General features: G+C 45.3%; 30 protein-coding genes and 1 tRNA gene. 15 read left to right on the forward strand and 16 right to left on the reverse strand.

Annotation, left to right across the window (positions count from 1 at the left end):
* The 3 genes from JAO78_RS15500 to JAO78_RS15510 form a co-directional block, all read right to left on the reverse strand.
* The coding region (locus tag JAO78_RS15500) for a YaiI/YqxD family protein (protein ID WP_226752279.1) at window positions 1–290 on the reverse strand (290 nt) is incomplete at its 3' end.
* An 18-nt stretch (window positions 291–308) separates the two neighbouring features.
* Window positions 309–2,039, reverse strand: a complete 1,731-nt coding sequence (gene aceK, locus JAO78_RS15505) for a bifunctional isocitrate dehydrogenase kinase/phosphatase (protein WP_226752280.1) — start codon at window positions 2,037–2,039, stop codon at window positions 309–311.
* A 108-nt stretch (window positions 2,040–2,147) separates the two neighbouring features.
* Window positions 2,148–3,584, reverse strand: a complete 1,437-nt coding sequence (locus JAO78_RS15510; protein WP_226752281.1) for a YfcC family protein — start codon at window positions 3,582–3,584, stop codon at window positions 2,148–2,150.
* A gap of 246 nt (window positions 3,585–3,830) precedes the next feature.
* Between JAO78_RS15510 and JAO78_RS15515 the strand changes: the two genes are divergently transcribed.
* A complete protein-coding gene (locus JAO78_RS15515; RefSeq protein ID WP_226752282.1) occupies window positions 3,831–5,858 on the forward strand; it encodes a fused MFS/spermidine synthase in 2,028 nt (675 codons plus the stop codon).
* A gap of 116 nt (window positions 5,859–5,974) precedes the next feature.
* Here the strand turns inward: JAO78_RS15515 and JAO78_RS15520 are convergent, their stop codons facing one another.
* The 6 genes from JAO78_RS15520 to gltB all read right to left on the reverse strand — a co-directional run bounded on the left by JAO78_RS15520 (window position 5,975) and on the right by gltB (window position 19,961).
* A complete protein-coding gene (locus tag JAO78_RS15520; RefSeq protein ID WP_226752283.1) occupies window positions 5,975–7,807 on the reverse strand; it encodes a cyanophycinase in 1,833 nt (610 codons plus the stop codon).
* Entirely contained in the window at window positions 7,808–9,013 is a 1,206-nt protein-coding gene (gene iadA / locus JAO78_RS15525) for a beta-aspartyl-peptidase (protein WP_226752284.1), read from the reverse strand. It abuts the gene before it with no gap.
* A gap of 10 nt (window positions 9,014–9,023) precedes the next feature.
* On the reverse strand, window positions 9,024–10,508 hold the full coding sequence (gene yfcC / locus JAO78_RS15530; RefSeq protein WP_226752285.1) for a putative basic amino acid antiporter YfcC: 1,485 nt from the start codon (window positions 10,506–10,508) through the stop codon (window positions 9,024–9,026).
* A 50-nt stretch (window positions 10,509–10,558) separates the two neighbouring features.
* On the reverse strand, window positions 10,559–13,531 hold the full coding sequence (locus JAO78_RS15535; RefSeq protein WP_226752286.1) for a TonB-dependent receptor domain-containing protein: 2,973 nt from the start codon (window positions 13,529–13,531) through the stop codon (window positions 10,559–10,561).
* Window positions 13,532–14,074: 543 nt separating this feature from the next.
* Window positions 14,075–15,487 (reverse strand): FAD-dependent oxidoreductase, encoded by a 1,413-nt coding sequence (locus JAO78_RS15540; protein WP_226752287.1) that lies wholly within the window; start codon window positions 15,485–15,487, stop codon window positions 14,075–14,077.
* Window positions 15,488–15,497: 10 nt separating this feature from the next.
* The gene (gltB, locus tag JAO78_RS15545) at window positions 15,498–19,961 is read right to left on the reverse strand and encodes a glutamate synthase large subunit (RefSeq protein ID WP_226752288.1); all 4,464 of its coding nucleotides are present in this window, start codon (window positions 19,959–19,961) and stop codon (window positions 15,498–15,500) included.
* 590 nt (window positions 19,962–20,551) lie between these two features.
* Between gltB and JAO78_RS15550 the strand changes: the two genes are divergently transcribed.
* Window positions 20,552–22,852, forward strand: coding sequence for an ATP-binding protein (locus JAO78_RS15550; protein ID WP_226752289.1), 2,301 nt, complete (start codon window positions 20,552–20,554; stop codon window positions 22,850–22,852).
* Here the strand turns inward: JAO78_RS15550 and arcA are convergent, their stop codons facing one another.
* Entirely contained in the window at window positions 22,853–23,560 is a 708-nt protein-coding gene (gene arcA / locus JAO78_RS15555; protein ID WP_226752290.1) for a two-component system response regulator ArcA, read from the reverse strand.
* A 186-nt stretch (window positions 23,561–23,746) separates the two neighbouring features.
* Complete coding sequence (locus tag JAO78_RS15560; protein ID WP_226752291.1) at window positions 23,747–25,375, reverse strand: sensor histidine kinase; 1,629 nt, start codon at window positions 25,373–25,375, stop codon at window positions 23,747–23,749.
* Between the two features lie 135 nt (window positions 25,376–25,510).
* Here JAO78_RS15560 and JAO78_RS15565 point away from each other — a divergent pair, with 135 nt between their 5' ends.
* Window positions 25,511–25,912 (forward strand): DUF3293 domain-containing protein, encoded by a 402-nt coding sequence (locus tag JAO78_RS15565; protein ID WP_226752292.1) that lies wholly within the window; start codon window positions 25,511–25,513, stop codon window positions 25,910–25,912.
* Here the strand turns inward: JAO78_RS15565 and JAO78_RS15570 are convergent.
* The 3 genes from JAO78_RS15570 to trmB are packed head-to-tail and all read right to left on the reverse strand — an operon-like array spanning window position 25,909 to window position 27,985.
* Complete coding sequence (locus tag JAO78_RS15570) at window positions 25,909–26,226, reverse strand: hypothetical protein (RefSeq protein ID WP_226752293.1); 318 nt, start codon at window positions 26,224–26,226, stop codon at window positions 25,909–25,911. The genes JAO78_RS15565 and JAO78_RS15570 overlap by 4 nt on opposite strands.
* Window positions 26,227–26,240: 14 nt before the next feature.
* The gene (locus tag JAO78_RS15575) at window positions 26,241–27,248 is read right to left on the reverse strand and encodes a methyltransferase (RefSeq protein WP_226752294.1); all 1,008 of its coding nucleotides are present in this window, start codon (window positions 27,246–27,248) and stop codon (window positions 26,241–26,243) included.
* Window positions 27,248–27,985 (reverse strand): tRNA (guanosine(46)-N7)-methyltransferase TrmB, encoded by a 738-nt coding sequence (gene trmB / locus JAO78_RS15580; protein WP_226752295.1) that lies wholly within the window; start codon window positions 27,983–27,985, stop codon window positions 27,248–27,250. Before trmB ends, JAO78_RS15575 begins: the two co-directional genes overlap by 1 nt.
* A 142-nt stretch (window positions 27,986–28,127) precedes the next feature.
* Between trmB and mutY the strand changes: the two genes are divergently transcribed.
* The 6 genes from mutY (at window position 28,128) to rlmM (ending at window position 32,511) form a co-directional block, all read left to right on the forward strand.
* Window positions 28,128–29,186, forward strand: coding sequence for an A/G-specific adenine glycosylase (gene mutY / locus JAO78_RS15585; RefSeq protein WP_226752296.1), 1,059 nt, complete (start codon window positions 28,128–28,130; stop codon window positions 29,184–29,186).
* Window positions 29,187–29,198: 12 nt separating this feature from the next.
* Complete coding sequence (locus tag JAO78_RS15590) at window positions 29,199–29,465, forward strand: oxidative damage protection protein (protein ID WP_226752297.1); 267 nt, start codon at window positions 29,199–29,201, stop codon at window positions 29,463–29,465.
* Window positions 29,466–29,533: 68 nt separating this feature from the next.
* Window positions 29,534–30,472 (forward strand): transcriptional regulator GcvA, encoded by a 939-nt coding sequence (locus tag JAO78_RS15595; protein ID WP_226752298.1) that lies wholly within the window; start codon window positions 29,534–29,536, stop codon window positions 30,470–30,472.
* The gene (locus JAO78_RS15600; protein ID WP_226752299.1) at window positions 30,465–31,085 is read left to right on the forward strand and encodes an alpha/beta family hydrolase; all 621 of its coding nucleotides are present in this window, start codon (window positions 30,465–30,467) and stop codon (window positions 31,083–31,085) included. Before JAO78_RS15595 ends, JAO78_RS15600 begins: the two co-directional genes overlap by 8 nt.
* Window positions 31,057–31,428, forward strand: a complete 372-nt coding sequence (locus JAO78_RS15605) for a DUF423 domain-containing protein (RefSeq protein ID WP_226752300.1) — start codon at window positions 31,057–31,059, stop codon at window positions 31,426–31,428. Before JAO78_RS15600 ends, JAO78_RS15605 begins: the two co-directional genes overlap by 29 nt.
* Window positions 31,429–31,431: 3 nt before the next feature.
* The gene (rlmM, locus tag JAO78_RS15610) at window positions 31,432–32,511 is read left to right on the forward strand and encodes a 23S rRNA (cytidine(2498)-2'-O)-methyltransferase RlmM (protein ID WP_226752301.1); all 1,080 of its coding nucleotides are present in this window, start codon (window positions 31,432–31,434) and stop codon (window positions 32,509–32,511) included.
* Here the strand turns inward: rlmM and JAO78_RS15615 are convergent.
* Window positions 32,508–33,695 carry an endonuclease/exonuclease/phosphatase family protein gene (locus JAO78_RS15615; protein ID WP_226752302.1) on the reverse strand — a complete coding sequence of 396 codons (1,188 nt, stop codon included), beginning with the start codon at window positions 33,693–33,695 and terminating at the stop codon, window positions 32,508–32,510. The genes rlmM and JAO78_RS15615 overlap by 4 nt on opposite strands.
* 387 nt (window positions 33,696–34,082) lie before the next feature.
* On the opposite strand from JAO78_RS15615, the gene JAO78_RS15620 reads away from it, so the two are divergent.
* The 5 genes from JAO78_RS15620 to JAO78_RS15640 all read left to right on the forward strand — a co-directional run bounded on the left by JAO78_RS15620 (window position 34,083) and on the right by JAO78_RS15640 (window position 40,343).
* A complete protein-coding gene (locus JAO78_RS15620; RefSeq protein WP_226752303.1) occupies window positions 34,083–37,193 on the forward strand; it encodes a TonB-dependent receptor in 3,111 nt (1,036 codons plus the stop codon).
* Between the two features lie 126 nt (window positions 37,194–37,319).
* Window positions 37,320–37,952 carry a uridine kinase gene (gene udk, locus JAO78_RS15625; protein ID WP_226752304.1) on the forward strand — a complete coding sequence of 211 codons (633 nt, stop codon included), beginning with the start codon at window positions 37,320–37,322 and terminating at the stop codon, window positions 37,950–37,952.
* Between the two features lie 18 nt (window positions 37,953–37,970).
* The gene (locus JAO78_RS15630) at window positions 37,971–39,167 is read left to right on the forward strand and encodes a NupC/NupG family nucleoside CNT transporter (protein WP_226752305.1); all 1,197 of its coding nucleotides are present in this window, start codon (window positions 37,971–37,973) and stop codon (window positions 39,165–39,167) included.
* 16 nt (window positions 39,168–39,183) lie between these two features.
* Complete coding sequence (locus JAO78_RS15635) at window positions 39,184–40,131, forward strand: isopenicillin N synthase family dioxygenase (RefSeq protein ID WP_226752306.1); 948 nt, start codon at window positions 39,184–39,186, stop codon at window positions 40,129–40,131.
* 126 nt (window positions 40,132–40,257) lie between these two features.
* A tRNA-Leu gene (locus tag JAO78_RS15640) sits at window positions 40,258–40,343 on the forward strand.
* A 70-nt stretch (window positions 40,344–40,413) separates the two neighbouring features.
* Here JAO78_RS15640 and JAO78_RS15645 read toward each other — a convergent pair.
* Window positions 40,414–41,880, reverse strand: a complete 1,467-nt coding sequence (locus JAO78_RS15645) for a RimK family ATP-grasp domain-containing protein (RefSeq protein WP_226752307.1) — start codon at window positions 41,878–41,880, stop codon at window positions 40,414–40,416.
* A 117-nt stretch (window positions 41,881–41,997) separates the two neighbouring features.
* Here JAO78_RS15645 and JAO78_RS15650 point away from each other — a divergent pair, with 117 nt between their 5' ends.
* A complete protein-coding gene (locus JAO78_RS15650) occupies window positions 41,998–43,125 on the forward strand; it encodes a GNAT family N-acetyltransferase/peptidase C39 family protein (RefSeq protein WP_226752308.1) in 1,128 nt (375 codons plus the stop codon).
* Window positions 43,126–43,258 lie beyond the last annotated feature (133 nt).

Raw genomic sequence — 43,258 nt, forward strand, 5'->3', positions numbered from 1 at the left:
TCACCCCGAGGGTTGAGTGCCAAGCCGCCTTTGGCGATAACCTCGGCAGCAAGCGGAATATCCGCCGTGATCACCAGATCGTCCACTTGGCAACGCCGCACTATTTCATTATCGGCTTCATCAAAACCTTTACTGACGGTCAGGCTACTAATATAGGCCGAGGGTGGCGTCCGTAGCGGTTGATTGGCCACCAGAATGAGCGGGCATTGTTTACGTTCGGCAGCGCGATATAAAATTTCTTTAATCACAGTAGGGCAAGCGTCAGCATCAACCCAAATGGTAAAAGACATAAGTGTTCTCAGCTTAATTTAACGGGAATAACGTTGGCTAAAGCGCATCGCCTGCGGGTAAGGAAAAATATCCTCCACAATGCCTTGGCGAATATGATACTGCTTTTTTCGCCAATAGGCGGCATCCAATAATTCAGGATGCTGACTAAACAGTAACTCACGGATCTGAGCTTGCGGTGTCACAAAGGTGGCAATTTGTTCTGGAAAAACATCGCCGGGCTCGGCCCAGCAATTCGCTTCTGCGTTTATTGCATCTTCAAAACTATCGGTTTTGGGCAAAGAGCGAAAATTCACATCTAACAAATACTGCACTTCGTCATAATCATAAAATACCACGCGGTTATGTCGCGTAACGCCAAAGTTTTTCAAGAGCATATCGCCAGGAAAGATATTGGCGGCGATCATTTCTTTAAGCGCGAGGCCGTAGTCATCCATAATTAAGGCTTTTTGCTGATCAGTGGCCTGCTCTAAATACAAGTTCAATGGCACCATGCGTCGTTCGATATACAGGTGCTTAATCACGACTAAGTCATCTTCGATCTGCAAGGAACCGGCAATACTGTGTTGTAACTCGGCTAATAAATCGGCATCAAAGCGGTTTCTGGGTAAGGCAACATCGGAATACTCTAAGGTATCCGCCATCCGGCCGACGCGGTCGTGTCCTTTTACTAACTGATAGCGGGCTTTGACGGTCGCACGGTCAAACGGCTTACTTTCAGCAAATTTATCGCGGATCACTTTAAAAACATAAGGAAAAGACGGCAGCGTAAATACCATCATCACCATACCCCGGGTACCTGGCGCGGCGACAAACTGATCTTTACTGCGACTGAGGTGTGACAAGAGCTCTCGGTAAAACTCGGTTTTGCCTTGTTTATGTAAGCCAATCGCGGCATAGAGTTCAGCTAGGGTTTTATGCGGCAGCAGTTCACGTAGAAAATGCACCAGCGCTGAGGGCACGGGGCACTCCACCATAAAATACGCGCGTGAGAAGCCAAAGATGATACTCATTTGTTGAGGATCGGTCAGAAGAGTATCAAGGTACAGGCCGCGCTTAGTGTCATGTAATAGCGGAATAATAAAAGGTTGTTGTCCTTCTGGGCTGACCACTCGGCCAACAATATAGGCCGCTTTATTACGAAAAAACGGTGTGCGTAAAATATCTAAACGAATTAAATGCACCGGATAAGCACCATGACTCGACTGAGCAATAAAGCTGCGCAGGATACAGCGTATATCATGCTCTAAATCGATAAAGGGCGTTTTAAAACCAAAGGCTCCAATAATATTACGAACAGACTGCTTCAAGCCGGCTTGTGCCGGAAAATAGCTTTCATATACGGATGAAATAGGGGCAGGTAGATGCTGTTTGTCTAAGGTTGATTCGACAAAGATATTTTGATTATGAAAGTATTTGCGGGCAAATAAGCGACAAAACACCGAATTATAGAAGGTTTCAGCCAATTCGGCTTGCGGGTGAAATAACAGGTATTCTAAATAATGCTGCTTCACTTGCTGCCATAGCGGTTCGTTTAAGCATTCGGCAGGTAACTGGGCTTGCAGGTTAGCGATGGTTTCATTTACCCGTATATCGTAAAACTGGATGCGCTCAGAACTATCTTGCTGATATGCTTGCCAATCGGCTTGTTCAAAACGTTGCCAGGCTCTGCCGGTGACTTGCTGAAATAAACGAAAGTGTTTGCGAAAGCCTTTTAAGATAATCTCGGCAATTTGCCGGGCTTGCTTCATAGCGGAAACCTAAAAATATAGAATAACGTTACTGTATGACAAAGCCTGCATGGCGGCAAGTTAACGTCACGGATGCAAAGTGATACGCTAACTTGCCTGCGTTGCTGCTTAAGCCGCGTTCTCTAACACGGTGGTCTGTTGCGTGCTTAGTTCAGGCTGCACATCATCACCGTAATCAAACATCACGGCTAAAACCAAAACAACGGATGATGCCAACATTAACTTGAAGATCAGCGGCAAGCAGAAGCGGAACCAATGGCCATAAGGAATACCGGCAATACCAATAATGCCCATTAAAATCGCATTGGTGGGAATAATCATATTAGAAAAGCCATCACCAAATTGGTAAGCCAACACCGCCACTTGCCGTGGTATTTCTAACAGATCGGCCAGCGGCACCATCAGCGGCATGGTGACATAAGCTTGACCACTACCAGAAGGGATAAAAAAGTTTAACAGCGTTTGAATGACCAGCATGCCGATGGCGGCAATTTCAGCCCCAACATACGACAGTGGCATCGACATGCCATGCACCAGTGAATGCAGTACCTGACCATCTTCTAAAATCAATGAAATACCGCGAGCAACGCCAATTAAGATGGCAGTAGTGGTCAGATCCATGGTGCCTTCAATAAATTTCTTGGCCGCCGTGTCGGCGGAAATATTGCTAACTAATGTGGTAAATAGCCCCCAAGCAATAAACGCAGCGCCCAGTTCATATAAATACCAGTCGTTAACCCGAATATTGTAGGCCACGATACCAATCGTCAGCACAAAACTGCCCAGTACCATGCGGTGTGCCAAGGTTAGCGCTGGATAATTGACTGCGGCCTTGTCACCTAGCGGGCAGGGCAAATCTTTGACCATCGACTGGTTGGGATCGGCGAGCACTTTTTTAGAGTAAGACCAGACATGGTGAAAGCCAATTAACACAAAGGGAAGGAAAATCGCTGCGCGCAGCGGCCAACCGGATAAAATAGGAATATCGGCAATTTGCTGGGCGATTACTAAGGTAAAGGGGTTAACGGCTGAAATGCCATAGCCAATACCATAACCGGCAACGGTCATACCCACTGCGGTCATTGCATCGAGTCGCATCGCTTTACACAGCGCCACTAAAATCAACACAAACGGTATATATTCACCCGCCGTGCCAATAAAGCTCGAGGCCATGGCAAAGCAAAATACCACCATAAAAATCAGCAGTTGAGGTTGAGTACCAAAGCGATCTAACAAACGGCCGATCAGCGCGTCGACCGTTCCGGTAGCGCGGGCAATGGATAACACACCGCCTAAAATCATCACAAAAAAGATCACATCTTGCGCTGAAGCAAAAGCACGTGGGATGGCGGTTAATAATTGCCAAGGTGATAAATAGCTACGCTCGTCCACCAAGGTAAAAGTGCCTGCTTGCACGACAGACCGGCCATTGGCCAGTGTCTCGGTTTGAAAGAAGCCTTGCGGCACAATCCAGGTGGCGATTAGCGCAAGCACCATCATGCTAAAGAGTAGCGTGAGGGTGTGCGGTACTTTAAAATTTCCCATAATAAGACCTTTGTTGTGCGCTTGGCGCATCTTAGTGATAATTTTTGTTTAGTGTTTAGTGTTTAGTGTTTAGTGCTGTAAGGCAACACCCAGTTGAGCCGCGGGGCCTTACTACAAAAGAGCAAGTCTACCCGATGTGGTATTAGTCGACAAATTTAGTGACTTTGTACCTTTGCAAAGGAGTAGTACTTGCTGCGATGGCTTGCTTTGTATAGGCTTGGCTTTTTTTTTCGCAAGGGGCTCGTTTTGGCACTGTTTCCGCTGACCATTTTATTAAGTGCAACCCTGTTATTTTTAGTGCAGCCGATGTTGGCGCGTTGGTTATTGCCTCAGTTTGGCGGTGGCGCTCAGGTGTGGGCCGCTTGCCTGTTACTTTTCCAAACACTGTTATTAGCCGGCTATGCTTACGCTCATCTACTGACGCGCTTTGCTAATTTAAAACAACAGCGGGGCTTGCATGCTCTGTTAGTGCTCGTGGCGCTGGGTAGTTTACTGGGTTTAACTCACCCCAGTGGCAGTGCTGCCACCGCCTATCCGCTGCTGAATATTTTATGGCTCTTAACCTGTACAGTGGGGTTACCTTATTTCGTGTTAGCAGCAACCGGGCCATTATTACAATACTGGTTCGCCAGTGTCTTTCCGCTGAAATCACCCTATCGGTTATATGCTTTATCGAATTTAGGCTCTTTTGCTGGCCTGTTGCTTTATCCGTTCTTAGTCGAACCTTATTTAGCTTTAGATTTGCAGCGGCAAAGCTGGGCAATGGGGTTTGTGCTGTTTAGCCTAAGTATGAGTTTGCTGCTGTGGCGAAGCCTGCAAGGCCGTAAAGCTGGCGCGGTCGCACCTTTACAGTTACGTGGTCAGCCTTATCGCTACTGGTTAGCATTAGCGGCTGCGGGTGTGGTTTTACTTTTAGCGGTAACCCAGCAAATTACCCAAAATATCCCACCAGTACCGTTTTTATGGGTGATCCCGCTGGCATTGTATTTATTAAGCTTCACCTTAGTCTTTAACCGTGATAGCTGGTATCAGCGCTCGGTTTGGCTATATTTGTTTGCTATTTGCTTGTTAATGGCGTTGCTGTTGTACTTTTTAGGCCGCCAGTTTGATTTGTATTCGCAATTATTACTTTATTTGCTGTTGTTATTTAGCGGCTGCATGCTTTGCCATGGTGAGCTGGCGCGCAGCAAACCGGCACACGGTGCTTTAACGGCTTTTTATTTAGTGCTGGCGGCCGGTGGTATGCTCGGTGGCGTACTGGTCAATTTACTGGCGCCTGTTATCTTCACAAAGTATTGGGAGTTCCCGTTGGTGTTACTGGCCATTTTATGGCTGGTCACGTTAGTTAACTGGCGACAACAAGCGCGTTGGCAAACCGCGCTAGCGTTATGTTCAGGTGTGTTGTTTATGGGCGTGTTTTGGTCGGCGGAATCGTGGCTTGGGCAGCATGATGTCAGTAAAAGTCGAAACTTTTATGGCAGCTTAACCGTGCGCGATGCCAATGTTGCCGGACAGTGGCAACGTCAGCTCATTGATGGCACCACCAGTCATGGAGCTCAGTATTTAGCGGTTGAACAAGCACAGCAGCCACTAAGTTATTATCGGGCAGGCACCGGCGTGGCCTTAGCGCTGCAGCATTTTTTACCGGCCGATCCCAGCCGCACCGCGGCGCAGTTGCAAGGGCGCAAAGTCGGTTTGGTCGGTCTGGGTGCGGGGGCTTTAGCCGCTTATGGCCAAGCGGGTGATGATTACCAGTTTTACGAAATCAATCCTGCAGTAATTAGTGCAGCGCAGCAGCATTTTAGTTATTTAGCGAACAGTGCTGCCAAGCCGCAGGTGATATTAGGTGATGCCCGTCAGGTGCTAGCAGAGCAATGGCAAAACAGCGGCAGTCAGCAGTTTGACCTATTGGTGTTAGATGCCTTTAGCAGTGATGCTATTCCGGTGCATTTGCTTACTGCAGAGGCGATGGCATTGTATTGGCAGCACTTAATGCCAGATGGCGTGTTGTTAGTGCATATCTCGAATAACTATTTAGATCTAAGCAGTGTGCTGCGTAATCATGCAGCCCAGCTTGGTTTACAAGCGCTATTTTTACCCACTGCGGCTGATGCACAAAACCCAGCGGCGACAGAGTGGGTGCTCTTAAGTCGCAATCAGCGGTTTTTAGCGCAAGCCATTATTCAGCAGCATGCTAAAAATTGGCCACGACCGTTACGACCTGCGGTGTATTGGACTGATCAGCGCAGTAATTTATTTTCAGTCCTCAAATAAAACCACTTGCTGATCTTTGGTGTTAACGTCAAGTCATTCTTGTCGAAACAACTAAAAAAAGCCGCAGCAATATAACTGCGGCTTAGCAATTTACTTAATCTGGTAGCGGAGGTTTATTACTGCTCCGTAATAATGCGCAATCTTTGTTTTGCACTTAGTTTGCTGTCAGCAGACTGATAGCAGCTATCTACTTTGCTTAATCTGATTAAATATGGGGGTTCACTTACCGTTGCTGCATTAAAGTTACTGAGGCAAAGTGAGTGGCTTAAGCTACGGTAATAGTCTCGGCTAAACAGCGGGCTTTTGCTTTGTAAAGGTTCGGCACTATTAACTAACTTAGTTTTATCCTCAGTCGGTATCAACGTTATATTACCTTGTTGCCAAATAACGGTATCGCCCGCACTCATACTGTACGTGTTAGCCAACAGTTGCGCTGGTGAAGATTCAGGTAGTAATTCACTGATATAAACCTCGGCAGCGCCACTGGCTTTTAGTTGCACTATACCCTCTGCCTGCATGCTGAGATCGACTAATAAGGCAGTTGCCTCATCTATACCAAATGCTAGCTTAGTTTGCGAGGCTTGCTGCAATACCAACAAGCGAGCCTGACGGCCGCGTTCGGCAAAGTGGGTATCTAAAATGCCTAGCGGAAACAAGCCTAACCCGCCTGTTGCTGTATAAGTTAGCTGGCGCTCACTCATATCATCAGGGCAACGCTGTTCTTTGCGGCAACCTGGCCAGGGAGCTATAGCGGCTTTCGCGCCGTATTGCAGTGCGTGGTAACTGTCGCCGTTGCTAATCATCGGTACAGCGTGGCTTGGCGTATTAATGGTGAAGAATTGGCTGCCACTCATGACGGCGGTACCGGCACTGGTACCACCAACTAACAAGCGTTTTTGTTTAACGGCTTCGAGTATGGCTAATAGCTCTGCGCTAGCACTACCATCATTATGCCGAAGTGCTTGGTAAGTGAGGCTCTGATCGCCACCATTAAAGAAAATTCCATCTGCGTCAGCAATCATGGCGACAATAGCACTGCTACCTTGTTTGCATAGTTGCTGTTTAAGGTTAAAGAGATCAGCATAGATCTGCTCTCTACGATAGCTACCATGAATATTTGCCAAATATTGTGGCAAGGCCACACAGTTTTTATCGGTAATAGCATGTTGCAGTGCGGCGGTTAAAGGTAACCACTGTGCAGCTGCACCCGCTTGGCGAAAGGCATCTAGGTAGAAATCTACTGCAGCAAAAGGATCACGTGATGAAGCAGTAACAACTAATACTTTAGCTTGTTGACGCCCTTTAGCCTGAGCTTTTTTGGTTGCCAGTTGTACAAACTGACGATACAACTCAGCCGATTCGAAATCTGTTGTTTCAGCTAAATCGACTTGCTCGGTTAAACGGTATTTACCATCTGCACTTAGGGTTGGCACTTCCAAGAAATCCAACACAGCATTTAGCTCTCGGTCCGATAATTGCTGCCAGAGTTCTTCACCGCTAGAGGGTAAAACCTCGGTTGCTTGAAAACTGCGCCATTGTTCAATAAGTTGCGATTCGGTGAGCAGTTTACCTTGAACTTCGGTTAGGTTATTAAACAGGGTTACCAGCTGTTGTTGCAGCGACGCACGCTCTGCAGTGAACAGCTCTGCGCCGGAGAATAGCTGCACTGTCGTTGGATGTATTAAGTAGGCATTACTGGTTTTAGCCAGTTTGCTAAATTGAGTTTGGTCACTACAGCTTTTTTTTGACATAGAACTGCAGGTTGCCAAGCCACCACCCACCAGCATCAAATCATAGTCGGCGTCAGGCAATAATATAGTCTGCTGTGCTGAAAGTGGCGTTGTACTTGCGGGTAAATCTTGCTCCTGACCAATGGCCACTGCACAGAGTAACATTGGCAGGTATAGCAGGCTGTGGGTTATAAATAATGATATGCAAGAAAAACGCATTTAACCTCCTGTTGTGCACTGCTGCGGTTTTTCAAAAGTACCATATACTACAGGTTTGCCTGCGCTTACTAAGCGGCGGCCTTTAGCGATAACAGTATCGATACTTAAACTTTGAGAATTCAGTAGCAGCATATCAGCATCTTTGCCAACTGCAAGCTGGCCTTTTTGCTTTAAACCCAGAATTTGAGCAGGAGCGGCGGTGACACTGGTTAAGGCATCACTTAAATTAACGTCAAGCTTAAGCACTGCCGTTTGCAACGCTCGAAGCAAGCTATTTACTTGCCCAACTTCTAAGCCAAGTAGTTCGCCGTTTTGGCTATATACCGGCAAGCTGGCGTTACCATCGGAACTCATGGTTAATTGCATGGCAGGAATGCCTGCTCGTAATGCTTGGCTGAGGGCTTCTGCCGCTGCAACTTCGCCATGCTTGAGATCATACTCTGTGGTGCTGGTGGTAAAATCTATAACACCGCCTGCGCGGGCAAACTCTAAGCCTGCATTAAACAGGGCTATGTTGCGATTAATATGCGTAGGGTAAAACTGTTTAAGGCTAAGTTCAGTGTCTTTTACAGCCGCGAAGAGCGGTTGTAACAAGCTGTCACCACTGCCTACATGCACACTTACGGTACCGCCTTTTCCAGCCAGCATACCCCCGACTCTGGCAGCTGCAGCAACTTTACGTAGTTCGCTCGTGGTTGGCTGTGATGAGCGATGATCGCTAATGGCTATTTCGCCAACACCAATAATTTTATCAATTAAAATTAAGTCATCGGTAATATTGCCTGTCACCGTTCTGCAAGGTATTTCATAAGAGCCAGTGTGGCAATAAGTACTGATGCCCTCAGTTTCCAGCGCGTGGGCTTTGGCTAATAAATTGGTTAGGGTGCGGGTTGTGGCGTCCGTGCCCAGTACGCCAATTGCCGTGGTTACACCTGCGAGCGTAGCATCGGTTAGTTGCATTTCCGGGGTGCGGGTGGCAAAGCCGCCTTCGCCACCGCCGCCAATATAGTGCACGAGTGAATCAACAAAACCAGGTGCTAAGATTTTACCGCTACCATCAATAACGGTAATGGGCAGGGTGCTGTTGTTTACTGCTAAGTTGTCACTTATTGCCGCAATGCTGTTACCGGCAATAAGTACGTCTTTAATACCTAGCGCAGCAGGGGCGAAGACACGGGCACCTTTAATGAGAATAATATGTTCCAAGAGAACCTCGTTATTGATAATTTATGGCTACAGCCAGCAACATAAACAGGCTAGCCAACGCAAATAAGCAGAGTTGTAATTTCCAAGCAAACTTCAACCAAATTGTCCAATCTACCCGCACTACACCCAGGCAGCCAATTAAGGCGGCGGAAGTTGGAATGATGCAGTTGGTTAAGCCATCGCCTAATTGAAATGCCAACACGGCAATTTGCCGGGACAAGCCGAGCATATCGGCTAAAGGTGCAATTAGCGGCATAGTCAGTGCAGCCTGACCTGAGCCTGAAGCAACAAAGAAATTAAACACCGACTGCATCACTAGCATTAGCCAGGCAGAAAGCCAGGCGGGCAAATCGCCCAGTGCCTGACCTGAGTAAAACAGTAAGGTATTGAGCACCGAAGGTGATTCTGGATCATCGCCTCCTAAAATCAATACTATGCCTTTAGCCATGCCGACAATCAATGCGGCAGGCAACAACTCAGCAGCACCTTGCTTAAAGCCGTCTGCAGCATCGTTTACCCTGAAGCGTTTACCCAATACGGCAATGGTTCCGATAACAATACCAATGGTGAAAAACTGGCTAGCAATTTCTGGAATATAGTATTCGCGGCTGGTGACGCCCCAGATGATCCACGCGAGCCCCAAAAAGAACACCGTTAAGATCAGGCTATCCAAGCTACTATACTCGTTAGTCACCGTGGCGTCTTGTTGTTGACGCAACCGCTGATCGGTTTCATAGCTAAGGGAGCGAGTTGGATCTGACTTTACTTTAGCGCCATAGCGCATGGTGTAGATAATACCAAAAAGAGTAAAAATTCCCCACATCCAATATCTTAGGTTGGCACCGGAGAGAAGAGGAATTTCTGCAATACCTTGCGCTATAGCCACATTAAAGGGGTTCATCCAAGAAGTGGCAAAGCCAATTTGCGTGGCAACGTAAGTTACTAGTACTGTGGTGATGGCATCGTAACCCAGTGCCAGCATCAGCGGCAGTAGGATAATACAAAAGGCGATAGCTTCTTCGCCCATCCCAAAAACAGCACCACCGAGTGAAAATAAGCCAAACATGAGGGGGATAAACAAAAATTCCGTACCTTTGGTTTTTTCAATAAGCGCCAGAATGCCGTTATGGATAGCACCGGTTTTCATAATGATGCCGAAGGCACCGCCGGTGAGCAGGATAAAGGCAATTACGCCTACCGCCGAGCCCCACTTCGAACCTGATACCATGCCTTCAAAGGCATAATTGAAAAAGCCCACACCGCCGCCTTCAGCAAATAGCGGTACACCCCTATGGTTATCATTGGCAAAGTGAAAGCTGTCAGGATCCAGCTTGCCTTTGGTTTTTACCGCGCCCGTTGTTTCAGCTGCCACTTCCGTTAGGCTAAAGCTGCCAGCAGGTACCAGGTGCGAGGCAATAGCAGCCAGTATCATCACAAAAAACAGGATGATAAAGGCATCTGGCATGCTCGCCGGTTGTTTCGTTGAGTTAGTCATAACGTTAACCTGTGCAGTTGGCTGCCGGTGTTAGCCGGCAGCCAGCATTCTTAGAAGAAGTAACTAAAGGATAAGCGATAATTTCTTCCCAGGGCATTGTGATTAATCGTATCGACCCCACGGCTTGCACCATAAACCTTTGGTGGATCGCGGTCTAACAAATTATCAACACTGAAGGTGACCGTGGCGTTTTCAAAATCGTAACCCAGATAACCACGTAAGGTTGTCCATGACGACACATCACGCTCACCATTTTCATCTAAGGCACCAAGCTCTGCCATTTCGTCCAGATTACGCAAACGTAAGCGGCTAATGTCATCAGCATATGAAGCTGTGTAATTGGCGCTTAAGCCTGAGCTAAAGTTATCGGCACGCCAAGATACACGAAAATTAGCAATATTACGTGGATAGCGGTAAGTGCCTACCAGAGACTCGATTTCATCGGAGCCTGCTTTATTACGTTCAAAAGACAGATAGTGCGTCCAATCTAAATCTAAACCAAGTTTGCCGGTATTAAATTCAAAGGTGTGGCTTAAGCGGGTATCAATACCTTTAACCTGCTGGCGACCTACGTTATCCAGTAAAATGACATGGTCACGTTGTAACGGTAGGCTGGTAACACGGGCAGGGGTGCTGTTTACCCAGTTGCTTAGGATCTCTTGCATATTAGCGTTGGCATTCGTCAGATTGCGGCCCTGGCCATCGAGAACCTGGCAAATATTAAAACGATCACGGCCTACAGCTAAGTTAGGATTTAACGAAATACCGGTTTGACCATCAGGGACTAAACCACAGTGACGTTGCGTAACGTCATTAATACTGCGAGACATTGCGGCAGTTAAATCGGTGTCAACCAGCTTTTTATGATCAAACTGCCAATAGTCGACGGTAAGAGTAGTGTTACGTGTTGGGCTATAACCAAAACCAAGGCTTAACGATTCAGAGGTTTCCGCCTCTAGATCAGGATTGCCTAACTCTAACACGTTGACTGTACCTGTACCGCCTAGGCCACCACAGTAGAATTGGTTTACCAGCTCATTGGCTGAACAATCATATCGGGCGGTAGTGGTACGCAGTTTTACCCCTGCTTGAGTTAACGATGGCGCTCGGAAAGAGCTTGCCCAGGACGCGCGCATTACCAGTTCATCGGTTGGGCGGTAGGTAAAGCCAATTTTCGGATTAAAAGTACCGCCAAAATCGTTGTAGTGATCGTAACGCCCGGCAGCTAGCATTTCTACTTGCTCATTTAACGGCAGATAAATTTCACCAAATATTGCTGCCTGGTTACGGCTGGCTTTAGATAAACTGGAACCAAAACCAAAGACATCAACCAGATAGTCATTTTCGAAACGCGCTTGTGCATTTAAAGAAGGCTCATCGGTAATTTTTTCGCGGCGTAGTTCAGCACCAAAGGCAGCACGTACTAATTGATCATTAAACTCAAACAGATCGCCGCTAACACGTGCATCCCAACCGTATAACGTACTTAAGCCATCACGGGTTGGCACTTCTTGCGCCAGCGCCAATCGTGCTTCATTGGCGGCATCATTTTGCAAAAATGGATTATAGCTACCGGCCAGGTTAGCACCGCTATTGCAGCTTAAGCTGTTGCCATCCCTACTGGCAATACTGCCATCAGAGCAAAGCTCACCAGCAATAGCCGCATGGTATTTGTAGCGATTATAAATACCGGCTAACGCTTCTTGTGTTGATTTAGAGCGCGAAAGGAGTATCGCACTTTCCCAATCCCAGTCACGATAAGTACCCGATAAACCAGAAACTAAACGCAGCGCCTCAGTTGTATTTTCCACCGTTCTTGGAGTATTAAAACGGGCATCAAACTGAAAACCGAATAAACGGCGACCGGTGGGTGAGAAAAATGGGTCCAGATAGATTTCATCGTCGCCAAAATAGATAAAGTTATTGTCGCGTGTGGTGCCAGGAAAAATATCCAGGGCATTTTCTGGCACCCAGGCGCCTTCTGCATCATTTAACTGATTGATGGGAGCTGGGCTAGAAACGGCGCTGGATTTAGTGCGGGTGTAGAATAAATCTGTCTGCCAGTTTAGATTTTGGGAGAGCGCTTTGTTAAACATTAAGCCAACAGCAGCACTTTCAATTGGGCTTCGCAAAACATCGTCTTCATTGGGATAGTAAGAACAAATTTGCTCACCAAATTCGGTAGTCACCAATGGCGTGGCGCAGTCTGGGGTCGCAATTTCATTGCCACTTGCCGTTGAGAAATAATAGATATTTGGGGTACCTTTGGGCAGATAAGAATAGTTACTTTTTAATAGGGGATCGCGGCTAAAACTGCGGTCAGTAGCACGGAATGTATTGCGATCATAAAAATCAGCAAATAGCGTTAGATTTCCACCTGCTAATTGTTGGCCCCAAATAAGATTAAGGTTAGTGGTGCCTTCATCACTGGAAGCTGTGCTATTGCCGTAAGATAAATTGACCTCGGCTTTTTCATAGTCTTTTTTCAGAATATAGTTGATAACACCGGCTACGGCATCGGCACCGTAGATGGCCGAAGCGCCGGTAGCAAGAATTTCTACTCGTTCAATGGCCGCTAACGGAATGCTATTAATATCAACAAAGTTCTGGGTCCCAGCGGCAAAAGATGACGCGGCAACCCGGCGACCGTTAATTAAAGTTAGGGTTGAGGCTGGACCTAAACCACGCAGTGAAGCAGCTGATTGACCTGCTGGCGTTGCGGTAGAGGTTGCACCACTTTCTGATGTGGAGAAGGTACCGCTACCACCTCGTAACTGGCCTAGATCTTTTAGCAACTCGTAAAGTGAGCTAGCGCCCGAATTTTTAATATCTTCGGCTGATAATACTACAAGTGGCTGAGCACCTTCTAAATCTACACCTTTAATGCGTGATCCGGTAACGGCAATTCGCTCTGGTTCTGTTTCGGTAGTGCTGTTTTGTTCAGTAATTTGCTGTGCATGTGTTTGAAAATTTAAAACTAGGGCGGCTGCTACAGCTAGAGAGAGTGTTGTGTAATGTGACATAATTTTATACCCCTGGGATATTCAGCTGCACTGACATCGACAAAAGGTCAACCTGTTAGAGGCATGACACATCAATGCAGCTGATAGCTTCATATTGCTTTTAGAGTTATTTGTTAGGTGTTGCTAACTGGCAACAAGCAGAAAGGCAGGCGACATTACAAGGCAAACGTAAAACGTCTGGCAAAATGTAACCTGTTACATTTCTACTCGTTAAACCACTCCGAGAGGTAGTATGACGAGTAGTGATATGAACCGAGCTGGATGGCTTTTTTTAACATATCGCTACTTAAAATAGGGTTAATAAATTGTACGCTTTTCAAAAAACCAGAAAATAAGTTCAGTTTATTGAATTTATCGTCTATTACACCAATAGAAATACTGCGCTTGCTGAAAACTGTCAAGCAGCAAATTGTTTTTTCTTGAAATTGGTTTTGCCGTTGCCGCTAAAAAAAGGGCATGAGTTAATTAGCTAGTTTAAAGAAAATTCAGCCCGCAAGGCGGGCTAAATTTTGAATTAAAACAGAGTTTTACAATAGTTTTTGATTATACTTCTAAGTAATCCAAAATACCTTCTGCCGCTTTACGACCTTGGGCAATAGCCGTAACGACCAGATCAGAGCCTAATACCATATCACCACCGGCAAACACTTTTTGCTGGTTGGTTTGTAAGGCATAAGGGCTTTGCTCACTGGCGACGACACGGCCTTTGTTATCCAAGGCGATACCCATATCAACTAACCATTTTGGTGGGCTTGGTTGAAAACCAAAAGCGATTACCACCGCATCGGCGGGGAGTATCTGTTCTGAACCTGGCACCGGCTCGGCACTGCGACGCCCTTTGGCATCTGGCTCACCTAATTGTGTGCTGATCACTTTAACACCACACACTTGGCCCGCATCGTTTAACTCAATACCCAAAGGTTGTAAATTAAATAAGAACTCAACACCCTCTTCGCGGGCATTTTGTACTTCTTTGCGTGACCCCGGCATATTGGCTTCATCGCGGCGATAAGCACAACTGACTTTATGCGCGCCTTGGCGGATCGAAGTGCGAACACAGTCCATCGCCGTATCACCGCCCCCTAATACCACGACTGTTTTGTCTTTTAAGCTGACAAATGGATGCTCGGTTTGCCAACCCATAAGGTTATTCACATTACCAATTAAAAATGGCAAGGCTTCATAAACGCCAGCGGCGTCTTCATTCAGTAAGCCACCTTTCATTGGGGTGTAGGTGCCTAAGGCTAAGAAAACCGCATCGTATTCATCCAGTAAGCTGTCGAAGCTAACATCTACGCCGACAGTGGTATTAAGCCTAAACTCGATACCCATTTCGCTGAAAATTTCACGGCGCAGTTGTAATACGCTTTTTTCCAGCTTAAACGGCGGAATACCAAAGGTTAGTAGGCCGCCAATCTCAGGATAACGATCAAATACCACCGGGCTAACACCATTGCGAACTAACACATCTGCACAGGCTAAACCCGCCGGGCCTGCACCAATAACCGCGACTTTCTTATCGGTTTTAACTACCGCCGATAAATCGGGTCGCCAGCCCATCGCAAAGGCTTTATCGGTAATATATTTCTCAATACTGCCGATAGTTACTGCACCAAAACCTTCATCCAAGGTACAAGCGCCTTCACATAAACGGTCTTGTGGGCAAACACGGCCGCACACTTCAGGCAAGCTGTTGGTTTTATGCGCCAATTCTGCCGCTTCAACAATTTTGCCCTCGTTAGCCAGCTTCAACCACTGCGGAATATAGTTATGCACGGGGCACTTCCATTCGCAGTAGGGGTTACCGCAATCTAAGCAGCGGTCAGCCTGACCCTCTGCCTGAGTGGCGGTCAGTGGCTGATAAATTTCAACGAACTCAATTGTTCTTTCTGTTAGTGAGCGTTTTGGCGGATCAATCCGTTTTACGTCAATAAATTGGTATACATTCTGAGCCATAACGTCTCCCTTACATCGCTTGCACACGCAGCTCTGCTGAAGAGCGAGCGCGGTGTCCAAGCAAGGTATTTACATCGCTGGTTTTAGGTTTAACCAGCTTAAACTTCGGTAAATAATGCGTAAAATCATTTAAAATACGCTGCGCTTTGTCACTGCCCGTTTCTTCAACATGTTGATGTAACAAGCTGCGCAAATGTTCTTGCAGGATCGGTGTTTCGACCTCGAGGGCTTCAACCAATTCGGCATTTAAGCGTAACGCTAAATCATCTTGCTCATCTAACAAATAGGCGAAACCACCAGTCATACCTGCGCCAAAGTTCACGCCGGTGCAACCAAGAACCACCACAACACCGCCTGTCATATATTCACAGCAGTTATCGCCTGTCCCTTCGACTACTGCCAGGGCACCCGAATTACGCACCGCGAAACGTTCACCTACCTGACCTGCGGCATATAAACGGCCACCCGTCGCACCGTATAAGCAAGTATTACCGGCAATGGTAAAACCGTTTCTAGCAAAGCTGGCGCCTTTTGCTGGGAAGATGGCAATTTGACCACCGGTCATGCCTTTGCCGACATAATCGTTGGCATCGCCTTGCAAAGATAAATGCAAGCCACCGGCATTCCAAACACCAAAGCTTTGACCCGCAGTACCAACAAACTTAACGCGGATCGGATCGGTTGCCATACCCTGATTACCGTGCTGGCGAGCAATTAAGCCTGACAAGGCGGCGCCGACGGAACGATCGGTATTGCGGATCGGTAAGTTCAATTGACCACCTGTTTTACGGCTGACCATTTGCTGGCACTTTTCAACCAATAACTGGTTTAACGCACCCGGATCGAATGGCGTATTGTTTTGTACACAAAACAGCGGTTTATCGGATTTCACACCACTAGATTCGAGGATCGGTGATAAATCTAAACGGCTTTGTTTCAGTGTTTCGGTCGCTTTATGGTCGAGTAAATCAGTGCGACCAATCAGCTCAGTGAGTTCAGTTACCCCTAACTTCGCCATCAGTTCACGAACTTCTTGGGCTAAGAATGTGAAATAGTTCATCACCATTTCCGGTAAGCCATTAAAGTGATCACGGCGTAGCGTGGCATCTTGAGTGGCCACACCCGTAGCACAGTTGTTTAAGTGACAGATCCGCAGGAATTTACAGCCCAGCGCCACCATTGGCCCAGTACCAAAACCGAAGCTTTCAGCGCCTAAGATGGCCGCTTTAACCACGTCTAAGCCGGTTTTTAGGCCGCCATCAACTTGTAAGCGCACTCGATCCCGTAAACCGTTATCCACTAACGCTTGATGAACTTCTGCTAAACCCAGCTCCCATGGACTACCGGCATATTTTACTGAGGTCAGTGGGCTAGCGCCCGTGCCGCCGTCATAGCCAGAAACAGTAATTAAATCGGCATAGGCTTTCGCCACACCGGTGGCAATAGTACCGATGCCAGGCTCTGATACCAATTTAACCGAGATCAGCGCTTGTGGATTAACTTGTTTTAAATCGAAAATAAGCTGCGCTAAATCTTCAATCGAGTAGATGTCATGGTGCGGAGGGGGCGAAATTAACGTCACGCCCGGAACCGAATAACGTAAACGGGCAATTTCGGCAGTGACTTTTTCGCCCGGCAGCTGACCACCTTCACCCGGCTTAGCACCTTGCGCAACCTTGATTTGAATAACTTCGGCATTGACTAAGTAATGCGGAGTGACACCAAAACGACCGGACGCGACTTGCTTAATTTTCGAGTTCTTTTCTGTACCGAAACGCCGTGGATCTTCACCGCCTTCGCCAGAATTAGAACGACCGCCTAAACGGTTCATGGCAATCGCTAAGGCTTCATGCGCTTCTGGGCTTAAAGCGCCAATTGACATTGCCGCACTATCAAAGCGAGGATATAGGTGTTCTGCAGCGGCAACTTCGGCTAATGGCAGCGGTGTTGCTACCTGTTTTAGTTGAAATAAATCGCGAATATGCGCGATCGGCCGCTGATTAACTAAGGCACTGTACTGTTGATATTCTTTGTAATCGCCACTGCGCACAGCCTTTTGTAGTGTCTGCACCACATCAGGGTTGTAAGCATGGTATTCACCATCGTGTACATATTTTAGTAAGCCACCATGATTCATCGGTTTACGTTTTAACCAAGCGATATTTGCCAGTTGTTGCGCATCTTGCTGGAAGTCGGCAAAACTTGCACCACTGATGCGTGAAGAAATATCAGCAAAGCATTGTTGTACCACTTCGGCATGAATGCCCACGGCTTCAAATAGGTTTGAACAACGGTAGCTTGCTACCGTAGAGATCCCCATTTTCGACATGATTTTATACAAGCCTTTGTTGATCCCTTTACGGTAATTCAACACCGCCTGACGTGCACTTAGCGCCACATTACCTTTCTCAACCAGCTGTTCAACGGTTTCGTAGGCTAAAAACGGGTAAATGGCCGTCGCGCCTAAACCAATTAATACCGCGAAGTGGTGAGAATCACGGGCTGCGGCAGTTTCAATGATGATGTTCGAGTCACAACGTAACTGTGCATTCACCAAAGCTTGTTGCACGGCACCGACCGCCATGGCTGCGGGGATGGGCAATAATTCTTGGCTGATCCGGCGATCGGTTAGAATCACCAAAACCACTTGCTGCTCACGCACCGCGGTAACAATGTCTTGGCACAAATTGGTCACGGCTTGCTGCAAGCTTAGCTTGGCAGGATCAAAATTTAGCGAGAAAATTTGATGGCGATAATATTTATCGTCGGCTTGTTTCAGTTGTTTTAAATCTGAATACATCAGTATCGGAGATTCAAACTGGATGCGCCGTGCATAACCGGCAGTTTCTCTGAACACATTGTGCTCTCGACCAATACTGGTCGCTAATGACATCACATGCGATTCACGTAACGGATCGATAGGTGGGTTAGTCACCTGCGCAAACTGCTGGCGGAAATAATCAAACATGGTGCGTGGCTTGCGCGACAACACGGCCATTGGCGTATCATCACCCATAGAGCCAACGGCTTCTTGACCATCTTTAGCTAACACCGTCATCACTTGGTCGATTTCTTCATAACTGTAGTTAAACAGTTTATGCATCACCAACATTTCATCGTCAGTAAAGGCCCGCTTACCAATTAAGTCTGTTTCATACTGCTCATAAGGCACCAGCCGCTGCACGTTTTCGGTTAACCAACTGCGATAGGGGTGACGTTGCATTAAATCTAAATCGATTTCATCTGAGCGCCAGATCTTGCCATTAATGGTGTCGATTGCCAGCATTTCGCCTGGGCCAACTCGACCTTTTTCCACCACTTCGTCTGGGGTGTAGTCCCAAATACCTACTTCAGAAGCCAAGGTAATTAATTTGTCGCGCGTGATCACAAAGCGAGCAGGGCGCAGGCCATTTCGATCCAGGTTACACGCCACATGCTGGCCATTGGTTAACACGATACCCGCTGGTCCATCCCATGGCTCCATATGCATGGAGTTAAATTCGTAAAAGGCTTTAAGATTATCATCCATCACCTTATTACCCTGCCAAGCAGGCGGCACGAGTAAACGCATCGCACGGAATAAGTCCATACCGCCGGCAAGTAGCAACTCAAGCTGATTGTCTAGCGAGCTTGAGTCTGAGCCTGTTTGGCCGACAAAGGGCGCTGCATCTAATAAGTCAGGTAACAGTGGCGAGGCAAATTTGTATTGCCGAGCACGAGCCCACTGCCGGTTACCCGTGATGGTATTTATTTCGCCATTGTGCGCTAAGAAACGGAAAGGCTGTGCTAACTTCCAGCGCGGCATGGTATTGGTAGAAAAACGTTGGTGGAACACGCAAATGGCGGTTTCCATGCGAATATCGGCTAAGTCGAGATAATACTTTGGCAAGTCTGCCGGCATCATCAAGCCTTTAAACACCGTGACCAGTGAAGAGAAGCTGGGGATATAAAAATCGTCATCTTCAACCAGTTGTTGTTCAACCCGGCGACGAACCATGTAAAGACGGCGTTCTAAATCGTGATCACCCCAGCCATGTGGTGCATTAACGATCACTTGTTCAATTTTTGGCATGGAGCTCAAGGCCAAAGGGCCGAGCACATTGGCATCAACAGGTACGGTGCGCCATGCCACTAAAGTGAGTGTTTCACGGGCAATTTCTTTGTTGATAATGTCTTTAGCAAAGGCCGCTTTAACCGGATCTGCGCTTAAAAAGATCATCCCTACGCCATATTTTTTGGCCAGGTTCCACTGATTTTCTTCTGCTATCGCCCGAAAGAAACTGTCGGGTTTTTGCATTAATAGGCCGCAACCATCGCCGGTTTTACCGTCGGCAGAAATACCGCCGCGATGTTGCATGCGATCCAGACCATTGATAGCTGTTCTCACAATGCGGTGACTGGCGACACCCTCTAGGTGCGCAATCAGCCCAAAGCCACAGTTCTCTCTTGCCTGACTATGCTGATATAACGCCATGACACGCCTCCAAACTTATCCTGAAAAAATAAATATTTACTATTTTTGAATTATTATTCTGATTTTTATTTGTGATGCTACGGTGAAAACCGTGCGGCAGTGTTAAAAGAAGAGCTAGTTGTAGCGTGCTTTTATCTGCGTTTTTAGCCATCTATACTTTCAAAGGCTAACAGGTATACCGATATTTTAGTGAAATTGCAAGCGAGATTTACCCTTTGAATGCGGCATTAATGCTGAGCTTGTGCAGTTTTCACTTAAGGTATGCGCTACCTTGTAAAGCTGTAATCCAAGCTGGTGACTTTTAACCGCTACAACAAAGTAACGTTTACAGATCCAACTGCTTGTTATTAATCACAGTCAAATAATTATGCGTTACTTACTGCTGAGCCCTCGAGCTGAGCGCCACGGCCATAGCATTGGCAAAGCAAGCAATAACCGCTACTCTACGTCCATCTTAAGCTTAGTAAGTTTAGTGGCTGTTTGCTTATCTGGTAAAATTTATTCAGCCTTTCTTTTAAGGTGATTTCTTTTGCTTTAATAGCGATGTTATCGCTGACCGCGTAGCCCAAAACAGCAGGAATGTGTTCTATATGCAAAATCCCGTTCACCCTCAAATTAAAGCATTTGCTAGCCGAGTGCGACATTGGGGGCATTGGCCATTAGGCATATTATTAGTAGTGCTGTTAGCGACGCTGGTATTGCTCAGTTATGTTGCTTATACCGCAGTGTTTGATCGTGAAGTGATCTTGCACGAATTACAGTTATTACTAATTTATGTTGTACCGCTATTGTCTTCCGTGATGATGGTGGTGTTTTACTTAGTGCTGAAACTCGATGGCGCTTTGCGTTTTGTTGATGATTCTGCGCAAGCTGAGCGGCAACTCAACCAATCGATGCAAGAAAATATACGCCAGCTTAACTTTGAAATTGAAGAGCGGAAAAAAGCGTTTGAAGCAAAACGCCGAGCCATTGAAGAGTTAAGAAAAGAAATTAGCGAGCGGCGCAAAACTGAGCAGGAGTTAGCTGAGCAAAGCTTATTAATCCGCTCGATTGTTGATAGCTCCCCCGATCTTTTTTATTACCGCGATGAAAAGGGCTTATTAGCCAGTTGCAATAAAATGTTTGAGAGCATAATGGCGCGGCCAATGCACGAATTAATTGGGCAAGATTTAACGAAGCTGTATGCTTTTGATAGCCCACAAGCGGCAATTTTGTCTGAGTATGGCTTACCATCACCTGAAACCGAATTAACGCTAGATATCGAATTTAAACAAGCTGACAATTCAATCAGTTGGTTTGAAATGCGTCATCTGCCTTTTTATGATCGACAAGGCCGGTATATCGGTTTGTTAGGGTTTGGGCGCGATATCACCTCGCGTAAATTAGCTGAACAAGCCCTAGAAAAAGCCTATCAAGATAAAGGCCAATTTATTGCCACCTTAAGTCATGAACTGCGCACGCCGTTAAATGGGATTGTCGGTTTATCGCGCCGCTTACTCAGCAGCAATTTGTCGACAGAGCAATTTAGCTGGGCCAATACTATTTTTACCAGTGCCGAGACGTTGGGAAATATTTTTAACGATATTATCGATCTCGATAAAATTGATCGCCGTGAGCTTGATATTATTTATCAAAGTGTTCATCTGCAGCGCTTTTTACAAGATATCGCCAATTTTGCTGAGTTAATTTGTCAGCAAAAGGGGCTTGCGTTCAGCCTAACCACCAGCGGCAACCAGGATTGTTATTTATTGTTAGATGCTACGCGGCTGCGGCAGGTGTTATGGAATTTACTGAGCAACGCCGTTAAGTTTACGCGTCAAGGTCAGGTACAGTTAGACTGTCAAATTATTGATGAGTCGTTACTGCTTAGCGTCAGTGATACCGGTATTGGGATTGCGCAGCATGAGCAAGAGCGTATCTTTGATATGTATTATAAATCGCAAGATGGTCATCGCTTAAGTATTGTCGGCTCAGGTATCGGTTTATCGGTATCACGGGTGCTTGTTGAGGCGATGCAGGGGACTATTCGCGTGCAAAGCCAACAAGGCACGGGTAGCTGCTTTATTGTTGGTTTACCAATTATTAGTGCCGATGCACCCGCCAAAGTTGAGCCGGTTGCGTGTCCTGAGCTCACCATCTTACTCATTGAAGATGTGCCGCTAAACGCCGATATTGCCATTGCCTTACTCGAGCAACGTGGTCATACCGTGATCCACGCTGAAACAGGCGAGGATGCCTTAGCCTTACTGGATACGGAAGATGATTTAGATTTGGTGTTACTCGATATGCAATTACCTGATATGGATGGGGATGTGATTGCCAGACATATTCGAGCCGAGCCGCATTTAGCGAATTTACCGATTGTCATGCTCAGTGCTAATGTCCGAAAAGCGCAGCAAGTACTGAGCGACATTCGCTTAGATGGTGCTTTAAGTAAGCCACTAAATACGGATAAATTAGATTTATTATTAGCTGAGCTGTTTTCACCCAGTGCGTTAAAGCGCTTACAGTTAGAGCAGGCTCAGACTAAAGATGATACTGCAACACAAGATAATGCCATTCTTGATGATAAGACCTTACAAAGTTATCTGCAGTCATTAGGTAAAGAGGGCATGCAACGCAGCGCGACGTTGTTTGCGCAGCTGTTACCGGGTTATATCAATAAATTATTAGAGGCGGTAGTACAACAGCATCAAGAAGAGCTTGCAGCTAATGCGCATAAGCTTAAAGGCGCTGCGGCAGCGGTTGGTTTACGTTGGGTGCAAGAGCAGGCACGACAATTAGAAGAAACAAGTTTAAAGCAAGCAGGTTTAGAGCGAAGGATCTTGGAGTTACATTTTACTACAGAGCAGCATTTAACTGCTCTGCAGCAATATATCGAAAGTTACTAATTACTTTTCGAGTTTACCCACAAAGCGGTAACCTTCACCATGGATGGTGCTGATTAACTCTGGGCTATCCACGTCAGATTCGAAATGTTTACGAATACGGCGGATTGTCACATCGACAGTCCGATCGTTTGGCCGTAAATCACGACCTGTCATATGACGGATCAGCTGCTCGCGAGTAAAGATTTTACCTGGGGTGTCTAACATCAGACGTAATGCCCGATACTCACCTTTGGGTAGCCGACGTGCAACGCCGCTTGGTGACGTCAGATTGCGGCTGTTTTCGTCTAATGTCCAACCATTGAACTTTAAGACGCTTTTATGTTCTTCTACTACAGGCTGAGCAGAGGTACGGCCGAGCAGGTTACGAGCACGGATGGTCAATTCACGCGGATTGAACGGTTTAGTTAAATAATCATCCGCGCCAATTTCTAAGCCTAAAATGCGATCAACTTCGCTATCCCGGCCGGTTAAAAAAATCAGGCCGATATTTTCTTTTTGGCGTAACTCCCTCGCCAGAATTAAGCCATTCTTTCCTGGCAGATTAATATCCATCACGATTAGATTGACTTGATTTTCCTCCAGTTTTTTGTGCATCTCATCGCCATTAATGGCTTCGATCACATCATAACCTTCTCCCTGGAACAGACTTACCAGATTTAATCGGGTAACTTCTTCATCTTCAACGACTAGAATCACAGGTGTTTGCATTGGAGTTAAACCTTATATAGGAAGTGTAAAAGTTAAGTTTTTAAATGAAGGAAACTTGACGTTGTGTTGTCAAATTAGTGCTAATTATAGCGTGAAACGGCAAATGTTAACAAGATTTTTGTTAACATTTGCCGATACTGTCGATTAGAGTATGACTAAGTCTTTATATTTCAATCGTTAATGAAATTACTTTTTCAGCGGCTGTGCGCTGGTGGGGAAGTCGATATCAATTGTTACACCGTTCCCTAATTGACTATCAAGGTAAATGTTGCCATTTAAAGCTTGAGTAACAAGGTTGTAGACCAAGTGCATACCCAAACCGCTACCCCCCTCTCCGCGCTTAGTGGTAACAAAGGGATCAAAAATACGTTTACGAATATGCTCAGGAACACCTTTACCATCATCTTTGTAACACAAGTAACAGCGATTTTGGCGCTGCTCGGCACTGATCAGAATATGACCTTGGCTATTAGGCTCGTAAGCATGAATAAGGCTGTTCATAATCAGGTTAATTAAGATTTGGTTGATGGGCCCTGGTTTGCTGATAATAAATAAGTCGTCTGGACATTGCACAGTCAGTTGATGCGGTGTTTTTTTCAAATGAGGTCTTAATGACAATAACACTTCATTAATCAACTGTTTTAAATTAAAGCGCCGCTGATTTTCGTTAGACTGATCTACTGCTACCTGTTTAAAGCTGCTGATTAAACCGGCCGCCCGCTCCAAATTTCTATAAATAATGCCAAGGTTTTCTTTGCTATCAGCCAAAAAGCGTTCTAATTGATTAGCCGTGAGTTTTTTATCGGCAAATGCGCGTTCGATATCTTGAATACGATCTTGCATTAAGGTTGACGCGGTTACGCCTAACCCAATAGGAGTATTCACTTCATGGGCAATGCCCGCCACCATTTGCCCGAGACTGGCCATTTTCTCGGTTTCGACAATTTGCGTTTGATATTTATGTAAGGTTGCTAGGGTGTTCAATAACTCTTGATTGGAGGTTTTTAATGCCAGTGTACGCTCAGTCACTGTTTGCTCGAGGTTTTGGTTTAATTGTTTAATTTCTTGCTCGGCATGTTCGCGTTTGTGCAGCTCATTTTCAATACGATCCATCATGGTATTAAAGGCCCGGTTTAGCTGATTAAACTCGGTTAATTCAGTGGCCGGGGCGCGCACACTGTAGTCTTTACTGCGGGCGACCTGATGTACTAATGCTAATAAGGTATTAATAGGTTTGGTAAAGTATTTTAAAAGCTTAAATGCCAGAAAAAAGCATAATATCAGTGCCATGGCGGCAATCAGCAGGTTTATCAGTGTTTGCTGGCGCTGCGAGCTTAACAGTTCTTGGCGGCTTGCTCTTAAATAAACATAACCAAGCAACTTGTCATTTAGCAGGATGGCTTTGCTTTGCTCCATCAAATCATCATTAACCGCTAACGTGGTTAAGTGTTCGACTCGATGCTGTTGGGAAGGTAAAGCAGCGCTATCTGCTTTATTAAAACTGGCAAAAAAATTGAGTTTGTTTTCAGAATCATCCCATTGATAAATATGGACATATTTAATCATAGGTATCGAATCTAATGCTTTGAGGCGTTGTTCTTCTAGCTCTGGTTTATTGTGATGTAAATTGGATTGGGCATTCACTGCAATAATGTTTAGCAAGGAACTGAATTGGTTTTGTTGTTGCGTGTTTTGTCGCAGGTAATCCAGATAATTCGTGAGAAACAAGGTTAATGCCAAAGTAATGCTACAAATCAGCATAACTAACCAAATTAAAGCGGCTTTCATTGAGGTGGCTCGGGCTTTAACTGTCATTTTGTAGGCAGGACTTCCTTGTTGACTCACTAAACTTGTGTTTGATGCTAAACATATATTGGCTTTTTGCAAAGAGTTACTGGAAAAATTATTTTCGCGGTTTATAGTAATCACGAGCAATCAGTTAGGAGTGTGATGATGGAACTGTGGCAACATTACAAAAACAGTATCTTTTTATGTCATCAACGTTTAGCCACGCATCTTAGCTTTGCCATTGTGAGCGCACAAAACCCCGCAGGAGTAAATGCACCAGCCGTGTACAACCGCTTGTTGGATAAACAACTGCAAGCACAGCTGCAGCAAACCGGCTTAGCGTATCGCTCGGTTATCGGCTCGGCCCCAGATCGTTCTTTTGAAGAAAGAAGTTGGATGGTGTTGTGCGATAAAGTTCAAGCGATTGCACTTGGGCGATTGTTTACGCAAAATGCGATTTTTTGGGTTGATAAGAACGAGCTGTATCTCGTGCCAGTTTTAATGCAACAGCCAGAAGAGCACTTAGGTGGCTTCGCTAATCGTTTGGTGCTGTTACCGGCCTAACGCTCACGTCGTAACACTTGTAATATCGCTTCAACCTCAATAGGTAAATTGCTTTGTAATTGCTGCTTTAAACGCAGTTGAGCAAGTCGCGCTTCAGGTGTCGTGGCAGGGGCGAGCAGTGGACTAAAATCGGTTACGCAAATACAGCGTACCGCCATTTTATTCACATCGGGCAATTGCACGGCTCGATAAATTTGATGTGGGCAGGCGGTATTACGCAAACTGGACTGTAAGCAACTCTTAACCTGCTCAGCCGATAACTCGGCACTGCAGGCTAAGAGTAACAGTAACAATAATCGTGCTCCAATCGGCATAATTAACCTTTTAATTAATGCTTTACCGCTTGGTATATCACAAAACCATGGCGTTTCGCCAGAACGTTAACTTTACCAAAGGCTTGTTCAAACAGTTGCTGATAAGCTAAGTGGTTATTGGCCACTACCGTCAGCGTACCGCCTTTTTGCAGGCGTTGTACGCTTTGACTGATCAAGGCTTCGCTGATGCTGTAATCGGTTTTAATTCCAGTATGAAACGGCGGGTTGCTAACAATATGTTTAAAGGTTAAGGGGTGTGCCGGCAACCCATCCGCCGCGACCACTTCGCCTTTTAAACTATTCGCTTTTAACGTCGCAACCGTTGCCTTTACGGCTAACGCGGAGATGTCAGAGCAGTATAATTCAATGGCTGGCGCCTGCTGTTTTAAATAGGCACCAATAATGCCGGCACCACAAGCAAAGTCGAGCACCATACCATCTTGAATATGCGTTACATGTTCAAGCAACAATGCCGTGCCTTTATCCAGTTTGCCATGATTAAACACGCCGGGTAGCGAACACACCTTAAGGGGGCTATTAGCTATGGTAAGTGAGAACTCACTTAGCCGGTTTGCAGGAAGAGAATCAAGGGCTCCGCTTAATGAAAACCATAAACAATGCTTGGCATTATCTAATTTGTGCGCATGCAAACCCAATTTCTCGGCGTGCGTGACCAGACTTTTAATACCGCCTTTATTATCACCCACTAAGAATAGCTGTGCGTCCGCGGCTAAAGCCCCGCTAATTAATTGCAGGGTGCCCGCCAGTTGCTCTTTACTTTTGGGGTAGAAAAGCACCACGGTATTAAATTGTTCTGTAAATTTCGGTTCGGCGCTAAAGTAAACGTTTTTAGCTGCGCGTTGCCATTGATGATTGACCGCCGCATCAGTGGTAAAACAGCTGAACGAAGACAGTTCGTGCAACTGATGCGACAGTAAGTCGGCTTCAGGCTCAACAAAAAGAACAGCGCCAGTTAAATCGGCGAGATTACGTAAAATCAGCTGACTGGTGTTAGCAAGCATTAAGTTATCCTTTTAAACATAAGATCCCAAACACCATGCCCAAGCTTCTGCCCACGTTGTTCAAATTTGGTCAGCGGGCGATGTTCTGGTCGCTCGACATAGTTATTGCTCGCCGATAAATTACTAAATCCCTCGGCATGTTGCATGACTTCTAGCATATGCTCAGCGTAGTTTTCCCAATCGGTGGCCATATGAAACACGCCGCCTATTTTCAGTTTACTGCGCAGTGCTTGCACGAATTCAGCTTGGACAATGCGACGCTTGTGATGGCGTTTTTTATGCCATGGATCGGGGAAAAACAGCTGCACGGTATCCAAGCTTTGCTCTGGGATCATATGCGCTAAAACCTCTACCGCATCATGCTCAAATACTTTTAAGTTTTTAACTTGTTGTGTTACCGCTTCTGATAAACAAGCGCCTACACCAGGCCGATGCACTTCAATGCCGATAAAATCATGATCGGTCGCCGCTTGCGCCATCGCCACCAGCGATTTACCCATACCAAAACCGATTTCAAGCACTCGTGGCGCTGAGCGCGTAAACACTTGGTCAAGGTCAAGTAAACTGGGTTGATAATCAATGCCGTATTCTGACCAATAGTTATCTAGAGCATGTTGCTGACCTTTAGTTAGGCGGCCTTCACGCAGCACAAAAGAGCGGATCCGTCGCAGATAAGGGGTTTCAGTTGATGGCGATATATCTTGCTCGCGCTGCGCGTTGTTGTCCTCTGTGCTCATTTTTTGCTCCGTACACTAAATGGGGGCGTATTATCCTTGGAATAGCCTTCAAGCTCAACCTAATAAAATAGCGCTGATCTGCTACACTGCGCCACAGCATAATTAGGCGGCGCATAGCAAGCGGCTTTGAGGAGAATAAATAGTGCAGTACGCAACGTGGTTTGCCGAGCAATTGGTGCATTGGCAACAGCAACATGGTCGCAACAACTTGCCATGGCAAGTGCAAAAAAGCCCTTATAAAACCTGGCTATCGGAAGTGATGTTGCAACAAACACAGGTAGCAACGGTGATCCCGTATTTTGAACGTTTTGTGCAGCGCTTCCCTGATATTCAAAGCTTGGCGCAAGCGCCGATTGACGAGGTGTTACATCTGTGGACTGGCTTAGGTTATTACGCTCGAGCCCGCAATCTCCATAAAGCGGCGGTTGAAATTGTTACCGAGCATGCGGGGCAATTCCCGACTGATTTCGAGCAAATTGTTGCATTGCCTGGCATTGGGCGTTCTACGGCGGGCGCCATCTTATCGCTGGCGCTGGGTCAGCATTACCCCATTTTAGATGGTAACTGTAAAAGAGTCTTAGCGCGTTTCGCCGGTATTGCCGGCTGGCCAGGACAAAAACAGGTAGAGCAACAACTATGGCAGTTGGCAGAGCAATTGACCCCAGCCGACACTTTTGCTGAATTTAACCAGGGTATGATGGATTTGGGCGCCTCACTTTGTAGTCGCAGTAAACCTCGCTGCGCCGAGTGCCCACTGCAACGACATTGTTTGGCGGCATTACAAGGTGATCAAGCCTTGTATCCGGGCAAAAAACCGAAAAAAGCCATACCCGAGAAGCAAAGTTTTTGGTTGCTATTGCAACATCAGCAGCAGGTTTACATGTTGCAACGTCCAGCAAGTGGTTTGTGGGGCGGCTTATTTGGTTTTCTAGAGTTTAACAGTGCCGAGTTACGTGATGAGTATCTTTCATTGCAAGGTTTAGCCGCAATGCCAAAGTATGAGTTGGCCGGGTTTCGGCATACTTTTAGCCATTTTCATTTATGGATCCAACCCATGCTGCTCAAGCTTGAGCGCTTACCCGCAATGGTGCAGGAGCAATCTACAGCAACTTGGTTTACAATAGATCCCATACCTGAGGTTGGCTTGTCTGCTCCGGCAAAACAACTGCTGCAGCAACTCGCTGTGTATTCGCCTGATTAAGGAAATGAGTTTATGAGTCGTACAGTTTATTGTCAGTTTTTGAAAAAAGAAGCACCGGGTTTAGATTTTCAGTTCTACCCTGGTGAATTAGGCAAAAGAGTCTTTGATAACGTCAGTAAAGAAGCCTGGGCGCAATGGCAAACCAAGCAAGTGATGCTGATTAACGAAAAAAAATTAAATATGATGAACGTTGAACACCGTAAACTGTTAGAAGAGCAGATGGTCGCTTTTTTATTTGAGGGTCAAGACGTTGAGATTGAAGGCTACAAACCGCAGTAATCACCGAGCTAAACCGCATTGCTGCTTAGCATGAACTTGCCTGATGACTAATTAATGAATGGATTTTTATGGCTCGCCGTTTGCCACCACTTAACGCTTTAAAGGCATTTGAAACTGCCGCCCGGCATCTTAGTTTTACCAAGGCGGCAGAGGAAATGTATGTCACTCAGGCTGCGATTAGTCATCAAATTAAAGCGCTTGAAGATCATCTTGGGCTGAAACTTTTTATGCGTAAAAACCGCTCTTTACTCTTAACGGAAGAAGGGCAGAGTTATTTTTTAGACATTAAAGAGATTTTCCTACAATTACACGACGCCACTGAAAAGCTGTTAGCGCGTGGTGCCAAAGGCGCGTTAACGGTTAGCTTGCAGCCCAGCTTTGCTATTCAATGGTTAGTGCCGCGTTTGAACCAGTTTAGCGAGTTGCACCCTGATATCGATGTGCGCATTAAAGCGGTCGATTTAGACGAAGGCTCTTTGACCGATGATGTCGATGTCGCGATTTATTATGGCCGTGGTAATTGGCGTAATTTGGTGGCCGAAAAGCTGCATACCGAATACTTATTACCGGTATGTTCACCGCTGTTACTTAACGGCAGTAAGCCATTACTTGAGCCAGACGATTTACGCTTTCACAACTTATTGCATGATGGCTCTCGCCGCGCTTGGAAATCGTGGTTTTCAAGCCAAGGCTTTAAAAACTTTAACGTTAATCAAGGGCCTATTTTCAGTCACTCGTCGATGGTGCTGCAGGCTGCTATTCATGGTCAAGGTGTTGCCCTGGCGCATAATGTGTTAGCGCGGCCCGACATCACTTCTGGCCGATTGTTTGTGCCGTTTAATCATGTATTGATCAGCAAAGACTCGTACTACTTAGTGCATCGTGAAAGCCAAACCGAATTGGGGAAAATTGCCGCGTTTCGTCAATGGATGCTTGATATGGTGTTGGCCGAGCAAGCCGATTTTACCGAGCAGCATTTTACCAATGCGGTAGCGCTGGATGAGTAAAACAGCGGTAAAGTTGTTATTAACGCATGGGGCGGGGGCATCTTGTCACAGCGACTTTATGCAGCAACTTTGTTCAGCGCTCTTTGCAGAGCAAATTGAAGTAAGCTTATTTCATTTTGGTTATATGCAAACGCGACTAGACGGTGGCAGTCGACGGCCGCCGCCCAAAGCCACGTTGTTGCAACCTGAATTAATGTCGGCATTACAGCAGTTTGCCCGCGAGGGGCAGCCTTGTTTTATTGCGGGTAAGTCAATGGGTGGGCGTATTGCCTCTATGCTAGCGGCAGATCCAGAAGCTGCGACAATGTTGGCGGGCTGCTTTGTTTATGGTTATCCGTTTCATGCGCCGGGTAAAAGTGTTTGGCGAACGGCGCATTTTAATCAACTGACTGTCCCTTTAGTGATTGTGCAAGGTGAGCGCGACCCTTTTGGCAAGCGAAACGAGGTGGCCGCTAAACATTGGCCAGGCGTAATTCTGCACTGGTTAAACAGTGGCGACCATGATTTTAAACCCTTAAAAAGCAGTGGTCAGTCGCAAGCCTCGCTTATTATTGAGGCGGCTAGCATTACACGAAGGTACATTGATGCAATTTTGGATGAAACTCAGCCGTAGTTTAGCGGCATTATATGGTGCGGCGGTGGTGGCCTTAGCGGCTTTACTGATGCATTTATGGCAAAGCGTACTGTCGCCCGATGCGGCAACACGTATTGTGATTGCCCTGGCATTACTGGCGTTGCATAGTTTGGCTTTGCTGCAACTAGATAGAAAAACCGGCAGTCGCTTGCTAGCCTTAACCGCAGCGTTATGGCAGCTGGGAATTTGGTTATTTTGTTGGACGTTACTTGCCGGGGCTTTGCAATTACCCGGTTATTTTTCTGCTTTGGCGCCATTAGGCGGTCAAAGTTTTATTTTAGGCTGGCTGGTTTTGGCAATCGCCAACTGGCGCAGGGATTAATTAATGAAACAGTTAATGCTTTATTGTCGTGCAGGTTTTGAGAAAGAATGTGCGGCAGAAATTCAAGATCAGGCAGCAGCCTTTAACGTCTTTGGCTTTTGTAAATTAAAAGCCAATAGCGCTTTTGTTATTTTCGAGGCTTACGACGCAGACAGTTTGCGAGCGTTTTATCGTGATTTTGACTTTCGTGACTTTATCTTTATCCGTCAATGGATCCTGTTATTGGCCGAGCCATTAACCTTACCGGCAACCGATCGTATTGCACCGGTGTTAGAAGCCGCTTTAGCTCAAGAAGTGACCAGTTGCGGTGAGCTACGGGTGGAATTTCCAGATACCAATGATGGTAAAACCTTGTCGACGTTAGCGCGTAAATTTACGGTACCCTTGCGTCAAGCTTTACGCCAAGCGGGCGTGATGTTACCCAAAGAGCAAAAGCGTGCTGCAGTACTGCATTTGTTTTTAATATCGGGTAACGAGGGCTATTTGGGCCTGTCTTACCCAGAAAACAACTCTTCTTTAGAAAACGGCATTCTACGCTTAAAATTTCCAGCAGAGGCGCCCAGTCGCAGTACCTTAAAACTAGAAGAAGCGTTTTTGAGTTTTATTCCGCGCGATGAATGGGAGACCCGTTTAGCGCCGGGCATGAATGCGGTAGATTTAGGCGCAAGCCCAGGTGGTTGGACTTACCAATTAGTCAAACGCAGCATGATGGTTACGGCTATTGATAACGGTCCGATGGCAGATTCATTAATGGACACCGGGCAAGTTAAACACCAGACGGTGGATGGCTTTAAATTTGAACCGAAGAAACGTAATGTCTATTGGTTGGTTTGCGACATGATTGAACAACCACAGCGGGTTGCTCCTTTAATTGCGTCGTGGTTAGTAAAAGGCTGGTGTCAGGAAACGATCTTTAACTTAAAATTGCCAATGAAACGCCGTTACGAAACGGTCAAAGAAGTCCTTGCTGATTTTGAACAGATTTTACAGCAGGCCGGTTTAGGTTACGAGTTACAAGTAAAACACTTGTACCATGACCGAGAAGAAGTCACAGTACATGTGTTGTCGTTGGCTAAGCGTTAATTCGCGGTAAGTTCGAGTTCCAGCCAGACTAAACGATGGTCTGAGCTGGCTTCTCGGGTGCCAATCAAATAATAATCAGCGGTATCTTTTGCGGGCCAAAAAACACCTGCGTCTTTAATGTTGAATCCCTGCTTCGATGGTAAAACATAATCAGCACGCATCCGCCAACTGGCAGTGTGACTTGCCGCAAATTCACGATCTGGGCTGTGCTCTAACCCACCTACACTTTGCGGCACCACACTATTGTTAACGCTCGGGTGGCTTGTTAAGCCCGCAATGCCGGTTAATAAGGCATCTCCTTCGCCTTGGGCTGAGGCATTTAAATCACCCAAGATTACAAAGGGTTGCTGTTGTGCAATACCACCGCGCTGTCCTTGATCATCGTAAATATAATCTGATGTCTCAGCGGTTAGATAATCAGTCCAGAAGCGAATTTCGTCGTGATTACGTTTACCATTGCGATTTTCCGGGCCGTCAAAAACAGGGGGCGTAGGGTGACTGATCAGCAAATGTACCGTTTTGCCGCTCACTGACACTGGCACATCCCAATGTGACTTGGATGATAACGGAAACTCTTGCCAAGCTTCTTTACTATACCAAGGCATGCCATCAGCTTTTAACGTAGGCAAATGCTGTGGCATGTCTTTCCATTTGAAATGCTGAAATGTGCGTACTTGCTCAGCAACGATAGGGTATTTAGACAACAAAACCATGCCATATTGTCCGGGATAAAAACCAAAGCCCCAAGCATCATTACCAACCCCAGTCGCTTTACCGTTGTTGTCCAAATCATAAGGGCTGGGTTGGCCGGTATTGACGGTATGGTAATAAAAGTAGGGATAATCGATAGCTTTACTACCGGCTTGAGCTTGCTGCAGATAATTATTGATAAATGCCTGCACGCCTTGCTCAGGATCGGCAATATAGTCAAATTCATTGAGTAACAAGATATCAGGCCTTACGCGCTGAATAATCGCCGCAATGTTTTGTACTTGAGGATGATTTTTGCTCGCGAGCACATCCATTAATACCTGTGGGCTGCCTTTTTCACCCTTTTTCAAATAATTGTCGGCTTCCATACTGACATTAAAGGTGGCAACCTTCAGCGTTTGTTGTGCTAAGAGTGAGCTGGGTAGCATAGTGAACATCGCCATAATAAAAACATGAATTAATTTTGTTTGCATAACATTACCTAAAATTAACAGCCTATCATTAGACTCGCCAAGTGAGTGAGGCTATCAAGAAGTGATTAGGTTGTTTAAAAATGTAATTCGTCATTTTACATTAGAAGTATGAATAGCTTATGAAAATATGTGTTTATTAGTAATTAATCGTCAAAAAAAGATATTTTTTGAGCGTTTTTGCCTCATATTATTCGCTTCAGAAATTTGTCATGTTACAATCGTATGACGGGGAGGCTTTGGCAATAGAAAAATAGAAAAGTTCCCGTAATTTGGTAAACGTAACGAAAATGACATATTTGTCCGTTATGCTCGCCAGCAGATTGATAGCAATCTTACAAAACTAAATCGGATTTAGCTAAGAACCCACAACTACCAGGTGAAAACGATATGAAAATTAAACATTTAGCGTTGGCAGTGACACTCGCCTTGGGTGTCAGTAATTTGGCTTATGCCGATACATCTTCTGCCATTCGCGGCAATATTGTCAGCCCTACTGGACAAATTGCTTCTAATGCACGTGTAGAAATTCTGCACGTACCTTCAGGTACTCGTTCTGTTGCTGTGTCTAACGACTCAGGTGCTTTCTCTAGTTCTGGTTTACGTGTTGGCGGCCCTTACACTGTAACCATCACCAGCAACGAAGGTACAAAAACTTACGAAAATATTTTTATTTCCTTAGGTGAGACATTTCGTTTAAATGCGCAGCTTGAATCTTCTCAAGTTGAACGTATTGCAGTTACAGGCAGTGCGCTTTCTACTGGTAATAACACAGGTAGCAGCAGCTATTTTGGCGCGGCTGACATTGCCAACGCACCAAGTTTTGACCGTGACATTAAAGATATCGTTCGTAACAACCCATTAGCAGTTTTATCGTCTAAAGACGGTGAATTAAGCGTTGCGGGTACTAACCCACGTTTTAACAGCATTTCAGTTGACGGCATTGCGCAAAACGATGACTTCGGTTTGAACGCTAACGGTTACCCAACGACGCGTTCACCTATTTCTTTAGATGCTATCGATCAAGTTACCATCGACGTTTCCCCTTTTAACGCTAAAGACAGCGGTTTCCAAGGTGCAAAAATTAACGCGGTGACCAAGTCAGGCGCGAATGAAATGTTTGGTTCTTTGTTCTATGAAACACAGAATGACAAATTGGCCGGCACGCCGAAAAACCGTGGTCAAGATATTCCGTTAGCCTTTGATGAAACAACCTATGGTGCAACTTTGGGCGGCGCTATCGTTCAAGATAAATTGTTCTTCTTCGCGTCTTACGAGTTTTATGAAGCAGATACGCCAATTGAGTGGGGCCCAGCAGGTTCAGGTGCACCTAACCAAACTGACGCAACAAATGCTCAGTATTTACAAGTTCAACAAATTGCCCGTGATGTTTACGGTGTAGATGCAGGTGCTTGGGATATCTCTCCTGTCACTGACGACGAAAAGTTCTTGTTAAAGTTAGACTGGAACATTAACAATGACCATCGTGCTGCTTTTACCTATCAATACAGCAAAGGTAACCGTACGTCTAACACCTCAGGTTTTGCCGGTGAATTACGTTTATCTTCTCACTGGTACGATCGGGTAGAAGAGTTAAACAACTATGCGTTTAAACTTTATTCAGATTGGACGCCAGACTTCTCTACTCAGTTCAGCATTACTTATATCGATAACCCGACAACACAAGCATCGTACGGTGATTTCGGTGATGTAACCATTTTCACCCCAACCGGTAACATTGCTATTGGTTCAGACGTTTCTCGTCACTCAAATGAACTGAATAAAGAATCATTAATCTTAGCTATGGATGCCGATTACTTGTTGGGTGATCACAGCATTAACTTCGGTTATCAGTATAAGAGCTTAGACATCTATAACTTGTTCTTACAGCGCACTAAAGGTGAATATCAATTCGCTAGTATCGCTGACTTTGCCAATCGTCAAGCTTCTTTCTTACGTTACCAAAACGCCACTAGCTTAAATCCAGTTGATGCTGCAGCGGCCTTTACGCGTGATGAGCATGCCATTTATGTGCACGATGAATGGGCTGTTTCACCAGAATTAGTGTTAGATATGGGTATTCGTTATGAGATGCTTGCATCAAGTGACACACCTAAAGCTAACAGCCAGTCTGAAGCGCGCACGGGCTTCCCTAACACTGAAAACTTAGATGGCACGGGTATCGTGTTACCACGTTTTGGTTTTACTTGGGATGCTGCTGATGATTTAGTGGTTCGTGGTGGTGTCGGTCGTTTCTCTGGTGGTCAGCCTACCGTTTGGGTATCTAACTCCTACTCAAACCCAGGTGTAGGTATTGGTGAAGTGACGTTAAGAAGTGGCGCAGATTTATCTAACATCAGTATCACTGAGATCCCACAAAACGTGTTAAACACCGTTGCTAACTCAACACGTTTCGCGGGCACTAACTTCACCGATCCTAATTTTAAACTGCCTTCAGATTGGCGTTTCCAGTTAGCGACTGATTACAGCTTCGATTTACCGATTATTGGTGACAATATTCTGTGGACAGCTGAAGTGATGTACAAAAAAGCTGAAAATACCGCATTCTGGATTGATGCGAGCTTAACGGGTGATGAAGATGGTACAACGCTTGATGGCGGTCGTATCATTTATAACGATCCAGATGGCACAACTACCGACTTAATGCTAACCAATGCAGACAAAGACGGCCGTTCTAAAATCTTCAGCACCGTATTATTTAAAAAGTGGGATAGCGGTGTTTCATTAACCACCTCTTACACGAATCAAGATATTACGGATTCACACACCAGCACCAGTTCAACTGCCGGTAGTAACTACGGTTTCAACACTGCAATTAACCGTAACGAAGCTATCGTAGGCCGTTCAGCGTTTGAAACTGAACACCGTTTTGTGATTAACTTCGGTTATGAAACAGAACTGTTCGCCGGTTACAAAACTAACGTGAACATGTTCTTCGAGCGTCGTTCAGGTAAGCCAATCACTTATTATGCTGATGGTAACGCCGTTGCAGGTATTCCTGACCCATATGGTCTGATCAGCCCAGGTACTTTCGGTGATGCATTACTGCCGTACATCCCAACGCAAGGTGATCCAAATGTGCGTTTTGCCTCAGCAGCAGCTGAAGCCACATTCTTCAACACCATTAATGCGCTGGGCTTGGATCAATATGCCGGTGGTTATTTACCACGTGGTGTCAGCACCACGCCTTGGGTAACCACGCTTGATTTAAGTATCCGTCAAGAAATCCCAGGTTTAGTTGAAGGCCATAAAGGTTTAGTTTACTTCACTATCGATAACTTCCTGAACTTACTGGATAGCACTAAAGGCAAGGTATACGGCAGTAACTTCGGCACTATCGAGTTGTTTGAATTCACTATTGACCCAGCAACACGTCAATATGTGTATGGCAACCCATCTACCAACACCAATAACTGGGATCAGTTCTATACACAAGATTCCGCTTGGCGTTTAAAAGTAGGTGTGAAGTACACTTTCTAATACTTGCTTAATTGCATGATAAAAATGCCAGTCAATTGACTGGCATTTTTTTTAGTAGTTTTTTATTTATATCTGCAGCGTAATTAGCGATAATCGCCAACTGTTTTCTTTAAAGTAAGTGATCTTGTGGGTAAGAATACCATTATCGCCATAGCGGGCGCTTCGGCTTCCGGTAAAAGCTTATTTGCATCAACTGTTTACCAAGAACTAGTAGCTGAACTAGGTGGTGAGCGTATTGCTATTCTGTCTGAAGATGCCTATTACCGTGATCAAAGTCATTTGTCTTTTGATCAACGTATACTAACGAATTATGATCATCCCTCTGCGTTTGAACATTCGTTGTTAGTGGAACATTTAAAATTATTGCGGGCCGGTCAAAATATTGCCATGCCGCAATACAGTTACAAGCTTCATACGCGTCTAGACGAAACGATTAAAGTGCAGGCTGCTAAAGTAATTTTGGTAGAAGGTATTTTATTATTAACTGATGAGCGCTTGCGTGATGAGTTTGATATCACGGTGTTTATGGATACACCACTTGATATCTGTTTATTACGTCGAATTAAAAGGGATCTAGAAGATCGTGGCCGCAGCCTAGCCTCTGTTACTGAACAGTATGAAAGCACCGTTCGCCCCGCCTTTTTTGAGTTTATTGCACCTTCAAAACAGTATGCCGACTTGGTGGTTACCCGTGGTGGTAAAAATCAAATAGCGATTGATATTATAAAAGCAAAAATTCGCCAGTTACTGGCAGAATAACAATCAGGGAAATTACGTATGATGGGATTAGTGGGCATTGTTGCCCTGTTACTAGTGGCTTATATTGCTTCAGAAAACCGAAGCCGAATTAGATGGCGAACTGTTGGTGGTGCTTTTGCCATTCAATTAGCTATTGGTGCCTTTGTGTTGTACATACCATTTGGGAAAGACGTTCTGCTGAGTATGTCAGCTGCAGTCAGTAATGTAATTCAATACGCTAATGAAGGTATAAAGTTTTTATTCGGTGATATGGGGCGGTTTGTGTTTGCGATAAACGTACTTACCGTCATTATATTTTTCTCCTCGTTAATCGCTGTGCTTTACCACATCGGTGTGATGAAATTTGTCATTAACATCATTGGTGGTGGGTTGCAGAAGTTACTTGGTACTAGTCGGCCAGAATCAATGAGCGCTGCGGGTAATATTTTTGTCGGTCAAACTGAAGCGCCTTTAGTCGTTAAACCCTTTATCCCTTCAATGACCCGTTCTGAATTGTTTGCTGTCATGGTGGGAGGGCTAGCTTCAGTCGCTGGTTCTGTTTTGGCAGGTTATGCTTTGCTCGGCATCGAAATGAAATATCTGATTGCCGCCAGTTTTATGGCAGCCCCAGGTGGTCTGTTGATGGCCAAAATTTTGATCCCTGAAACTGATCAGCCCAAGAATGAACTCAACGAAATTAGTACTGAAAAGTCGCATACTAACTTAATTGACGCGGCGGCAGCTGGTGCGTCAAGTGGTATGCAACTGGCCTTAAATGTCGGCGCGATGTTACTAGCTTTTGTTGGGTTAATTGCGTTAGTAAACGGCATTGTTGGCGGTATCGGCAATCTGATTGGTTTCGAAGGGCTTACTTTACAACTTATCTTTGGTTATGTGTTCCAGCCTTTAGCTTTTATTCTGGGTGTGTCTTGGGATGAAGCCCGTGCTGCTGGTAGTTTTATTGGCCAGAAGTTGGTTATTAATGAATTTGTCGCATACCTCGACTTTGTGCAAGTGAAGGAACAGTTAAGCGCGCATACGCAAGTTATCGTAACGATAGCGTTGTGCGGTTTTGCTAACTTTTCTTCTATTGCTATTTTATTAGGCGGTTTGGGCGGTATGGCTCCATCTCGTCGCGCTGATATTGCTGAGCTAGGCTTAAAGGCTTTGCTTGCGGCAACATTAGCGAACTTAATGAGCGCTGCCATCGCAGGGTTCTTTTTTTACTTAGGCTAAAAAACAGGTCTTTTATATGACACAGCATGTTCCAACGTTAGATATAAGACGGTTTGCCACCGACAAAGAAAACTTTGTTGCCGAAATTGGCAAAGCCTACACTGAATTTGGATTTTGTGGCATTAGTGGCCACGGTATTCCAGATGAAGTGGTAGAGAATACGTACAAGGTGATTAAACAATTTTTTGCCTTACCGACAGAGCTGAAAGCTTCCTATGCTAAACCTGAACAAGGTGGTGCTCGGGGTTATACCGCAGTCGGTGTCGAAAAAGCAAAAGACTCTAATCATCCAGATTTAAAAGAATTCTGGCATGTTGGTCGTGAACTGGATGGGGCAGCACCGCATCCAAGTTTATATCCAAATATGTGGCCTTCTGAGATACCGGGCTTTAAAGAAGCGTCTTCAACGTTATTTACCGAGTTAGAAAAATTGGGTAATCGCGTATTAGAGGCGTTAGCTTTATATCTGCAGCAAGATCAGCACTATTTTGCCGACAAAGTGAATTATGGTAACTCCATTCTGCGAGCAATCCATTATCCACCGATTAAAGATACCACCACGCAGTCGATCCGCGCGGGTCAGCATGAGGATATTAATTTAATCACCTTACTCGTCGGTTCTAACGAAGCCGGTTTAGAAATTTTACGCCGTGATGGTAGCTGGTTACCGGTGACCACCATCGAAGGCACCATAGTGGTGAATATCGGTGATATGTTGCAGCGCTTAACTAACCATGTGTTACCGTCTACAACACATCGAGTGGTTAATCCAGCGGGAATGGCTGCGAGCGAGCCACGTTATTCTATTCCGTTTTTTATGCATCCTAACCCTGACTTTGTTATTGAAACGTTAGACAGCTGCATTAGTGAAAAACGGCCAAACTTATATCCAGAGCCGATTAACTCAAATGATTATTTGATGCAGCGGCTTGAAGAGATTGGTTTGCTGAAAAAAGCGAAGTAATAAAGGCTTTGCTTAGCAAATAACCGAACATGAAAAAACGTGCAGAATAGTTGAATCGAGTAGTTGACTAGTTTATTTGAATCGCTATACTGCACGCCATGTTAGGTGCAGTGCACAAAACATAACGCAGATGTGGTGGAATTGGTAGACACGCAAGCTTCAGGTGTTTGTGCCCACAAGGCGTGAGAGTTCGAGTCTCTCCATCTGCACCAATTAACCGGCTTTTGCCGGTTTTTTGCTTCTTAGCGTTCGACTTTTTGGTAAAGGCCTTAGCTCAACGGGCTAGCGGGTTAATTCAATTCGTCGAATAAAATCTTCTACTAGCATATCGTACAACTTATTTCCCAGATAAAGATCCTCGACACCATCATCAATGTTTGGATTATCGTTCACCTCAATTACAAACACTTGTTCACCCGCTTGTTTTAAATCAACACCATACAAACTATCACCAATAGGTTTACAGGCAGCGAGTGCGGCAGCAAGCACATGCTTTGGCACGTCGGCAATAGCACAAGTACTAAAGCCACCACTTTGTGTTTTCGTTTTACCATGTTTGTAGATTTGCCAGTGGTTCCTTGCCATAAAGTATTTACAGGCAAACAACGGTTGACCATTTAAAACCCCAATACGCCAATCAAAATCGGTAAAAGTATAACGCTGCGCCAAGATAATCGCGCTTTGCTCAAACAACGCTGCCAGTTGAGCTTTAAATTCGGTCAGCGTAGACACTTTAACAACTCCCCGAGAAAAGCTGCCATCTGGGATCTTCAATACCAAGGGTAGACCAAAGGCATCAGCTGCTTTTTCTAGGTTATCATGGTCATGTTTAAATAACATTAACCCATCTGGACTGGGCACATTATGTTGTTGAAATAAAGTTTGCAGATAAACTTTATTACCACAGCGTAATATCGAGTTAGGATCATCAATCACCGCTAACCCTTCACGCTCTGCTTTAACCGCCATATGAAAGGTATGATGATTAACGGCAGTCGTTTCGCGTATAAATAAACCATCGAATTCGGCTAATCGCTGCATATCTTTCGCAGTAATATGTTCGATGTCCATTGCCGCGCGTTTTGCTGCTTTAGCGAATAACTCTAAAGACTTGGGTGTGCAGGGGGGGAATTTCTCAGTGGGGTTAGTTAACACAGCCAAATCATATTTGAATTTAAGATTCTTAGGCTCTAAACGCCATATTTTATGACTATAGCGTTCTAACACTTCGGCAAAAAAGCTTTGTTCTGTTTCCGTTAGTTTATGCACCGCCCCTATCTTGATTGACTTAATTTGCCACTGTACTTTTTTTTGTAGCTCAACCCTAAGCACAGGAACGGGCAAAGCCTCAAATAGATAGCTGGCAAATTTGCGTAAAGCCTTAAGCTCAGTTTCACCAAAATAGATATTAAATGTGAGCTGCTCTTCTGTCGACTCCGTCAGTGCTTTAGCCAGCTGATTGCGCAGTTGGCCAGGCAATTCTTCAATAAGCTCTGAAATCTCATGTCGATTAAATTTATTAAAAGCTCTTAATGAAGGCATTACGTGGTGATTATTGGCTTCTGCTAATAGCGAGCAGTAATAACCAGTACCTAAATAATGTGCTTGGCGACATAAATTAATTACTCTTACCCGCTGCGCTTGCTTTGGTCGCCATTTTAAATAGTCGGGTAAACTCATTACCCCATCATATTGATAAAAGGGCGCCCAATCTTGCAGTTTGTCGACAACGATAATCAGTTTTGCCATAACACCATCAGTTTGTTTGAATTTTAGGTTCTTTCACAAGTATCGGAAAGGATCTGGCATATTGCTACTATACTAGTTAATAAAATTAGAATTAACGTGTCTCAGTAGGAGTCCGTATTGTCAGATGCTCAAGTTCAACCTTCTTTATCAACTATTTGTGCCGCAGAAGTTACCGATATTGCGACCTTGGTTGAGATCGAGCAAGCTTGTTTTACCACCGATAAGCTAAGTGTGCGCAGTTTTCGGCGTTTTATCAGTGAAAAGCGCAGTGACTTATATATAGCGCGTTATAAAAATGAGATTGTTGGTTATTACTTACTGCTTTATCGGCGTGGCACAAGTTTGGCTCGGCTTTACTCGATTGCATTATTACCCAGTGCTCGTGGCACAGGTATTGCTGCGCAACTATTAAAAGATGCGGAAGAAAGAGCGTTAGAACGGCATTGCGCTTTTATGCGATTAGAAGTTCGACCGGATAATGCAGCGGCTATTCGTTTATATCAAAAACTGGGCTACCATCCTTTTGGCGTTAAACTTGATTTTTATGAAGATCATACCGATGCGTTATGCATGCAGAAGCAAATCCATCATTTCCCAGCAATTGCACATCAGCGTGTAGTACCTTATATACCGCAATCGACACCTTTTACTTGTGGTCCTGCTTGCTTATTAATGGCTTTTAATTACTTTATGCCAGAGCAATATACGCCAGAGCATTTAGAAATTGATATTTGGCGAGAAGCCACTACGGTATTTATGACATCAGGTCACGGTGGTTGTGGTCCTTATGGTTTGGCCTTAGCGGCTGAGCGCAGAGGATTCGCCAGTAAAATATATGTCAATCAAGCAGGGCCGTTGTTTTTAGATACGGTGCGTAGCGCAGATAAGAAAGCGGTTATGCAACGTGTCTATCATGCCGATCACAATAAGGTGCTTACTGCGAATATTCCGTTAGCTATAGTTGAGCCTAACTTAGTTTTGATCCAACAGTTACTCGATCAGGGCTATATCTTGTTAGTACTAATCAGTACCTGGCAATTTGATCGCTCCAAGGCACCGCATTGGGTAGTGGTATGTGCCATAGATGAATTCTTCGTCTATATTAATGACCCTGATGTAGCAGACATTCCTTGGCTCTCAAATAGTGAGCGCCAATACATTCCAATCAGTCATTTGGTTTTTCTAAAGGCCTTTGGCTTTGGTAAAAAGCGTTTAAAAGCGGTTGTTGCGATAAAATCGCGCTAATAATAAACGTTTTGCTGGGATTTTCAGCAGTCAGTTAAATCCTTAATAAAAAGCACTTGCAGGATATTTAAAAGGTCCTATAATGCGCGCCATGCCACGGGGGATGCGGCGAACGAGAGTTCAGCGAAACCTG

This window comes from Alishewanella maricola (assembly GCF_016343785.1).
GTDB lineage: Bacteria > Pseudomonadota > Gammaproteobacteria > Enterobacterales > Alteromonadaceae > Alishewanella > Alishewanella maricola.

What these genes read in the sequence shown, in the direction of transcription:
- JAO78_RS15560 (WP_226752291.1), bottom strand. Translation starts at nt 25,375, where the DNA reads ATGACAGTTAAAGCCCGAGCCACCTCAATGAAAGCCGCTTTAATTTGG.
- gltB (WP_226752288.1), bottom strand. Translation starts at nt 19,961, where the DNA reads ATGGCGTTATATCAGCATAGTCAGGCAAGAGAGAACTGTGGCTTTGGG.
- yfcC (WP_226752285.1), bottom strand. Translation starts at nt 10,508, where the DNA reads ATGACTAACTCAACGAAACAACCGGCGAGCATGCCAGATGCCTTTATC.
- JAO78_RS15590 (WP_226752297.1), top strand. Translation starts at nt 29,199, where the DNA reads ATGAGTCGTACAGTTTATTGTCAGTTTTTGAAAAAAGAAGCACCGGGT.
- JAO78_RS15630 (WP_226752305.1), top strand. Translation starts at nt 37,971, where the DNA reads ATGATGGGATTAGTGGGCATTGTTGCCCTGTTACTAGTGGCTTATATT.
- JAO78_RS15570 (WP_226752293.1), bottom strand. Translation starts at nt 26,226, where the DNA reads ATGCCGATTGGAGCACGATTATTGTTACTGTTACTCTTAGCCTGCAGT.
- JAO78_RS15565 (WP_226752292.1), top strand. Translation starts at nt 25,511, where the DNA reads ATGATGGAACTGTGGCAACATTACAAAAACAGTATCTTTTTATGTCAT.
- JAO78_RS15620 (WP_226752303.1), top strand. Translation starts at nt 34,083, where the DNA reads ATGAAAATTAAACATTTAGCGTTGGCAGTGACACTCGCCTTGGGTGTC.
- JAO78_RS15645 (WP_226752307.1), bottom strand. Translation starts at nt 41,880, where the DNA reads ATGGCAAAACTGATTATCGTTGTCGACAAACTGCAAGATTGGGCGCCC.
- JAO78_RS15540 (WP_226752287.1), bottom strand. Translation starts at nt 15,487, where the DNA reads ATGGCTCAGAATGTATACCAATTTATTGACGTAAAACGGATTGATCCG.
- arcA (WP_226752290.1), bottom strand. Translation starts at nt 23,560, where the DNA reads ATGCAAACACCTGTGATTCTAGTCGTTGAAGATGAAGAAGTTACCCGA.
- JAO78_RS15535 (WP_226752286.1), bottom strand. Translation starts at nt 13,531, where the DNA reads ATGTCACATTACACAACACTCTCTCTAGCTGTAGCAGCCGCCCTAGTT.
- JAO78_RS15615 (WP_226752302.1), bottom strand. Translation starts at nt 33,695, where the DNA reads ATGCAAACAAAATTAATTCATGTTTTTATTATGGCGATGTTCACTATG.
- JAO78_RS15595 (WP_226752298.1), top strand. Translation starts at nt 29,534, where the DNA reads ATGGCTCGCCGTTTGCCACCACTTAACGCTTTAAAGGCATTTGAAACT.
- JAO78_RS15605 (WP_226752300.1), top strand. Translation starts at nt 31,057, where the DNA reads ATGCAATTTTGGATGAAACTCAGCCGTAGTTTAGCGGCATTATATGGT.
- JAO78_RS15550 (WP_226752289.1), top strand. Translation starts at nt 20,552, where the DNA reads ATGCAAAATCCCGTTCACCCTCAAATTAAAGCATTTGCTAGCCGAGTG.
- aceK (WP_226752280.1), bottom strand. Translation starts at nt 2,039, where the DNA reads ATGAAGCAAGCCCGGCAAATTGCCGAGATTATCTTAAAAGGCTTTCGC.
- JAO78_RS15635 (WP_226752306.1), top strand. Translation starts at nt 39,184, where the DNA reads ATGACACAGCATGTTCCAACGTTAGATATAAGACGGTTTGCCACCGAC.
- JAO78_RS15575 (WP_226752294.1), bottom strand. Translation starts at nt 27,248, where the DNA reads ATGCTTGCTAACACCAGTCAGCTGATTTTACGTAATCTCGCCGATTTA.
- JAO78_RS15600 (WP_226752299.1), top strand. Translation starts at nt 30,465, where the DNA reads ATGAGTAAAACAGCGGTAAAGTTGTTATTAACGCATGGGGCGGGGGCA.
- rlmM (WP_226752301.1), top strand. Translation starts at nt 31,432, where the DNA reads ATGAAACAGTTAATGCTTTATTGTCGTGCAGGTTTTGAGAAAGAATGT.
- trmB (WP_226752295.1), bottom strand. Translation starts at nt 27,985, where the DNA reads ATGAGCACAGAGGACAACAACGCGCAGCGCGAGCAAGATATATCGCCA.
- JAO78_RS15510 (WP_226752281.1), bottom strand. Translation starts at nt 3,584, where the DNA reads ATGGGAAATTTTAAAGTACCGCACACCCTCACGCTACTCTTTAGCATG.
- JAO78_RS15520 (WP_226752283.1), bottom strand. Translation starts at nt 7,807, where the DNA reads ATGCGTTTTTCTTGCATATCATTATTTATAACCCACAGCCTGCTATAC.